The organism is Lentzea aerocolonigenes (genome assembly GCF_000955955.1).
In the GTDB taxonomy this organism is placed as follows: Bacteria; Actinomycetota; Actinomycetes; order Mycobacteriales; family Pseudonocardiaceae; genus Lentzea; species Lentzea aerocolonigenes_A.
Genome location: NZ_JYJG01000095.1, coordinates 1 through 56,286 on the forward strand (window position 1 = coordinate 1; position 56,286 = coordinate 56,286).

Annotated in this window: 62 protein-coding genes (1 of these 62 only partly in view); 47 read left to right on the forward strand and 15 right to left on the reverse strand. The window is 69.2% G+C overall.

The genetic code is table 11. The features are described 5' to 3' along the window. Nucleotides 1-245: 245 nt before the first annotated feature. Nucleotides 246-473 (forward strand): hypothetical protein, encoded by a 228-nt coding sequence (locus tag UK23_RS51550; protein ID WP_156213125.1) that lies wholly within the window; start codon nt 246-248, stop codon nt 471-473. Continuing rightward, nucleotides 457-1,095 (forward strand): hypothetical protein, encoded by a 639-nt coding sequence (locus tag UK23_RS15415; RefSeq protein ID WP_045312204.1) that lies wholly within the window; start codon nt 457-459, stop codon nt 1,093-1,095. The genes UK23_RS51550 and UK23_RS15415 overlap by 17 nt, the downstream gene beginning before the upstream one ends. A gap of 7 nt (nt 1,096-1,102) precedes the next feature. Here the strand turns inward: UK23_RS15415 and UK23_RS15420 are convergent, their stop codons facing one another. Continuing rightward, nucleotides 1,103-2,086: a hypothetical protein gene (locus UK23_RS15420; RefSeq protein ID WP_045312205.1), complete on the reverse strand. Its 984-nt coding sequence runs from the start codon at nt 2,084-2,086 to the stop codon at nt 1,103-1,105. Between the two features lie 57 nt (nt 2,087-2,143). Between UK23_RS15420 and UK23_RS15425 the strand changes: the two genes are divergently transcribed. Genes UK23_RS15425 through UK23_RS15435 form a run of 3 tightly spaced genes read left to right on the forward strand, consistent with a single transcriptional unit; the run spans nt 2,144 to nt 5,606 of the window. After that, entirely contained in the window at nt 2,144-2,584 is a 441-nt protein-coding gene (locus UK23_RS15425; protein ID WP_156213126.1) for a hypothetical protein, read from the forward strand. Further along, nucleotides 2,574-4,253, forward strand: coding sequence for a terminase (locus tag UK23_RS15430; protein WP_045312206.1), 1,680 nt, complete (start codon nt 2,574-2,576; stop codon nt 4,251-4,253). The genes UK23_RS15425 and UK23_RS15430 overlap by 11 nt, the downstream gene beginning before the upstream one ends. 30 nt (nt 4,254-4,283) lie before the next feature. Next, nucleotides 4,284-5,606 carry a phage portal protein gene (locus UK23_RS15435; protein ID WP_045312207.1) on the forward strand — a complete coding sequence of 441 codons (1,323 nt, stop codon included), beginning with the start codon at nt 4,284-4,286 and terminating at the stop codon, nt 5,604-5,606. On the opposite strand, the gene UK23_RS15440 is transcribed toward UK23_RS15435, so the two are convergent. Beyond that, nucleotides 5,603-6,007, reverse strand: a complete 405-nt coding sequence (locus UK23_RS15440; RefSeq protein ID WP_045312208.1) for a hypothetical protein — start codon at nt 6,005-6,007, stop codon at nt 5,603-5,605. The genes UK23_RS15435 and UK23_RS15440 overlap by 4 nt on opposite strands. A gap of 66 nt (nt 6,008-6,073) precedes the next feature. Here UK23_RS15440 and UK23_RS48665 point away from each other — a divergent pair, with 66 nt between their 5' ends. The 5 genes from UK23_RS48665 to UK23_RS15465 all read left to right on the forward strand — a co-directional run bounded on the left by UK23_RS48665 (nt 6,074) and on the right by UK23_RS15465 (nt 9,591). After that, nucleotides 6,074-6,856 (forward strand): hypothetical protein, encoded by a 783-nt coding sequence (locus UK23_RS48665; RefSeq protein ID WP_052684691.1) that lies wholly within the window; start codon nt 6,074-6,076, stop codon nt 6,854-6,856. 29 nt (nt 6,857-6,885) lie between these two features. Further along, complete coding sequence (locus tag UK23_RS48670; protein WP_052684692.1) at nt 6,886-7,848, forward strand: hypothetical protein; 963 nt, start codon at nt 6,886-6,888, stop codon at nt 7,846-7,848. A 96-nt stretch (nt 7,849-7,944) separates the two neighbouring features. Beyond that, nucleotides 7,945-8,772: a P22 phage major capsid protein family protein gene (locus tag UK23_RS15455; protein WP_045312209.1), complete on the forward strand. Its 828-nt coding sequence runs from the start codon at nt 7,945-7,947 to the stop codon at nt 8,770-8,772. Then, a complete protein-coding gene (locus UK23_RS48675; RefSeq protein WP_052684693.1) occupies nt 8,769-9,302 on the forward strand; it encodes a hypothetical protein in 534 nt (177 codons plus the stop codon). Before UK23_RS15455 ends, UK23_RS48675 begins: the two co-directional genes overlap by 4 nt. A 76-nt stretch (nt 9,303-9,378) precedes the next feature. Beyond that, a complete protein-coding gene (locus tag UK23_RS15465) occupies nt 9,379-9,591 on the forward strand; it encodes a hypothetical protein (protein WP_156213127.1) in 213 nt (70 codons plus the stop codon). 240 nt (nt 9,592-9,831) lie between these two features. Here UK23_RS15465 and UK23_RS15470 read toward each other — a convergent pair whose 3' ends face one another. Then, nucleotides 9,832-10,155 (reverse strand): hypothetical protein, encoded by a 324-nt coding sequence (locus UK23_RS15470; protein ID WP_045312211.1) that lies wholly within the window; start codon nt 10,153-10,155, stop codon nt 9,832-9,834. A gap of 84 nt (nt 10,156-10,239) precedes the next feature. Between UK23_RS15470 and UK23_RS15475 the strand changes: the two genes are divergently transcribed. The 12 genes from UK23_RS15475 (at nt 10,240) to UK23_RS51565 (ending at nt 20,214) form a co-directional block, all read left to right on the forward strand. Beyond that, the gene (locus UK23_RS15475) at nt 10,240-10,563 is read left to right on the forward strand and encodes a hypothetical protein (protein WP_045312212.1); all 324 of its coding nucleotides are present in this window, start codon (nt 10,240-10,242) and stop codon (nt 10,561-10,563) included. Further along, nucleotides 10,560-10,985, forward strand: a complete 426-nt coding sequence (locus UK23_RS15480) for a hypothetical protein (RefSeq protein ID WP_045312213.1) — start codon at nt 10,560-10,562, stop codon at nt 10,983-10,985. The genes UK23_RS15475 and UK23_RS15480 overlap by 4 nt, the downstream gene beginning before the upstream one ends. Nucleotides 10,986-11,081: 96 nt before the next feature. Continuing rightward, entirely contained in the window at nt 11,082-11,708 is a 627-nt protein-coding gene (locus UK23_RS15485) for a hypothetical protein (RefSeq protein ID WP_156213128.1), read from the forward strand. A gap of 32 nt (nt 11,709-11,740) precedes the next feature. Beyond that, nucleotides 11,741-12,022, forward strand: a complete 282-nt coding sequence (locus tag UK23_RS15490; protein ID WP_045312256.1) for a hypothetical protein — start codon at nt 11,741-11,743, stop codon at nt 12,020-12,022. A 14-nt stretch (nt 12,023-12,036) separates the two neighbouring features. Beyond that, nucleotides 12,037-12,444: a hypothetical protein gene (locus UK23_RS52655; protein ID WP_063778074.1), complete on the forward strand. Its 408-nt coding sequence runs from the start codon at nt 12,037-12,039 to the stop codon at nt 12,442-12,444. A gap of 7 nt (nt 12,445-12,451) precedes the next feature. Next, nucleotides 12,452-15,355, forward strand: coding sequence for a hypothetical protein (locus UK23_RS48680; protein ID WP_052684694.1), 2,904 nt, complete (start codon nt 12,452-12,454; stop codon nt 15,353-15,355). A 93-nt stretch (nt 15,356-15,448) separates the two neighbouring features. After that, nucleotides 15,449-16,156 (forward strand): hypothetical protein, encoded by a 708-nt coding sequence (locus UK23_RS15505; protein ID WP_045312215.1) that lies wholly within the window; start codon nt 15,449-15,451, stop codon nt 16,154-16,156. Continuing rightward, a complete protein-coding gene (locus UK23_RS15510) occupies nt 16,143-18,335 on the forward strand; it encodes a hypothetical protein (protein ID WP_045312216.1) in 2,193 nt (730 codons plus the stop codon). The genes UK23_RS15505 and UK23_RS15510 overlap by 14 nt, the downstream gene beginning before the upstream one ends. 82 nt (nt 18,336-18,417) lie before the next feature. After that, nucleotides 18,418-19,158 carry a peptidoglycan-binding domain-containing protein gene (locus UK23_RS51555; RefSeq protein ID WP_052684695.1) on the forward strand — a complete coding sequence of 247 codons (741 nt, stop codon included), beginning with the start codon at nt 18,418-18,420 and terminating at the stop codon, nt 19,156-19,158. Continuing rightward, the gene (locus UK23_RS51560) at nt 19,155-19,748 is read left to right on the forward strand and encodes a transglycosylase SLT domain-containing protein (RefSeq protein ID WP_156213129.1); all 594 of its coding nucleotides are present in this window, start codon (nt 19,155-19,157) and stop codon (nt 19,746-19,748) included. Before UK23_RS51555 ends, UK23_RS51560 begins: the two co-directional genes overlap by 4 nt. Nucleotides 19,749-19,774: 26 nt before the next feature. After that, entirely contained in the window at nt 19,775-20,047 is a 273-nt protein-coding gene (locus UK23_RS15525; RefSeq protein WP_045312217.1) for a hypothetical protein, read from the forward strand. Then, complete coding sequence (locus UK23_RS51565; protein WP_156213130.1) at nt 20,044-20,214, forward strand: hypothetical protein; 171 nt, start codon at nt 20,044-20,046, stop codon at nt 20,212-20,214. Before UK23_RS15525 ends, UK23_RS51565 begins: the two co-directional genes overlap by 4 nt. A 63-nt stretch (nt 20,215-20,277) precedes the next feature. On the opposite strand, the gene UK23_RS15530 is transcribed toward UK23_RS51565, so the two are convergent. Next, nucleotides 20,278-22,023 carry a recombinase family protein gene (locus UK23_RS15530; RefSeq protein ID WP_082114677.1) on the reverse strand — a complete coding sequence of 582 codons (1,746 nt, stop codon included), beginning with the start codon at nt 22,021-22,023 and terminating at the stop codon, nt 20,278-20,280. Between the two features lie 214 nt (nt 22,024-22,237). Between UK23_RS15530 and UK23_RS15535 the strand changes: the two genes are divergently transcribed. Beyond that, complete coding sequence (locus UK23_RS15535; protein ID WP_082114678.1) at nt 22,238-24,049, forward strand: phosphocholine-specific phospholipase C; 1,812 nt, start codon at nt 22,238-22,240, stop codon at nt 24,047-24,049. Nucleotides 24,050-24,106: 57 nt separating this feature from the next. Beyond that, a complete protein-coding gene (locus tag UK23_RS15540) occupies nt 24,107-26,530 on the forward strand; it encodes a primosomal protein N' (protein ID WP_156213131.1) in 2,424 nt (807 codons plus the stop codon). A 21-nt stretch (nt 26,531-26,551) separates the two neighbouring features. On the opposite strand, the gene UK23_RS15545 is transcribed toward UK23_RS15540, so the two are convergent. After that, entirely contained in the window at nt 26,552-27,016 is a 465-nt protein-coding gene (locus UK23_RS15545) for a hypothetical protein (protein ID WP_045312219.1), read from the reverse strand. Between the two features lie 65 nt (nt 27,017-27,081). Here UK23_RS15545 and ggt point away from each other — a divergent pair, with 65 nt between their 5' ends. From ggt to UK23_RS15570, 6 genes are all read left to right on the forward strand, one after another. After that, nucleotides 27,082-28,866 carry a gamma-glutamyltransferase gene (gene ggt / locus UK23_RS15550; RefSeq protein WP_045312220.1) on the forward strand — a complete coding sequence of 595 codons (1,785 nt, stop codon included), beginning with the start codon at nt 27,082-27,084 and terminating at the stop codon, nt 28,864-28,866. Nucleotides 28,867-28,944: 78 nt separating this feature from the next. Further along, nucleotides 28,945-30,492: a PucR family transcriptional regulator gene (locus UK23_RS15555; protein ID WP_045312221.1), complete on the forward strand. Its 1,548-nt coding sequence runs from the start codon at nt 28,945-28,947 to the stop codon at nt 30,490-30,492. An 85-nt stretch (nt 30,493-30,577) separates the two neighbouring features. Continuing rightward, a complete protein-coding gene (locus tag UK23_RS15560) occupies nt 30,578-31,837 on the forward strand; it encodes an NAD(P)/FAD-dependent oxidoreductase (RefSeq protein WP_045312222.1) in 1,260 nt (419 codons plus the stop codon). Nucleotides 31,838-31,841: 4 nt separating this feature from the next. Beyond that, nucleotides 31,842-32,003: a hypothetical protein gene (locus UK23_RS51570; protein WP_156213132.1), complete on the forward strand. Its 162-nt coding sequence runs from the start codon at nt 31,842-31,844 to the stop codon at nt 32,001-32,003. Nucleotides 32,004-32,124: 121 nt separating this feature from the next. Next, nucleotides 32,125-32,553 carry a GreA/GreB family elongation factor gene (locus tag UK23_RS15565; RefSeq protein ID WP_045312223.1) on the forward strand — a complete coding sequence of 143 codons (429 nt, stop codon included), beginning with the start codon at nt 32,125-32,127 and terminating at the stop codon, nt 32,551-32,553. A gap of 17 nt (nt 32,554-32,570) precedes the next feature. Next, a complete protein-coding gene (locus UK23_RS15570) occupies nt 32,571-32,843 on the forward strand; it encodes a DUF3040 domain-containing protein (RefSeq protein WP_045312224.1) in 273 nt (90 codons plus the stop codon). Nucleotides 32,844-32,932: 89 nt separating this feature from the next. On the opposite strand, the gene UK23_RS15575 is transcribed toward UK23_RS15570, so the two are convergent. From UK23_RS15575 to UK23_RS15585, 3 genes are read right to left on the reverse strand one after another with little or no spacing between them, the layout of a single operon-like run. After that, a complete protein-coding gene (locus UK23_RS15575; RefSeq protein ID WP_045312225.1) occupies nt 32,933-33,451 on the reverse strand; it encodes a DinB family protein in 519 nt (172 codons plus the stop codon). An 11-nt stretch (nt 33,452-33,462) separates the two neighbouring features. Further along, nucleotides 33,463-34,590 carry a hypothetical protein gene (locus UK23_RS15580; RefSeq protein WP_045312226.1) on the reverse strand — a complete coding sequence of 376 codons (1,128 nt, stop codon included), beginning with the start codon at nt 34,588-34,590 and terminating at the stop codon, nt 33,463-33,465. Continuing rightward, nucleotides 34,590-35,192, reverse strand: coding sequence for an RNA polymerase sigma factor (locus UK23_RS15585; protein ID WP_082114680.1), 603 nt, complete (start codon nt 35,190-35,192; stop codon nt 34,590-34,592). The genes UK23_RS15580 and UK23_RS15585 overlap by 1 nt, the downstream gene beginning before the upstream one ends. Nucleotides 35,193-35,311: 119 nt before the next feature. On the opposite strand from UK23_RS15585, the gene UK23_RS51575 reads away from it, so the two are divergent. From UK23_RS51575 to UK23_RS15645, 13 genes are all read left to right on the forward strand, one after another. After that, entirely contained in the window at nt 35,312-35,461 is a 150-nt protein-coding gene (locus UK23_RS51575; protein ID WP_156213133.1) for a hypothetical protein, read from the forward strand. Between the two features lie 47 nt (nt 35,462-35,508). Beyond that, nucleotides 35,509-36,057, forward strand: a complete 549-nt coding sequence (gene def / locus UK23_RS15590) for a peptide deformylase (RefSeq protein ID WP_045312228.1) — start codon at nt 35,509-35,511, stop codon at nt 36,055-36,057. Between the two features lie 2 nt (nt 36,058-36,059). Next, nucleotides 36,060-36,986 carry a methionyl-tRNA formyltransferase gene (gene fmt, locus UK23_RS15595; protein ID WP_045312229.1) on the forward strand — a complete coding sequence of 309 codons (927 nt, stop codon included), beginning with the start codon at nt 36,060-36,062 and terminating at the stop codon, nt 36,984-36,986. A gap of 163 nt (nt 36,987-37,149) precedes the next feature. Next, complete coding sequence (locus tag UK23_RS15600) at nt 37,150-38,634, forward strand: RsmB/NOP family class I SAM-dependent RNA methyltransferase (protein WP_082114681.1); 1,485 nt, start codon at nt 37,150-37,152, stop codon at nt 38,632-38,634. Between the two features lie 217 nt (nt 38,635-38,851). Continuing rightward, a complete protein-coding gene (locus UK23_RS15605) occupies nt 38,852-39,352 on the forward strand; it encodes a flavoprotein (protein WP_045312231.1) in 501 nt (166 codons plus the stop codon). Nucleotides 39,353-39,397: 45 nt separating this feature from the next. Then, nucleotides 39,398-39,889 carry a hypothetical protein gene (locus tag UK23_RS15610; protein WP_045312232.1) on the forward strand — a complete coding sequence of 164 codons (492 nt, stop codon included), beginning with the start codon at nt 39,398-39,400 and terminating at the stop codon, nt 39,887-39,889. 116 nt (nt 39,890-40,005) lie between these two features. Next, nucleotides 40,006-40,671, forward strand: a complete 666-nt coding sequence (gene rpe / locus UK23_RS15615; RefSeq protein WP_082114684.1) for a ribulose-phosphate 3-epimerase — start codon at nt 40,006-40,008, stop codon at nt 40,669-40,671. A gap of 14 nt (nt 40,672-40,685) precedes the next feature. Beyond that, on the forward strand, nt 40,686-41,669 hold the full coding sequence (gene ribD / locus UK23_RS15620; RefSeq protein ID WP_045312263.1) for a bifunctional diaminohydroxyphosphoribosylaminopyrimidine deaminase/5-amino-6-(5-phosphoribosylamino)uracil reductase RibD: 984 nt from the start codon (nt 40,686-40,688) through the stop codon (nt 41,667-41,669). Nucleotides 41,670-41,677: 8 nt separating this feature from the next. Continuing rightward, entirely contained in the window at nt 41,678-42,298 is a 621-nt protein-coding gene (locus tag UK23_RS15625; protein WP_045312234.1) for a riboflavin synthase, read from the forward strand. Beyond that, on the forward strand, nt 42,295-43,557 hold the full coding sequence (locus UK23_RS15630) for a bifunctional 3,4-dihydroxy-2-butanone-4-phosphate synthase/GTP cyclohydrolase II (RefSeq protein WP_045312235.1): 1,263 nt from the start codon (nt 42,295-42,297) through the stop codon (nt 43,555-43,557). Before UK23_RS15625 ends, UK23_RS15630 begins: the two co-directional genes overlap by 4 nt. Continuing rightward, nucleotides 43,554-44,051, forward strand: a complete 498-nt coding sequence (gene ribH, locus UK23_RS15635; protein WP_045312236.1) for a 6,7-dimethyl-8-ribityllumazine synthase — start codon at nt 43,554-43,556, stop codon at nt 44,049-44,051. Before UK23_RS15630 ends, ribH begins: the two co-directional genes overlap by 4 nt. After that, complete coding sequence (locus UK23_RS15640) at nt 44,048-44,491, forward strand: PH domain-containing protein (RefSeq protein WP_045312237.1); 444 nt, start codon at nt 44,048-44,050, stop codon at nt 44,489-44,491. The genes ribH and UK23_RS15640 overlap by 4 nt, the downstream gene beginning before the upstream one ends. Before the next feature lie 36 nt (nt 44,492-44,527). Further along, entirely contained in the window at nt 44,528-45,175 is a 648-nt protein-coding gene (locus UK23_RS15645; protein WP_045312238.1) for a dihydrofolate reductase family protein, read from the forward strand. Here UK23_RS15645 and UK23_RS15650 read toward each other — a convergent pair. The 6 genes from UK23_RS15650 to UK23_RS15670 all read right to left on the reverse strand — a co-directional run bounded on the left by UK23_RS15650 (nt 45,172) and on the right by UK23_RS15670 (nt 52,874). Continuing rightward, the gene (locus UK23_RS15650) at nt 45,172-45,597 is read right to left on the reverse strand and encodes a DUF1761 domain-containing protein (protein ID WP_045312239.1); all 426 of its coding nucleotides are present in this window, start codon (nt 45,595-45,597) and stop codon (nt 45,172-45,174) included. The genes UK23_RS15645 and UK23_RS15650 overlap by 4 nt on opposite strands. 184 nt (nt 45,598-45,781) lie before the next feature. Further along, the gene (locus tag UK23_RS15655) at nt 45,782-47,236 is read right to left on the reverse strand and encodes a S8 family peptidase (protein ID WP_156213134.1); all 1,455 of its coding nucleotides are present in this window, start codon (nt 47,234-47,236) and stop codon (nt 45,782-45,784) included. Between the two features lie 128 nt (nt 47,237-47,364). Continuing rightward, nucleotides 47,365-47,520, reverse strand: coding sequence for a hypothetical protein (locus tag UK23_RS51580; protein ID WP_156213135.1), 156 nt, complete (start codon nt 47,518-47,520; stop codon nt 47,365-47,367). A gap of 62 nt (nt 47,521-47,582) precedes the next feature. Then, nucleotides 47,583-48,872 carry a hypothetical protein gene (locus UK23_RS15660; protein WP_156213136.1) on the reverse strand — a complete coding sequence of 430 codons (1,290 nt, stop codon included), beginning with the start codon at nt 48,870-48,872 and terminating at the stop codon, nt 47,583-47,585. A 203-nt stretch (nt 48,873-49,075) separates the two neighbouring features. Further along, on the reverse strand, nt 49,076-51,895 hold the full coding sequence (locus tag UK23_RS15665; RefSeq protein ID WP_045312242.1) for an aconitate hydratase: 2,820 nt from the start codon (nt 51,893-51,895) through the stop codon (nt 49,076-49,078). Nucleotides 51,896-52,019: 124 nt separating this feature from the next. Further along, nucleotides 52,020-52,874, reverse strand: a complete 855-nt coding sequence (locus UK23_RS15670) for an AraC family transcriptional regulator (RefSeq protein ID WP_045312243.1) — start codon at nt 52,872-52,874, stop codon at nt 52,020-52,022. Between the two features lie 99 nt (nt 52,875-52,973). On the opposite strand from UK23_RS15670, the gene UK23_RS15675 reads away from it, so the two are divergent. Then, the gene (locus tag UK23_RS15675) at nt 52,974-53,624 is read left to right on the forward strand and encodes an alpha/beta fold hydrolase (protein WP_045312244.1); all 651 of its coding nucleotides are present in this window, start codon (nt 52,974-52,976) and stop codon (nt 53,622-53,624) included. Nucleotides 53,625-53,709: 85 nt separating this feature from the next. Here UK23_RS15675 and UK23_RS15680 read toward each other — a convergent pair whose 3' ends face one another. Next, nucleotides 53,710-54,126 (reverse strand): hypothetical protein, encoded by a 417-nt coding sequence (locus UK23_RS15680; protein WP_045312245.1) that lies wholly within the window; start codon nt 54,124-54,126, stop codon nt 53,710-53,712. On the opposite strand from UK23_RS15680, the gene UK23_RS15685 reads away from it, so the two are divergent. The 3 genes in view from UK23_RS15685 to UK23_RS15695 are tightly spaced (each overlapping or abutting the next) and all read left to right on the forward strand, a layout consistent with a single transcriptional unit that may run on beyond the window. Continuing rightward, nucleotides 54,125-54,856, forward strand: a complete 732-nt coding sequence (locus UK23_RS15685) for an ATP-binding cassette domain-containing protein (protein WP_045312246.1) — start codon at nt 54,125-54,127, stop codon at nt 54,854-54,856. The two genes, UK23_RS15680 and UK23_RS15685, sit on opposite strands and share 2 nt — an antisense overlap. After that, nucleotides 54,853-55,485: a hypothetical protein gene (locus UK23_RS51585; protein WP_045312264.1), complete on the forward strand. Its 633-nt coding sequence runs from the start codon at nt 54,853-54,855 to the stop codon at nt 55,483-55,485. The genes UK23_RS15685 and UK23_RS51585 overlap by 4 nt, the downstream gene beginning before the upstream one ends. After that, a protein-coding gene (locus UK23_RS15695) for an ATP-binding protein (RefSeq protein ID WP_045312247.1) crosses the window boundary here: on the forward strand, nt 55,485-56,286 show its 5' end (the start). The gene runs 2,105 nt beyond the window's last position; 802 of the gene's 2,907 nt are visible here — the first part of the coding sequence; the start codon lies at nt 55,485-55,487; the stop codon falls past the right edge of the window. Before UK23_RS51585 ends, UK23_RS15695 begins: the two co-directional genes overlap by 1 nt.

Genomic DNA, 56,286 nt, shown 5'->3' on the forward strand with positions numbered 1-56,286 from the left:
CAGTCCAAGACTGTGCCGACGTCCCCGCAGAAGGGCTCTCAGCCTGCGCTAACGGCCCCGAAACGCTCCCGGGCCGCGCCGCACGGCTGAGGGGTGGGGGGTGACCCCCGCCGCGTCCGCGGCCCCACCGGTACGTCATAGCTCCTCGCGGTCTGTACGAAACTCGGGCCTTTTCGCCACGTGGCGTCGGCGCTCACGCGGCGCCACCTCGCCGCCACCGCCGGCCACTTCTCACGCCGCGCCACGTGACCGTCCCGCCGGCGACTTCCCTGCGCCGCGCGGCGCAACTCCCCGCCATGCTCACCCGAGGAGGCCCGTCGTTGAAACCTGCCCACGATCCGGCTGACGCCAACGAGATCGAGCTGATCGACTTCACACCCTTCGCCGTCGAGATCCCGCGTCTCGATCAGCTCTCTCCGCCGCGCAAGCGCAAGCGTGAGATCCCGGCCGGAGGAGGTGAGCCGCGCGACTGACCTTCTCGTTGCCCCGTGCACGCGCGCCGCCGCGAAGTACGCGGCCCAGCGCTGGCACTACTCGGGCACCCTGCCCAACGGCAAGATCGCGTGCTTTGGTGTGTGGGAGGACTGTCGGTTCATCGGCGCGATCGTCTACGGCCGAGGCGCGAACAACCACATGTCCAGCCCGTTCGGGCTGACACAAACCGAATGCGTCGAGCTGGTCCGCATCGCGCTCACCGACCACGACTCGCCAGTCACGCAGATGATCGCCGCGAGCCTGCGCCAGCTCCGCGCCGCGTGCCCCGGCCTGCGCCTGGTCGTTTCCTACGCCGATACCGCGCAGGGCCATCACGGCGGCGTCTACCAGGCCGCTAGCTGGCTCTACACCGGAGCGCGCGGAAGCTCGGATGCCTACTACCTGGTGCAGGGCGTGAAGACCCACGGCAGGACCGTGTCCAACTTCGCCCGGTACCGCAAGCGAACGGACGAGACGAGCCTCGACTACGTGCGCCGCACAGTCGACCCGCAGGCCCACCGGATACGGAATCTACCGGTCAAGCACCGGTACATCCTTCCATTGAACAAGACCACGCGGCGCGTGCTGCGGCGGATGCACAAGCCGTACCCAAAGCCTTGATTGAGACTTAGAGGCCAGACGCTCCGATGGAAAGGGCCAAAGGCAGGTCGATTCCTAGCGTAAGCCTCAACATCTCCTTCACGGTCTCGCCGCATTTGCCGGAGTCGATGTACGTCGGGATCTTCCCGCCATGCAGCCACTTGTTGCGCAGAATCCGGTTCTCGTCAAGCGAGGCGTGAAGCGGGGCGGGCAGAACTCCGGCCAGGCCAAGAATTTCAGAAACAATGGACGCCGTGAAGTCTCGGCCGTTCAGCTTTTCTCGACGCTTCTTGCTCACCGTTCCACCTGCTGCCGCGATTTGCTGTTCGTAGTAGCTTTTCCATAGCTGGTTCTGCAATGCCTCGCAAACCGTCCAAAATGCGATGATGGAGCCAGCAAAGTCATGTTTCGTGTGCGCAACCAGGGCTTGGTTAACCAAGACGATGAGGTCTAGCGTGCCGGGCGCCTCGTGTTGTAGGACTTGGTTTAGCAGATCGGCGGCCTTGTCCATCACCGCCGCCGAGACAGCGCCGCCAGCGCGCCACTTGTCCTCCGGCGTATTGGGCAAGCCGAGGATTGCGTTGCCGCCAATTCCATTTCCCGACGGATGCCGGTGGTAAAGATCAGTGTGCGTCAACGAAAAGGGCTCGGCACCGTGGCGCTCTACCGACACGAACGCCGAGTGTAGGGCCAATGCGAACGCATTCATTACGTTGACCCGCACGCGCGTGGCTCGAAGAAGTTCATCGAAATCGAAGGCGGAGGGGGAGTCGCCTTCGTCCCAGTCGGTAAGAGCCGAGGGGTAGCCTGCGAAGTCGAATTCAAAAGTCCCTTGCCGCTGGCCGGAAATCGAGATCCCGGCGTCAATTTCATGAGACCATACCGTCTCGGTAAATACCTCGTGGGACCACGGTCCTTTTCCGGTCATTATCTCTGCCCAGCCCTCAGGCTCCCCGCACAGCCATAGGTCGCGGGTCTGACGTAGGTAGAAACCGGAGATGGTGCCAGCCATCCACAAATGCTAGCGGCTCGCACGATCCGCGCAAACGTGGCCGACCAGGGGGTGAGCGTGGCGATTACCGGTCGTCCGCCCAGCGAGAACCCCCGCAACCGCAATGCGAAGTCCTACGACTGGACCACCGTGGAGAACGTCCCGTGGACCGGCACATCTCCTGATCTTCCGTCGCGCGGTCGTCAGCGCTGGCATGTCGAGACGCGGGCGTGGTGGGAGGCTGTGCGACGGATGCCGCACTGTCGGTTGTGGACTGACACCGACTGGCGGTTCGCGATCGAGACGGCCCGCCTGGTGGACGACTTCTGGCGCGGCGAGTTGAACCGAGCGCCGGAGCTGCGGTTGCGGTCGGCAAAGCTCGGCCTCACGCACGAGGACCGTCTCAAGCTCCGTATCCGGTACGTCGACCCGGTGGACGAATCCGCCACGTCCGCGGCAGATCCTGCCGCCGTGACGCGACTGGACGAGCGCCGCAAGAGGTTGTCTGGTGCCTCGTGAACTCGTCTACGCCCCCGAGCACGACCGCACGCGTTCGCTGGGCTGGTTGGCCTGCGCGTGGATCGAACACTGGGCCGTGCACGGACCTGGTGACGTACAAGGCGATGACGTCGAGCTTGACGACGAGTTCGCCGGGTTCATCACCGACGCGTACAGCCTGAACCGGCAGGGCCGCCGCCTCTACTCGCGTGCCGCGCTCGTGCGGGCGAAGGGCCGCGCCAAGAGCGAGCTTGCCGGGTTCGTCGGCCTGTTCGAGGCGCGTGGCCCCGCCCGATTCGCCGGCTGGGCCGAGGGTGGCGAAACCTTCACGTGGCGGGGCTTCACCTACACCTACTCGCCGGGTGAGCCGATGGGCCGCCCGATCACCTATCCGTACATTCGTTGTCTCGCAACGGAAGAGTCGCAGGCGGGCAACACCTACGACGTCATTCACTTCAACCTGGCACAGGGACCGCTCGGTGAGGACCTGCCTCGCGACGCCGCCGGGCTGACGCGGATCTTGCTGCCCGAGGGTGGCGAGATCATCCCGTCCACCGCCAGTTCGTCCGCAAAGGACGGCGGCAAGGAGAGCTTGGCGATCTACGACGAGCCGCACCTCTACATCACGCCGGAGTTGCGGCGGATGTTCAAGACGGTGGACAGGAACCTGAGGAAGAGGCGCGCGGCCGAGCCGTGGGGACTGCTCACCTCGACGATGTACCAGGGCGGTCAAGACTCCACGCTGGAGACGGTCCACAAGCAGGCCAACGCAATCAGGGAGGGACGCACGCGTGCGTCCCGGCTGCTGTGGGACCACCGGCACGCCCCGGCCGACGTCGATCTCACCGACCTGGACGCGATGGTCGCCGCGCTCACCGAGGTCTACGGACCGGCCGCTGCGTGGATGGACCTGGCCGGGATCGTCGAGAACGAGTTCTGGGACATCGCGAAGGACGTCGAGGAGAGCAAGCGCTACTTCTTCAACGTCGCCGGGGCCGCCGCGACCGCCTGGACCACCGTGTCCGAGTGGGACGGTTGTCTGGACGAGGACGCCCCGCCGTTCGACGACGGCGACACCATCGTGATGATGTTCGACGGCAGCAAGAGCGACGACGCAACCGGCCTGCTCGGCGTGCGCATGTCGGATGGACACGCGGGTGTGCTGCACGTGCAGGAACGCCCCGAGGACCTTCCCGCCGACCAGGCCTGGCAGGTCGACCGGGACGCGGCGGACCTGGCTGTGCGTACTGCGTTCGAGCGGTTCGACGTCGTGGGATTCTTCGCTGACGTCCGTGAGTTTGAATCCTATGTGGACAGTTGGGCGCTGGAGTTCGGCGACGACCTTCTGATCGAAGCCAGCACAGGCCGCAATCGGCACGCCGTCGCGTTCGACATGCGCGGCCGTGCCCAGGAAACCACCCAAGCCACCGGCCGCGCGTTGATCGACATCCGCGACCGCACCCTGACCCATGACGGAGATCTGAGGCTGCGGCGGCACGTTCTCAACGCGCGCCGGTCACCAAACCGGTACGGCGTGACCATCTCGAAAGAGTCGCGGGAGTCCCCGCACAAAATCGACTTGGCCGTCTGCCTGATCATCGCCCGGCACGTCCGCCGCTTGGTGCTCGCCTCGCCCGCGTGGGCCAAGCGTGCACGCAAGCGCGGCGGCAAGCTCCGCGTCTTCACCTGACGCCCCAACACCAAGACAAGGGGGTGACAGGTGGCGCTTACGCGCACGGAAACCGCTGACGTGGCGCAACGCCTGCTCGGCCGCTGGCCGGACCAGACCCGCAACGACAAGATCCACCGGTACGTCAAGGGCGACCACGATCTACCGTTCGCGCCCAAGAACGCGAAAGCCCACTACCTGTGGATGCTGCGCAAGAGCCGGACCAACTGGTGCCGACTGCTGGTGCAGCTCATGGCGCAGAACCTGTTCGTGGACGGCTACCGCGCCACGGACCCGAGCGCCACCGCCGGCGACTCGGCCGGGTGGCGCCACTGGACCGGCAACCGCATGGCGCGCAGGCAAGCCGCCGTGCACCGTGCGGCGCTGAAGTACGGGACGGCGTTCGTGACGGTGCTGCCTGGTGATCCGGGGCCGGTCATCAAGGGCCACTCACCGCAGAACATGAGCGCGTTCTACGCGGACCCGGACGACGAATGGCCCGTGTACGCGCTGCTGAAATCGCGTTCCTACAGCCCGTCCGGCCCGCAGACGCTCTACCGGCTGTACGACGACCAGGCTGTCTACTTCCTCGCCCCGGACCGGGACGGGGCGCTGTCCTACGTGGAACACCGCGAACACGGTGTGGGCGTCTGCCCGGTCATCCGGTTCGTGGACGAGGACGACCTCGACGGCCACACGCCCGGTGTCGTGGAACCGATCCTCGACATTCAGGACCGCGTCAACTTCCAGACGTTCCTGTTGATGGCCGCTTCGCAGTCCGGGGCGCATCGGCAGCGCTGGGCGGCCGGGCTCGAACTCGACGACGGCGAAGAGCCACCGATCGGCCCGGACCGGCTGTTGCACTCGGACAGCCCGGAAACACGCTTCGGCACGTTCGACGCAAGCCCACTGAGCGGCTACGTCGAAGTACTCGAACAGGTGTTGCGGCACCTGGCGGCGATCACGCAGACCCCGCCGCACACGCTGTTGGCGAGCCTGACGAACCTCGCGGCCGACGCACTCGACGCCGCCGAGGACGGACTACAGCGCCGAGTAGGCGAGCGCCGCACCTCCTACGGCGAAAGCTGGGAACAGGTCCTGCGGTTGTGCTGCCTGCTCGCCGGAGATCTCACCGGATGGCAGGACACCACCGCGCAAGTCCGCTGGCGCAACACCCAGTCCCGCTCGCTGGCCGCCGTGGTCGACGCCTGGGGTAAGGCCGTCACGATGCTCGGAGTACCGCCCCAGTCGACATGGGAACGACTTCCCGGAGTCACCGACACCGACGTTCAACGCTGGGCGGCGATGCCCTCGTCAGCCGACGGCCACACGCTGTTGGCCGATGTCCTCGGTCGTGCGACATTTCCCGACTAGTCCGTGCCAGCGTCGTCCGCGCGCGCACGGCGTCTTGTGGATCTCCGCCGGACCTGCTGACCGATTGCGCCTGACGCGGTTCCCTCGTTCAGCGCACGAATGATGTCGGGCCTGTCAGCAGGAGCGGTCTTCCTCATCGCGATGGCGAACCGTAGAAGGCTGCACACTCCCGTGATCGCGGCTGCCAACAGGCCGACCGTCACGGCATTCGACAACATGGCCACCTCCTCGCGCTCGTCGAGCACACGATGGCCTATCGCGTGGCAAGCCAGCAAATAGGCGGCTATTAAAAGAAGTTCAACGTTGTTGTCTATGGAGCGACTGGTTATCGCGCTGACTTGCGCAACAGCTTCGTGCAGCAACCCGCAGCTCTCACTGGCAACCACCAGCCACTCGTACACATTCCAAGAAGTCCGACCAGGTCGTGACTCGGATCACAGTGTTGGTGTGAGGTTGGGCGGTGGTGAATGGCGGTAACGGCTGAGGGCACCAGGCTCACCGATCAGCACCGCCGTGCGCAGGCCAACGACAGCGTCCGCCTGGTCCGCGATGTGCTCGGGTTGTGGTCGTTGCTCGATCCGTTCCGGCTCGACGTCACGGTGTCGGGCTGGAAACGGCGGGTGCTGGAGTTGATCGGCCGCCACCGCTCGAAGTCCGAGCGGGTGGCGCTGGACTACTTCGAGGCGTTCCGCCGCGCCGAGCTCGGCGCCGGCCTCGTGCCGCCGCCCCGGGAAGTACTCGAGGCGGGGTGGCGCGACGCCGCCGAGGTGTCGTTGCTTGTGACCGGCCCGAGCACTATCAAGCGTCTGAGCGCTGCCGGGCTCGACCCGCACGAGGCCGCCGAACGCGCAGGACCGGGCGTTGCCGCTGCGGCGATGCGTCACGCTGCAGGCGGGGGCCGTGGCGCGCTGGACCAGGCGATCCGCCGCGATGACCTGGCGCTGGGCTACCAGCGCATCACGGGCGCGAAAGCGTGCGCGTTCTGCGCGATGCTCGCCTCACGCGGCCCCGTCTACAACACCCGTGATTCCGGGACGCTGACGTTGCGCGACGGCAAACCGGAGCCCTTCCACACCGGATGCACCTGCACCGTGGAGGCCGTCTACGACCCCGCCACCGACCTCCCCGAGACCGCGAAGCAGTTCGCCGCTCTGTGGGACTCCGTGGTCGTCGAGAACGGATTGCAGGGCAAGGAAGCCCGCAACGCGTTCCGGCGTGCGCACGAGGCCCGGATGCGCGCCGCGAAGTAGCTCCGCGGCCTCCCCTGGAAGGGAGGCCCGTGCGGGACGTCGTGATCGTCACCGGCCCGCCGTGCGCGGGCAAGTCCACGTTCGTCGCCGCCCGCGCGGCCCCCGGTGATCTCGTCCTGGACTTCGACCGGCTGGCCGTCGAGCTGGGCAGCCCGCACCCCTACGACCACCCGCCCGCGATCCGCACGGCAGCCCGAACAGAGATCGAACGCCGTCTGTCCGCTGCGGAATCCGGGCGGGTCTGGGTGATCCGCTCCGCACCTCACCTGAACGACCGCGCCGCCCTGGCCACTCGCCTGGGCGCGTCGCGCGTCGTCGTCCTGGCCGTCCCGGCCGAGATCGCCAAGCACCGCGCCCACGCCGACGCACGCCCGGCCTGGACCGCGCACGCCATCGACCGCTGGTGGTCGGCCTACCGCCCCAGCTCGACCGACACCCGACCCGAGGAGGTCCCTCCCGTGACCGCACCCGACCCCATCAGCGCCACCGGTCCCGGCACGGGCGAGCAGGCCGCGCCCGCCGTCGCACCGGAGAGCGCTCCGCCCGCCGCACCGGCCCGGCCGTCCACCGAGGACACCAGCGACAGCGAGTCCCTTCGCGCGCAGCTGGCCGAGGCACAGTCGTTCGCGGCCCGCGTCCCCGAGCTGGAGCAGCGCGCCGCCGACGCCGAGAACCAGCTGACCCGCCTGCGCGTCACCCGCGCGGCCGGGCTGGACGACTCGATCGCCGATCGGTTGCGCGGCAAGGACGAGGCCGAGCTGACCGCCGACGCCACCACGTTCGCCGAGCTGCTCAAGACCCTCGCGGCGGGAGCGTCCGCCGCCCCGCCGGCCTCTGCACCCGCCACGCCCGCCGCGTCCGCGGCGACTGCGCCGGGCCGCCGCCCGGTCGAGGCGCTGCGCCCAGCTTCGGCGGCACCGCCCGCCGAGACCGCCGAGGACGACCCGGCAGCGATCGCGCGGGCCGTGTTCGGCAAGCCGCCCACCCCATAAGGCCCGTTGTCCTAAGGAGACACGCTCATCCCGAACCAGTTCCTCACACCGAAGCAGATCGCCAGCGCGAGCATCGCCGCGCTGGAAAACCAGACCGTGCTGGGCGCGACCGCGTGGCGTGACGCCGAAAGCTCGTTCAGCGGCAAGCAGGGCGACGTGGTCACGGTGCGCACCGACACCGTGGTCGGCGAGGCGCGCACCTTCAACCGCTCCGCCAACCAGCCCATCGTGGTGGACGACGTCAAGGAAGTCGGCGTTGACGTCCGCCTGAACACCTACCTGTACAAGGGAATCAACCTCCCGGACGAACAGCTCACGCTCAACGTCCGCGACTTCACCACGCAGATCGCCACCCCGCAGGCCAAGAGCGTCGCGCGCGGCGTCGAGAGCCTCCTCGCCGCGCAGATGAACGCGCTCACGTCTTCGATCACGCTCAAGGCGGACGGCACCGACGTTCACACGATGCTGATCGAGGCCCGCAAGCGCCTCAACAAGGCGGGTGTCCCCGTCGAAGACAGGTTCTTCGCGGTGAGCGCCGAGGTTGAGGCGATGATCCTCAACGACCCGCGCAACAAGCTGATCCCCGTGGACGTCTCGGGTTCCCCGGCCGCCCTGCGTGACGCGATCATCGGCAAGCTCTACGGGTTCGTGGTCGTGCCGACCAACTACCTCGCGGACGGAAGCGCCGTCGCCTACCACCGCACGGCTTTCCCGCTCGTGACAAGGGCTCTCGACGTCCCGGCCGGTGCGACGTTCGGCGACTCGGTGACCTACAACGGTTTCGCCCTGCGCCTGATCCGCGACTACGACCCCGGTTTCCAGCAGGACCGCAGCGTGGTCAGCACGCTGGCGGGTGCGGAGACCACGAAGGACGACAACGTGGTGAAGCGCGCGTTGCGTCTGACGACTGCCGCGACTCCGTGACCGCCCCGGCCGCGCCGCTCGCGACGCTGCCGGAGCTGGAGACCCGCGCGCAACGCGCCCTCGTCGGCACCCCCGAGGAAGCACGCGGCCTCGCAGCGCTCACCGACGCCTCGGCGCTCGTGCGCGCCGAGGTACCGCCCGCGCTGCTGGCCCCGACCGTCCCGGCCGTGGTCGTGACGATCGTGTGCCAAGCGGCTGGGCGGGCGTTGCGCAACCCGGACGGGTACGCGTCCGAGACCATCGGTCAGTACGGCTACCGGTACGGCGACGCCACCGTGACCGGCGTCTACCTCACCACTGACGAACGGGCCGTCCTGCGCCGGATCGCGCGCCGCTCCGGCCTGCGCTCGACTCGCACCCCGCACAGCGCGGGAGACCACGCCGACCTCCCGGACACCGTCCCTGTCGTCTACGCGGACGGCACACCCGGCGAGCCGATGCCGTGGCGGTTCGTCGAGTACAGCGAACCCCAAGGGGAGGTGCCGCCGCCTGCACCTCCCGCACACGCTGACGATCGTCACTCCGGCTGAACAACCCGACGAGTACGACAACCCCGTGTCCCGATTGGACTACGGACCGGCAGCGTCCCGCCGCACCGTTCGCGGGATGATGCAACCCCGCACGAGCACCACCAGCAGTGAACCCGGCCGCCAGGCCGTCACCGGCTCGTGGTGGCTGTTCACCCTGGACCCGATCGCCGCGCGCGAACGCGTCGAGCACGACGGCCGCGTTTACCAGGTCGAGGGCGACCCCGAGCGTTGGGAGCCCCGGCCTGGTCGAGTTCACTACGAGACGACCCTGACTCACGCTGACGGATAGGGATTCCCTCACGCCGGTTCGCTCGGACGAAGCCCGTCAACGCGCGGATGATGGCGGGTCGCTCTTCGGGCTTTGCTCCCCGAAGGGCAACCACCAAGATCCACACGGGAATGCTCGCAACTACGGCGGCGGTCAGCGGCACCAACAGTTCAAGGTTCACCTTCCAGCTTGTACTGCACGATCCGCTTTCGGCAAAGGGCGGTCACGGCGCTGAGCCACTGTTTCACCTGATCGGTTGTATCAGTACGGGGTCTCTCCGTCCGGGTGCACCATCCGCAGATACCAGCGGGGCACGGTGTGCGCGAACGGCAGCGTCCCGAACGGCGTCTCACGCTCGTACACCACGTAGCCGTGCAGGCGTCCGGTCCTGGTCCGCACCCACGCGTACAACGTCGCGTCGACCTCGTCAGGCAGACCGAAACCCTGCTGTCGCATGAGGTCGGTCGGCTCCACACCCGTGCGCGCAAACCACTTCGGGAACACGTCGTTCCGGTCGAACCGGATACCAACGCCCTTCTCCCGCACCTCGCCGAGATCCAACGGCACCCGCACACCTTCGAACATGAGTTCGATTCTCGGTCGCGTGTCAAGGGCGCCGCAACTCGGCGACTACCACGCTCACAGCCCGGAACGAGGAGGTGACGCCCGGTGGCGGAGTTCCACCGTGACCGCGCTGGCCTCGCCGCGCTGCTCAAGAGCGAACAGGTCCGTGAGTTGCTGCGCGAGGCGGCGCACGAAGTCGCGGCCGAGGTCCGGGCGCAGGGGCACACCGTCGAGGACGGGTCCCCACTCCCGGTCGAGGTACGGGAGGAGACCGACACCGACAGGGCAGCCGTCAGTGTGGCGATCCCGCACCCCGCCGGTGTCGGCATGGAAGCGAAGCACGGCGTGTTGAAGCGTGCCGCTGCGAGTATCGGGTTGCGGGCCAAGGGATTCCGCAAGCCGCGCCGCCGGAAACGGAAGCGGTCGTGACCGCCGCCGGTGTGCCGGTGCCGGTCGACGTGGTGGAACTGGTGGTGCGGCTGGTGCGCCGCCTGCTCGCGGGAAACGCCGGCGAGATCGTGCGCGGCGTGCAGGTCGCCACGGAAACCGGACGCGGTCACAACGGCGGCCCGCCGTCGTTGCCGTGGCTGCTGGTCGCCGCCGATGACCATGACTGGGACTGGCCGGTGATTCAGACCGCCTCGATCCGGATCACGTGCTGGCACCGCACCGAGCACGCGGCGAAAGCGTTGGTAGCGCTCGTGATGGGCCTGCTGTGCGCTCGCCGCGCCTCGGGTGCGTTCCTCGCCGCCGAACCCGACACCGCCCCGATATCCGGGGTCGACCCGCACACCTCCGCGCCACTCGCGTTCATCGTCGTCACGGTGACCGCCCGCGCCTCGACGCGCTGACCACATCCCGCGCAATCCCACACACCCGCTTGCCCGCCTCATTGACTGGGGGTCGGTGAGGCGGGCTTCCCCCTTGTCCTCATTGGAGAAACGCCCTTGGCTATCAACACGAGCCTGGTCCGCGTCGCCGGAACAGGCGAGCTTTCCCTAGCCCCACCAGGAACCCCGGAACCCACCGACGCCACGACGGCGCTGCCCGCTGTCTGGTCCGGTCTCGGCCTGACCACCGAGGACGGCGTGACGCTGGCCCGCAAGGTGGAAAAGGAGGGGACGGCGCACTGGCAGCGCATCACCCCGGCCCGGTACATCATCAAGTCCCACGAACTGACCGTGAAGAGCGTCTTTCAGGAGACCAAGGCACAGGTCCTGTCCGCCTACTTCGGCGGTCTGGTGTTCGCGGAGACAGCGCAGGGCAGCAAGAAGTACCGCGCTGAGATCAGCACGCTCCCTAAGAGCGACGTCCGGGCGCTGTGTATCGACTGGACGGACGCGATCAGCGAAACCGAGATCTACCACCACCGGCTCTACGTCCCGCGCGCCGAGGTCTCCGAGACCGACGACGCCCAGTGGTCCCGGACACAGGAAGCCCGTTGGGGCATGAGCTTTTCCGCGCTTGCCCCGCCCGGATCGTCCACCACCCTGGCCGTGTGGCTGACCGACGATCCGGCCGTCATCGCCGGACTCGGCTCGTCCTCACTGGCCGTCGCCCCTGACAAGTCCTGACCCGTCGCCCGATCCTGTTGGAGGACAACCACGTGAGCACACGGCAGCGTGCCGCCGCCACCAAGGCCAAGACCACCCGCGCGAAGACCGACGTGACCGTCGAGTGGCGCGGCGAGACGTTCGCTCTGCCGACCGCCGAGGACTTCCCCCTTGACGCACTGGAGGCTGAGGAGGCGGGCAAGCATCTCACCGCCCTGCGCATGATCCTCGGAGAGCAGCAGTACAAGGCATGGCGCGCGCTCGCGCGCACCGCCAAGGACGCCGAGGAGTTCTCTGCGGTGGTGATGGGGGAGCTGGGTGCGGGAAACCGCTGACCGTCGCTCAGCTCTTGAGCGACGACCGCACCGCCGAAGCACTCGAAGTCGACCTGTTGCGCCACGGGGTCGACCTGCTCGACCTCTACCGCGGCGAGCTGGAGTTCCGCCGCGTGTGCGCGCTGGTCACCCACCTGCCCCCGGATTCGGCGCTGTGGCGCGCTTTGAGCCCCGATGGGCGGTGGACCCGTGCGGACGTGCTCGCCGCCGCCACCGAACGACGTCTCACCGCTCTGTGGGCGGCCGTCGCCGCGCTGCTCGGGCACGAGGCCACAGACGACCAGCTCGCCTCACCGCTCGACGCGCTCGACACGCACAACCCCGGCCCGGCCCCGACCGCTCCCGCGAAGGGAGGGGAGCGCGACACCACGGCCGCGCGGCCGTTGCGTGAGATCGCGCTGATGATGACGAGGGAGGCGTGACCCTCTCTTGACCGCCATCGGTCACGCCTACCTCAAGATCATGCCCTCGTTCGTCGGCATCGGCCGCGCGGTCACCAAGGCCGTGCGGGAAGCCGAACGCGAAGCGCCCAAGGTCCAGTTGGACGCCGAAGTGCGCCGCGCGGACCTCGTCCGGCAGATCCGCACCGCTGCCCGCGAAGCCGAGCAGCAGCGCGTCACCCTGCCCACCCTGGCCGACACCGGCCCGGCCGGGCGCGAACTCGACCTGTTCCGCCGCGCCGAGTCCGGCAAGGACATAGACCTGCGGGTCACGCTGGACAAGTCGCTGGGCACGGCGGTTCGCGCGCTCGGGTCGCTGGACCAGAGCGTCAACCGGTCCACGGCGAGCATCACCCGGCACACCGCCACTGTGGGCACGTCCACCCTGCGCTACGCCGCCCTGGCCGCCGCAGCAGGCCAGTTGGTGACCGTCCTGGGCGGACTCGGCGGCGCGGCCGTCGCCGCCTCCGGGTCGCTGCTGCTCGTCCCCGCTGCAGGCCTCACTGCAGCGGCGGCGCTCGCCGTGCTGCGCATGGGCACCAGCGGACTCGCTGACGCGTTCGCGGAGACCGACCCCGCCGCGTTCGCCGAGGCCATCGCGAAGATGCCCCCGCACATGCAGGCGACCGCCCGCGCCGTGCGGGAGATTCAGGGCGAGTTCGGGACCTTGCGCCTCGACGTCCAACAGCGACTGTTCGCCGGTCTCGCGCGTGAGGTGTCCGACCTCGGTGCGTTGCACCTGCCCGCCGTGCGCACCGGCCTCGGGGAGATGGCCGACGCGCTCAACCTCTCCGCACGCGGCTTCGCATCGTGGGGCCGGGAATCGCGCACGGTCAACGACGTCCGCCTGATCCTGGACAACTCGTCGCGCTCCATGAGCGCGCTCGCCGGTGGCGTGTCGCCGGTCCTGTCGGGACTGCGCGACATCGCCGCCGTGGGCTCGGGCTTCCTGCCCGCGCTGGCCGAAGGCCTCGCCCAGGGGGCAACGAACTTCGGTGAGTTCATCGGCCACGCACGGCAAACCGGCCAACTGGCCGGGTGGATCTCCTCTGGTCTGTCCACGCTCGGCGAGCTGTTCACGTTGCTGGGAAACATTCTCCAGATCATCGGCGCTGTCTTCATGGCCGCGAACTCCGGCGGCGTGAGCCTGCTCGGAAACCTCAACACGCTGACCGGCGCACTCGCCGCGTTCCTCTCCACGGGCGAGGGAAGCGTTGCGCTGCAACAGATCTTCTCCGGTCTGCGGGCGGTGACAGCGGCGTTCCTGCCGTTGTTGCTGGCTGTCGGCAACGCGATCGTCACCTACGTCGCCCCGGCGATCGAACAGCTCGGACCCGTGATCGGGGTGGCGTTCGGCACCCTGGCCGCCGCCGCAGAACCGGCCGGTCGGATTCTCGCCGCGCTCGCGCCACTCGCCGGCGTCGCGGCGCAGGCCCTCGCCTCGGTACTCGTGCCCGCACTGACCGCCGTGTCCGGTGTCGCCGCCGAGCTGGCCCCGGCTATCGCCGAGCTGGTCGCCGAGGTCGTCGGCGGCGGACTCGCGGGCGCAATCCGTGAGCTGACACCAAGTCTGATCGAGCTGGCCCGCGCAGCGGCCCCGCTGATCGTCCAATTCGGACGGCTCTTGGTCCAGGCACTCCAGATCGCCGCGCCCGCCCTGGCCTCGCTGCTCCGGGTGCTGACGCCCGTTGCGGCCGCGATCGGCGGCACGCTGCTCGACGCGCTCGCCGCCGCCCTGCCCCTGGTCGGCCAGCTCGCCGACCTCTGGGCTCAGGTCCTACTGGCCGGGCTGCAAGCCGCCCTGCCCGTCCTCCCGGTCGTCGTCGAGGTCGTGCGCCAGCTCGCCGACGTCCTCGGCAACGGTCTGGCCACCGCCACACCTCAGCTCGTCGAGCTGGGCCGCCTGCTCGGCGAGACGCTTCTCATTGCCCTGCAAGGACTTCTTCCGATTCTGCCGCCCTTGGCGGAAGCGTGGATGCGGGTCTGGTCCGAAGGCCTGCTGCCGAACTACCCGCTGTTGCTGCGCCTGGTCGTCGAGGTCCTGCCCGCCCTCGTCCAGATGATCACCGCCGTGGTGCCGCTGGTGACCCAGGCGGCCGACGTGCTCGCCACCTGGGGCGGCATGGCCGCGATGGTGTCGGCCCGATTCCAGGACGACCTGTTTCCCGTACTTCGGTTCCTGCTCAACGAGATCGTGATTCCGATCTTCGGCAACATCGTGTCCACTGTGTCCGGTGCGCTGCGCATCCTCCAGGGCATCATGTCCGTCGCGATGGGCCTTGTCACCGGCGACTGGTCGCGTGCCTGGTCCGGCGTGCGGGACATCGTCTCGGGCGCTCTCCAGTTCGTCCGGGGCGCGGCCGACATCATGGTCGGCGGGCTGATCACGCTGCTCGGTTCGTTGCCGGGCCGGATGATCGGCGCGCTCGGCGATCTCAACGGGCTGCTGGTCGAGGCGGGCAAGAACCTGATCCGGGGCCTGATACGCGGTATCGACGCCATGATCGGGTACCTGCGCGACAAGCTCAGGCAGGTCACGAACCTGTTGCCCTCGTGGAAGGGCCCGCCCGCCAGGGACCGGGTTCTGTTGCGGGACAACGGTGTTCTCATCATGCGCGGACTCGTTGACGGGTTCGCCCGTGAAGAGCCCGCAGTCCGCCGCTACCTGTCCGGCCTGACCGAGCGCATCCCCGAGTTGCCCGCGCCACGATCGGCGCTGCCCGCCGGCCTCGACTCGCGCGGCGCAGCCGCACAGCAGGTCAGCACGGCGGACTTGTCGAAGTTCCTCGACGCGGTCACCGCCCTGTCCGATCGGCCGATCGTCGTGCAGGTCGGCACAACCGAAATCGCCCGCGCCACCGCAGACGGGGCACGGGTGCTGTCGAGGAGGTGAACCCCGCTGGAATCACTGTGGATCGGACCACCCGGCCGCCTGCGGGAGATCACCGACGCCGCCACCGACCACGACCGCTCGATCGGACTCGGCGTGACCGAGTTCCGATCGTTGGCCGGGAGCGTCACCGTGACCAGCCTGGCCACGCCACCGCGCCGGATCTCGCTCAGCTTCGACAGCCTGACCGAGGACGACGCGCGATGGCTCGAAGCGCTCGCACGCCGCGTTACCGGTCCAGCTCCGTTCGCCGTGATCGAACCGGTCGCGCTGAACCTGCTCGACGGGCCGCAGTCCCAGGGCTACGGCCCTCTCGGCGCCTACGAAACCAACGGTGGCGGCGCGCTCTCCCAACGGGCTGACCGTCAGGTCACCATCGGCAACACCTCGTCCACGTCGGCGCTGAGGTGGCGGCATCCGTACTGGAGTGGCTGGCCTGTCGTAGCCGGTGCGCGGCTGGGCTTCGCCGCCGCGCTCGCCCCGCTGTCCGGGGTGTGCGCGCTCGACTACCTCGACGCGGGCGGCGCCCTGCTCGGCAGCTCGCCGCAGGGCGTCACCGTCTACGACCTGCCCCCGGCCGGAACCGTGTTCGTCCGCCCGACCGTGCGCCTGGTCGCCTTGCCCGCGCCCGTCCTCGTCGGCCCCGCCTGGCTGAGCATGGACGTCCCCGCGCAACCAGGCGTCCCGGTACCGCTCGGCGACGGATGCCCAGCCATGACCGTCACGTCCTACAGCGACAAACCACGCCCGTGGGGACGAGACCTCTCCCTCGACCTGGTGGAGGTGCGCCGTGCTCGAAGCTGACCCCGCTCTCGTCGCCGCCCTGGCCGCGACCGAACGGCAGAACACGACCCTGACCCGCTTCGGCGGCAAGGACCTGACCGAGCAAGTCACGTCCTGGTCGCTGGACCGCGCCTACGCCACCGACCTCCCGGCGCCGATGCGCGCCGTGCAGGGATCGGCGGCGGCCGAGCTCCGGCTCACGCTGTCCGGCGACGGCGAGCAGACCGCCACCCAGCTCTACAGCCCGTATGCCCCGCACGCCACGTCCGACATCGTCCGGCCACGGCAATCGGCGGTGCACGGCTGGGGCCTGGACACCAGCGTCCTTCCGGCGTTCCGCGGCTCCGTCCGTGACCGCGCCGCCGACAGCGCGACCGGCACTGTCACCGTGTCCGCACTGGACGCGGCCGAGCGCCTGCGCGACGCCGCCCGGCTCCCCGTCACCGTGACCGCCACGGCAGGAAGCCCGATCAGCTCGGGCGTCTGGGTAGTGGACCACCTCCTGCGCAACGCGGGCATCCACTCCGCACCGCCGCCGCGTGAGGACTGCATCCTGTACGCGAGCCTGCACGGCGGCGTCACACCGGACATCGGGTTCTACCGCCAGCACTCCGGCGTCACGGGCTACACCCGCACGAACGTTCCGTGGGAGATGGCCCCCACCACCAGCAACGAGTACACGATCCGCTGGGACCCGCGCACCCGAACCACCGTGCCCGGACGCGGCCTGTTCATGGAGACCTGGGCCGACACCACCAGCGCAGCCGCCTCGGGCAAATTCACGCTGATGGCGTTCTACCAGGCCGACGGCGCCACCAACCAAGTCCGCATGATCGTCGACTTCGCCCGTGACGAGGTGTGGCTGGGCACCAACGCCAGCGTGGTCATCTTCACCCGGCCCAACATCTCCGGCCGGGGGCGCTGGCACATCGGCGTGTACTGGCAGTTCGACGGATTACAACCCCGCGCGTGGCTGTACCTGTCCGGCCCCGGAAACCCCTACACGGTCGACGACACGTCGCTGTTCGACCCGATGCCCCGCAGCAACCTGAACTACGTCCAGCTCACCTCCGGTGTGCCGTGCGAAGCGGTTCAGGTGTCCATTCGCAACAGTCCACCCACACAGGCCGAGTTCGAGCAACAGGGCTGGACACGCGGCGCGGTGCTCGACGAGATCGGATCCGAACTCGCCGCCATCCCACCGGTGAACGGCTCGGCATGGGACGTCATCACCGACGTCGCACAGGCCGAGCAGGCAACCGCCGAGTTCGACGCGCTGGGCATCTTCCGCTGGCGCACCAACCGCAGGTTCCTCAACCCTTCCTTTGACAAGGTGCACGTGGCGACCAGCGAACGCGAGATCGCCAGCATCAAAGTGTTCGAGGCGATCGACAACGTCCGCAACGTCGTAGACGTCCCGTATCAGACCTACCAGCCCGGCACCGCCGCCCTTCGGTTCACCGAACCCCGCGTACAACAGATCCCAAACGCGTCCCTCTCACTGACCTACGAGTACGACGTCACCGAGTACGACTCCGCACCACCCGTCGTCTACGTGACCACCCCACCCGAGAACACCTCACGCGTGCGGTTCGCCACCGACCTCGACGGTCGGGCCGGTGTTCACGGTGCCGTGGAAACCACGGTGGAGCGCGACGGAACCAAGCTCACCGTGACGTTCCGCAACGTGCTCAATCAGCACTTGGTGCTCGTCACCTCCGGCGGGGCGTCATCGCTGGCCATCTACTCCACCGGTCTGGCGCAAAGAAGCCCGTCGCGGATGTCGTGGCGCAGTACCGACAACCCCAGCCGCGCCCGCTACGGCCCGCAGGTCTACCAGGTCCCCGCGACGCCGTGGATTCAGACCTTCCAAGCGGCCCGACGCGTGGCTAACTACCTGCTCTCGGTCGCCTCGGCTCCGCTGCCCACGCTCGGAGACGTCGAGATCCTGCCCGATCCCCGCATCGAACTCGGCGACCTGGTCGCCGTCATCGACAACGTCGGCGCACGCCTGTCCCTGCTCGCATGGGTAGTCGGAATCCGGCTCAGCGGTGACAACACCGGCAGCATCAAACAGATCCTCAGCCTGCGCGCCATCGACAGCCCCGGCCCGCCTACCGACACCGGCCTGTCACCAGACCCACTACTCGACCCCGGCGCCCGAGCGCGGCTGCTCCGTGAAGGCATTCGCGTCCCCTAACTCCCAAACCCACCAAGACCAGCGCCCGTCATCACTCCCGGTGGCGGGCGCTTTGTCATGCCCACCAACAGAAAGAGAACGAATGGCCTGGCGTGTAGCGCGATCCCTGCTCACCCTCCGAGACCAGATCAACGCCGCGTTCCCCAACCGCAACAAGGCATCCGACGGAACGATCGGCGACGAGAACCACGACTCCACAAGCGACCACACCCCGTGGTACGGCGGCATCGTCACCGCACTGGACATCACCCACGACCCCGCCCACGGGATGGACATCGACAAGTTCACCGACCAGCTCGCCGCGAGCCGCGATCCCAGGATCAAGTATCTGATTGCGAACGCGTTGATCCTCGACTCCCGACCGCCGTACAACCCGTGGAAGTGGGTGAGGTACAACGGTTCCAACCCGCACCGTTCCCATGTCCACATCAGCGTCATGGACTCGCCGCTGTGCGACGACCCGCGCCCGTGGAACATCCCGATGCTCGGCGGCGCGACTGCTCCGCCGCCGCCCCGGCCGCCGACATACCCGACGTTCCCCTTGCGCCGTGATGAGTACTTCGGCGACATCGCGGGGCCGCGTGAGTCTCACGGCGGCGCACCTGTGAGCCAGGGCGGCATCCCGAACGAGGCGTACTACGTCAAGCTCATCCAACAGCGGATGCAGCAGTGGGGATACGCGCCGACCTACCCCGGCTGGGCGGACGGGATCTACCAGCGCGAGACCACGAACGCCGTTGCCGCGTGGCAGCGCGCGAAGGTCCCCGGCACCACCAGGTTTGGTGAGGTCTGGTGGGACGACTGGGCGATCCTGTTCCGGTGACCCGGCGCGCTGCGGCGCTGCTGCTGGTCGTCGTTCTCCTCGGCGGCACAACGGTTTCCCTGTTCGTCGAGCCGAGACCGCCGCCCGAGGCGGAGCCCCCGCGGCTTACCTCCGCCTCGTCGCCGGCCTCTCCCGTCGCCACGACGACGACCGCCGCACCCCCTGACCCACCCGCCCCACCGGTTCCAGCGCCACCGCCGCGCGATCCGATGCCGGCGTGCGGCGTCGCCACCGCCGCCCAGCTCGACCGGTGGATCGACCAGGCATCCGCCGCACTGGTCTGGCACGGCGAAGCGCCGATCACCGACCGGGCCGCCGTGCACCTGATGATCGCCTACGAGTCCAGCGCAAACCCCTGCGCCATCAACGAATGGGACTCGAACTACTGGGCGGGGACCCCGTCCAAGGGCCTGATTCAAGCGATCGGCCCGACTTTCTCGGCGTGGCAGTTGCCCGGTTACCCGGACATCTACCACCCGGTGGATTCGATCATCGCCGGAATCCGTTACGCCCGAAACCGATACGGCAGCGAAAGCCGCGTTCCCGGCGTTGTCAACGTCCGCGCTGGACGCGGCTACGTCGGCTACTGAACCCTTACCCGAGGAGAACAACTCTCTTGTCCGCCACTGAATCTCGCCCGCGCCCGTTGCGCACTATCGCGTCCATCGTCGGTGGACTCACCGCCCTGGTCTCCGGCCTGGTCGGCTCTGGCCTTCTCAGCACCGACCAGGGCAGTGCGATCACGGGTGTGATCAACGCCGTTGTCGTGCTGCTCGGCACGCTCGGATTCGTCCTGAGCGCCGAGCGCAAGGTGACCCCCTTGTCTGACCCCCGAGATAGCGCCGGACGGGCTCTCGTGCCCTCTGAGCGCGAGGGAGACACCTGGTGACCAGCATCCCCGACCCTCGAACGGTGCTCACGGCCGAAGACCTGGCGACGGCCCGTGCCAGGGTCGCAGGAACACCGAGGCTGTCCCCGGCGCAACTCGACCTCGTCGCCGCCGTGTTCCGGCCTCACGTTCGTGACGCCCTTGCCGGGCACGGGCCGAACGCCTAGCCGGATATGAAGAGACCCCCAGTCCCGACTACGGGACTGGGGGTCATTCGTGCGTTGGAGCTGTTATGCCGCAGGCACCGACTCGTCGGACGCGTCACTGGTGAACAGGAAACCTGAGTCGATCGTCTCGGTTTCCAACCCGTTGCGAGGACGGGTCTTCGCCCGGTTCATCCTCGGGCGCATGATCGCCCGCAGGATCTCGCGCTGTTGCGCGATGTCCAAACCGAGGAAGACCCCACGGGCATCGGGACCGATGACTTTCGACAGCACCGGCGGCAACGCCGCGCGCTTGGCCCGTTCGTCCGCTTTCTTGATCTCCGGAAGTAGGGCCGCCTCGAACATCGCGAAACTCTCACGTGTGATCCGGTCCGCCAGGACGTCGTCCCGGAAACCGTCGAGCTTCGCGCGCAGACGCTCGGCCTCGTCGAGTGCTTCAGCCGCCGTGTCAACAGGCTGGTCGAGGCGGAACAACTGAGCCGCGTCCTCACGCTCAAGAAGCTGAATCGCCTGCTCGGTCAGCCACGCTTCCACCAAGTCCTGGCGGCGCGAGACACAACCTCGGTCCATGCACCCGAGGCGGCGTCCTTTGGCCGAGTTGCGCGACTCCAACCGCCCGTCACACACGCCGCACCGCGCGATGCCCGTCCACAAATGCTTCGCTCGGGTCCCTTCCCGATGCGTCGCGCGTGCAGGGTCCTCCAGGATCGCGAGAACCTTCACGTGATCATCCGGCGAGATGATCTCTTTCCACGTGACCGGAACCGGCTCCATCCGGAACCCCTCCGGCGCAGTCGGGTCCATCACCTTGTGCTTGACGACCTTGCCCAGATGCACCCGCATCCCAGCACGCGGCTTGGACTTGACCACATTGCGCACCTTGGTCCCGTCCCAGCGGGACGCCACCACGTAAGAGATGCCACGCCGGTTGAGGTCCCGGCCGATCTCCTTTGGAGCCTCACCCGCGTGAACTCGCATCACCACGGCAAGCGCGCACTTGTGTTGCTTCTCCGTGAGTGACTTCGTGAACCGATGCCACTCAAGATCGTTTTCGTAGGTGGCGGCGAGCTTGAGGACCTTGCGCCGGTCCCACCTTCCCTCGTGAGGACAGGGCACACCCTCATCGTTGAGAGTGTTCGCGATCCAACGGAGGTTCTTGCGCTCCTTGACCCACTCCACCATCCGCAGGATGGTGGCGGACTCCTCCTCGACGATCACCCACCCCAACGGTTCGCCGGTCTCAGGGCAGTACGTGGGGCGATACCCGTAGGCGGGATGCCCGAAGTAGTCCCCGCGCTTCGCCCGCTGGCGGACACCGCGACGCGAATGGATCGAGATGTTGTCCGCCGCGCCTTCCGCTTCGGCGGCGTCGCGTGCTGTGATCTTGCGGTCCACGGGGTCGGTCATGTCGTAGATGCGACCGCCGTATGCCCAGTACGCACCCGTCTGAATGCAGATCTTCCGAAGCTGGACGTACATCTCAAGATCTCGTTGCGCTCGGCTGCTGTCGAAAGTCCACAGCAGGTGTGCGCGTCCTGACTTGAGGTCGTCCAGTGCCCGTTCGTAGTCGTCGCGGCGATCCTTGCCGAAATGCGATCCGCTCAGGTTGTTATCGGTGTAGGTGCGAAGGTGGGTGATGCCGTTTTCGTCGAAAAACTCCTCTCCTTCATCGTCCTGCGAAGCAACCGAGATCTCACGCCCGCTTGAGTCCTTCGAAGCGCGAAGGTAGCGAATGCCGACGAGCTTCGAGATATCGCGCAACTGTGGGCGAGCGCGGTTCCTCAACAACGGGTTCAACGTTGCTGTGCTCACGGATTGACCCCCATCTGATCAATCTGAGCGTATCGCGGCTCGCTCGAACAAGTGGCGCCAATTGTCCGAGCAAGGGCGAGAAACTGAGTTGCGCAAACCTGCGCTTGCCTACTCAATGACAGGCCGTCGCCGTCGGTCACGACAGATCGACGATATGCGATGATCCGGGGTGGATAGATGCGCTCTTCGCGCTCTCGGGAATTGCTCACGGATAATGACAGTAAGAACGAACTTAGCGTTCGACCACTACTACGGGACTCTTCGCGGCGTGCGCGGCTTCTCGGACCGGAATGCGTTGCGCGGCGTTTTCTCGCAGTCGGGCGTGCTGCCGTTCCCGGTGCGTGAGGCGGCTTCCGGCCGGGACATCCAGTACATCGGCGACCTGGACCACAGCTGGAACGGCGGGCACACGGCGTTGCGCGGCGGGTGGAACGACAACTGGGTGCCGGCGAAGACCGCGGCGACGATGGCGTTCTACACGCGGCAGGACCTCCCGTTCCACTACGAGCTGGCCGACACGTTCACGTTGTGCGACGCCTACCACTGCTCGGTGCCCTCTTCGACCTCGCCGAACCGCAACTACTGGGTGTCCGGGTACACCGGTTTCGAGCCCGCCGGCGGTCGTGCGACCGGGAACGCGGCCTACAACGAGGACAAGCACGCCGGGTACTCGTGGAAGACCTATCCCGAACGCCTTGAGGCGGCCGGGAAGTCGTGGCGGGTGTACCAGGAGTGGGACAACTTCCAGGACAACAACCTGGAGTTCTTCGTGCGGTTCAAGGAGATCGCGCGCAAGGTGCTGCCCGCGGGGTTCAAGTCTCTCGGCAAGCTGTACGGCACCGGTGACCCGGCGTTGATCGGTTCGATCGACCTGTCCGGCCTGACCGCGGCTGAGAAGTCCTTGTACTCGCGCGGATTGCAGCGCGTTCGCCCTGGCGGCCTGGGTGAGGCTTTCCGCGCTGACGTTGCCGCCGGTCGTCTTCCCGCGGTCTCCTATCTTGTTCCGTCCTCTGTGGACTCCGAGCATCCCGGCGCGTCTTCTCCCGCCGCCTCGGCCTCGATCACCTACCAGGTGCTGGACGCGTTGGCCTCGAACCAGGACGTGTGGGAGTCCACGGTCCTGTTCATCACCTACGACGAGAACGACGGCTTCTACGACCACGTGCCGCCACCGCGCCCGCCGCTGTCGGTTGCCGACGAGTACGTGGGCGACCGGCCGTTGGGACTCGGTGCGCGCGTGCCGATGACGGTCGTCTCGCCGTGGTCCGTCGGCGGGTACGTGTGTTCGCAGGTGTTCGACCACACGTCGATGACGCAGTTCCTGGAGAAGTGGACCGGTGTCCGTTCCGAGGAGATCTCCGCGTGGCGCCGTACCGTCACCGGCGACCTGACCTCGGCCTTCGACTTCGACCGCCGCCGCACGTGGCCAGAGGTGGGCGAGCCGGCCGCCGTTCCGCCCGCCACGCCGCGCTGGCGTCCCGCGCCGCCGTCGTCGCAGAAGATGCCCGAACAGGAGGCAGGCCGCAGACGTGCGCGCGCCCTGCCGTACCAGCCCGACGCGTCGTTGCGCGGCTCTTCCCTGGAGATGACCAACTCGGGTTCTGCCTCGGTTCATCTCGCGCTGTACCCGTACTCGGGCCAGTTCGCCGTGCCGCAGCACTTCGACGTCGCTGCTTCGGCTTCTCTCGAGGTGACCGGCGATCACGACCTGGTGCTGCTCGGCCCGAACGGTTTCCGCCGTGAGTTCGCTGGTTCTGCTTCTGACCGTGCGCGCGTGTCGTCGTCGGTGCGCGGCTACAGCCGTGTTTTGACGTTGACCTTCGAGAACACCGGCACCTCCCGCCTGACCTTCGTGCTGGGCCGCCGCCGCTACGTCGTGCGCCCCGGCCACCGGCACGTGATCCCGTGGCTGACCGTGATGAACTCGGGCTGGTACGACCTGACCGTGACGGTCGAGGAGGAGCCCGCGTTCCGCCGCCGCCTCTGCGGTCACATCGAGAACGGCCACGAGTCGATCTCGGGCTGACGCCTCTTCGGCGAGGCACGGCGCGTGACTGTCGGGGCTGTCTGATAGACCAAGAGCATGAGCGCGAAGACCGGGGCAAGACGGGGCGAACGGGTCCCCGCGGCCGAGTTGCCGGTCGCCCGCATCGTGGTGGACGTGCCGCTGGCCCACCTGGACCGCCCCTTCGACTACGCGGTTCCGTCCGAACTGGACACAACGGCCGTCCCAGGCTGCCGTGTCCGCGTCCGCTTCGCGGGCCAACTCGTCGACGGCTACCTGTTGGAGCGAGCCGAGACCTCCGACTACGAGAAGAAGCTCGCCTTCATCGAAAAGGTCGTGTCACCCGAACCGGTGCTCTCGCCGGACATCGCCGCCCTGGCCCGCGCGATCGCCGACAGGTACGCCGGCGGCATGATCGACGTCCTGAGGCTCGCGATCCCGCCCCGGCACGCCCGCGCGGAAGCCGCGGCGTCGGGCACCCCGGCCCCGCTGCCCCAGGTCCCGGCCTGGGTCAGCGCGCTTCCCGAAGCCGCCGCCCCGGCTGTGGACGTTCCCGCCACGGGAGACGACCTCCCGCAACCGGATGCCAGGGCTTCGGAGCCGGTCGCCCCGCCGCCCACGGGCGCGACGGCCTCAGCGCCCGCAGACCCGCCGCCCGCCTCTCCCTCCGCCCCCGAGGCTTCCGCGTCGCCTGCCTCTCCGGTGACGCCTGCTTTTGTCGCGTCGCCCGAGTCGCCCGCTTCTGTCGCGTCGGCTGAGTCTTCCGGGGCGTCCGTCTGTTCCGCCGTGCCTGAGTCGTCCGCGTTGCCTGCCTCTTCCGCGTCGTCCGGTTCTGTCGCGTCGGCTGAGTCTTCCGGGGCGTCCGTCTCTCCCGCCGCGCCTGAGTCGCCCGCGTCGCCCGCCTCTCCCTCCGCGCCCGGCCGGTCCGCGCTGCCCCCGGTCCCCGCGGACGCCTGGGCCCGCTACCCACGCGGCCCCAAATACCTGGAAGCCCTCCGCACCGGCCGTCCCGCCCACGCCGTCTGGCAGGCGCTCCCGTCCGAGGACTGGCCCGCGCGCCTCGCGGAGGCGGCGGCCGCGGTCGCGTCCACCGGCAAGGGTGTCGTCATCGTCGTGCCGGACCACCGCGATCTCGCCCGCGTCGCCGAGGCGTGCGGCCGGCTCATCGAAGGGGTGGTGACCCTCTCGGCCGACCTGGGGCCGTCGGAGCGGTACAAGCGCTGGCTCGCGGTCCGGCGAGGCGTGGCGCGGGTCGTGGTGGGCACGCGCGCCACCGCGTTCGCCCCGGTGGAGAACCCCGGGTTGCTCGTGGTGTGGGACGACGGCGACGACCTCCACGTCGAGCAGCGTTCGCCGTACCCGAACGTGCGCGATGTGCTGGTGCAGCGCGCGCACATGTCCGGGGCGGCGCTGCTGATCGGCGGGTTCGCGCGCACCGCCGAGGCGCAGCTGCTGGTCGAGACGGGCTGGGCGCACGAGATCGTCGCGTCCCGCGAGACGTTGCGGGCCGTGGCGCCGCGCGTGGTGTCGGTGGGCGACAACGAGTGGCAGGACGTCAAAGACCCGGCCGCCCGCACCGCGCGGTTGCCGTCCATCGCGTTCGACGCGGCACGGTTCGCGCTGACTGATTCGCCTGTGCTCATTCAGGTTCCGCGCCGCGGCTACGTGCCCGCGCTGGCGTGCGGGCAGTGCCGCGGACCGGCGCGGTGCCGGAGGTGTGCGGGACCGCTGGCGTTGCCCGGCGGCACCGAGGACAGGCTGCCGAAGCCCGCGTACTGCCGGTGGTGCGCGGCCACGGAGGCCGCCTTCCGGTGTCCGACGTGCGGCTCGCGCCGGTTGCGCGGGCAGATCATCGGTGCCCGGCGCACGGCGGAGGAGCTGGGACGGGCGTTCCCAGGGCACCCGGTCCGGACCAGCGGCGCGGACGAGGTCCTCACGAAGGTGCCAGGGAAGCCGGCGCTGGTGGTGGCCACGCCGGGGGCCGAACCCGTCGCCGAGGGCGGGTACGGCGCGGTGCTGCTGCTCGACGGGTGGGCGTTGCTCGGGCGGGCCGACCTCCGGGCGTCGGAGGAGACGCTTCGCCGGTGGATGACGGCCGCCGGACTGGTGCGGCCGGGCAACGGGCGCGTGGTCGTCATCGCGGACTCCGCGCTCACCCCGGTGCAGGCCCTCGTGCGCTGGGATCCGGTGTGGCACGCCGCCACCGAGCTCGCCGCGCGCACCGAGCTCGGGTTTCCGCCCGCGGTGCGGATGGCGACCGTCGACGGCACCCCGGACGCGGTGAACGCCCTGCTCGACGAGCTGCACCTGCCGTCCACCGGCGAAGTCCTCGGGCCCGTGCCGCTCGGCGACGACGAGACCAGGGAACGCGCTCTGGTGCGGGTCGCGCGCACCGAGGGCAGGCAGCTGGCCGCTGTACTGGCCGAGGCACAGGCCGTGCGGACCGCGCGCAAGGAGCAGGAGCTGGTGCGGATCAAACTCGATCCGCTCGAGGTGCTGTAGCGCGTCGAGCGGCCTGGACGCTCAGCCCTCGTAGTACGAGCGCAGCTGGGCGATGTGCGCGCGGATCTCCTCGTCGGTCAGCTTCTCGTACTCCAGGTACTCGCTCATGTACGTCATCAGGTCGCCGCGCTCGGGGTGGTCCTCGCTCGCGATCACGTGCGCCGTCGTGCCCGCGATGCCCGCTGGGAACAGCAGGAAGCCGTCGATGCCCGCCATCGTGTCGAAGGAGGCGTTCTTGGCCTCCCACAACGTCCAGACGTCCTCCTCGCGCCCGCACTCGGCGAGCAGCAGCGCGGCGAGACCCATCGTCTCGCTCAGGCCCCAGCCCTCGCGGTGGGACGCCGTCTCGGCGGCCAGGAGGTGGCGCAGCAGGTCCGCGTCGCCTTCGCGGTGGTCGCGCAGCAGCAGGCGAAGCGCGTCGTCGCGGTCAGCCTCGTCGAGCGGGGTGTTCGCGAAATCCGTTCGCAACCGGTCAAGATCGATCACCCCCGCACCTTATGCCTTCCTCAAGGAGGGTTGCATGCGGTGTTAAGGGAGGATGAAGTGTGCGCATGTTGCGAACGGTCGCCGCCTTGACGCTCTCCGTCGTACTGGTCGCCCCTGCTGCTGCTCAGGCAGGCGCGGCGGAAACACCTCCACGCGTGCCCGAGCAGGTCGGCAGGGGCGGTGCCGTCTCCAGCGTCGACCCCGACGCGTCCCAGATCGGTATCGACGTCCTCCGCAGAGGAGGCAACGCCGTCGACGCCGCCGTCGCCACCGCCGCCGCGCTCGGCGTGACCGACCCGTTCTCCGCGGGCATCGGCGGAGGCGGCTTCTTCGTCTACTACGACGCCCGCACCGGTCGGGTGTCCACTCTGGACGGACGCGAGACCGCCCCGCGCGCCGCGACCGACCAGCTCTTCGTCGAGAACGGCACGCCGCTGCCGTTCGCCGAGGCGGTGACCAGCGGTCTGTCGGTGGGCGTTCCCGGTACGCCCAAGACCTGGCAGCAGGCGCTGCGCAAGTGGGGTTCGCTGAACCTGCGCGAGGCCATGGCGCCCGCGGAAGCGTTGGCACGGCGTGGTTTCGTCGTGGACCAGACGTTCAACACGCAGATCGCCAACAACGCCGCGCGGTTCGCCGACTTCACCTCGACCCGCGACCTCTACCTGCCCGGCGGTCAGCCGCCCGCGGTCGGCAGCACGTTCCGCAACCCGCAGCTCGCCGACACCTACCGCGAGCTCGCCCGCACCGAGCTCGCCTCCCTCTACGGCGGGCAGGTCGGCCGCGAACTGGTCAAGGCCGTCCAGCAGCCGCCGGTGGTGCCCGGCTCGACCCGCAACGTCCGCAAGGGCGCCATGGAGATCTCCGATCTGGCCCGCTACCAGGTCGAACGCCGCGAGCCGACGCACACGCGCTACCGCGGCCTCGACGTGTACGGCATGCCGGCCCCGTCGTCCGGCGGCACGACCGTCGGCGAGGCCCTGAACATCCTGGAGTCGACCGACCTGGCGAACGTCTCCGACGTCCAGTACCTGCACCGCTTCCTCGAGGCGAGCCGGCTCTCGTTCGCCGACCGCCTGCGCTGGGTGGGCGACCCGGCCTTCAGTCGCGTTCCTACCGACGGCCTGCTCTCGCAGAAGTTCGCCGACACCCGCGCGTGCCTGATCAAGTCCGACACCGTGCTGTCCGCGCCGCAGCCGGCCGCCGACCCGGACAACCCCAAGGCGTGCGAGGCCACCGCGGGCCCCTCGCTGCTGCGGGAGGACGCTGAACGCACCACGCACCTCACGGTCGCCGACCGATGGGGCAACGTCGTCGCCTACACGCTGACCATCGAGTCGGAGGGCGGCAGCGGCATCGTCGTCCCCGGCCGCGGCTTCCTGCTGAACAACGAGCTCACCGACTTCGAGTTCGTCGCGCCGACCCCCGGCGTCCCGCACCCGAACCTGCCCGGCCCCGGCAAGCGCCCGCGTTCGTCGATGGCCCCGACCATCGTGCTGGACCACGGCAAGGTCAAGCTCGCCGTCGGTTCACCGGGCGGCGCGACGATCATCACCACGGTCCTGCAGATCCTGACCGCACGCCTGGACCGCGACATGTCCCTGCTCGACGCCGTGGCGGCCCCGCGCGCCTCCCAGCGCAACTCGGCCACGAACACCACCCCGGCCGAGGCGGAGTTCATCGCCGACCAGGAGGTCGTCCCCGGCCTGCAGGCGATCGGCCACAAGTTCAGCCTGAACGCCGAGATCGGCGCCGCGACCGGTGTCGAACGCGCGAAGGACGGCCGCTGGCGCGCGGTGGCCGAACCGAAGCGGCGCGGTGGAGGTGCGGCCCGCGTGGTGTGGGTGGGCTGAGCCTGTCGTTGTGGCTCCCTGTCCTCGTTGTGCCCGCCGTCTACGGTGGCGTCAGCAGCGGGGACAGGGAGTTCGTTCATGGTGAGGCTGGACCGTCTGGTCAACGTGCTGGGTGGCTACGGGGTCCGGTTGTGCTGCTGCCCCGTGCCGCGCTCGGCGGAGTTGCGCGGTGTGGTGCTTCGTGACGTCACCGACGACCGCGCCGAGGTCGGCGACGTGTTCCTCGCCGTCGGTGCCGAGTCGGTGGCCGACGCTGTGCGATGGGCGGTGACGGCGCGTGCTCTCGTCGTGCTCGTCCGGGGTGACGAGGAATTCCTGGCGGATGCCGTGGCCGTGGGGGAGGCCGAGGGCGTCGCGGTGATGCTGGCCGATCCGGCACTGTCGTGGAGTCAGCTGGCCGGCGTGGTCTACGGGCTGGTGCTGGAGGGGCGGGAAACCGAGTCCGGGCGCGGTCCCACCGACCTGTTCGCCCTGGCGGACAGCCTCGCCGACGCCACTGGCGGCGCGGTGACCATCGAGGACCCGCTGTCCCGCGTGCTGGCCTATTCGAGCCCGCAGCAGGAGGTCGACGCGGCCCGGCTGGAGACCATCATGGGCCGGCAGGTGCCCGCGTGGGTCCGGGAGTTCTTCGACGCGGCGGGAGTGCGGGCGCACCTGCTGGCGTCGGACGAGCCGCTGTTCGTCGCCGGGGAACCCGCGCGGGGCCTCACCGGGCGGACGGTCGTCGCGGTCCGGGTGGGCCGGGAACTGCTGGGCGCGGTCTGGGTGGCGTGCCCCGGCCCGTTGGAACGGGCCAGGCTCACGGCGCTGACCGACGGTGCCCGGACCGTGGCGTTGCACCTGCTGCGGTTGCGGGCGAGTGCCGATCTGGAGCGGCAGGTCGAGTCCGAGCTGGTGTTCCGCCTGCTGGAGGGCACGGCGGACGCGGCGACCGTGGTCAGTCGGCTCGGATTGCCGCCGGGCCTGGCGAGGGTGGTCGCGGTTCGCGCGCATGTGGGCGACGAACGGCACGCGGCGGTGCTGCTGGCGTTCGAACAGGCGACGACCGGGTTCGGCTGGTCGCGGCCGGGACGCAGCGCGTTGTCGGGTACGGGCGTCTACACGATCCTGCCGGGGGAGCGGGTGGCCGCGGCGCGGGACTGGCTGGCGGCGCTGACGGCGGCCCTGCCCCCGAACGTGGTCGTGTCGGCCGGCATCAGCTCGGTCGCCGAGGCCGCGGACCTGCCCGCCGCCCGGCAGGAGGCGGACGAGTGCCTGGCACTGCACGAGACGCGGACCGGTGGCACCGCGCCGCCCGCCTACGACGAGTCGTGGGACGAGATCCTGCTGCAGCGCCTGCGCACCGCGGCACGGGTCGGCCGGACGCCCGGGCGTGGGCCGGTCGCGGAACTGCGCAGGCACGACGCCGAGCACGGCACCGGCTTCGTGGCGACGTTGCGGGCGTGGCTGGAGGCGCAGGGTGATCTGGCCGCGGCGGGCGAGCGGCTCGGCGTGCACGGCAACACGGTGCGCAACCGGCTGCGGAAGATGAGCGACGTGACGAGTCTCGACCTGGACGACGCGGGCAAGCGGGTCGCGATGTTGATCGACCTCGCGGCCACGGTGTCGGAAACCGACAACCACTGACCCCTCAATTGTGCGGAACGGACAGCGGGTTCGTGTTGCGGCCGCCGCATCCTGGCATCAGGACAAGCGATGACAGGAGGCCGGAATGGTCGGCGTCGAACGCCTCGATGGCGGTCCACGCTCCGCAGTGGTGGTCGGGGCGGGTGTGGTGGGGCTGTCCACCGCGTGGTTCCTGCAGGAACGCGGCGTCGAGGTCACGGTGGTCGACCGGGCCGGTGTCGCGGCCGGTGCCTCGTGGGGCAACGCGGGGTGGATCGCGCCCGGACTGGCGATCCCGCTGAACGAACCGGCGGTGCTGCGCTACGGCCTGCGGTCCCTGCTCAGCCCGGCCGCGCCGCTGCACATCCCGCTGACCGCCGACCTGGGCCTGTGGTCGTTCCTGACGCGGTTCGCCGCCCACTGCAGGTGGTCGTCGTGGACCAGGGCGGTCAGGGCGAACCTGCCCCTCAACGAGGAGAGCATCGAGGCCTACGACGTGCTCACGGCCAATGGCGTGGAGGCACCCACCGTCGACGCCCCGATCACGGCCGCCTTCACCTCGTCCGCACAGGCCCAGAGCCTGGTGCGAGAGCTGCACAAGCTCGCCGCGGCGGGACAACCGGTCGAGCACACCGAACTGTCCACATCGGACTTGCGAAAGCAGATCCCGTTGGCGTCGAACGCACTCACGGCCGGAGTGCGCATCGAGGGGCAGCGCTTCGTCGATCCCGGCGAGTTCGTGCGGACACTGGGCCGCTCGGTCGTCGCCCGAGGAGCCACCATCCGTTCGTTCGAGGTGGCCGACATCGCCGTGGACAACGCCGGCGTCGTCGTGAAGGCCACTGACGGCAACGCGATCTCCGCCGACGCCGCCGTCGTGGCCACCGGTGCCTGGCTGCCTCGGCTGGCGTCACGGTCCGGTGTCCGCACGCCGGTGCGGGCCGGGCGCGGGTACTCGTTCACCGTGCCCGTGCGGGAGCCGGTCGACGGCCCGGTGTACCTGCCGGAGGTCCGCGTGGCGTGCACGCCGTACCAGGGCGGGCTCCGCGTCGCGGGCACCATGGAGTTCCGCGACCCCGACGCACCACTGGACGAGGCACGCGTCGACGCGATCATCGCGTCGGTCCGGCCGCTGCTCGACGGTGTGCGCTGGGACGACCGCACCGACGTCTGGGTGGGCCCGCGCCCGGTCACGCCGGACGGGCGCGCGCTCATCGGCGCGACCCGCACCCCCGGCGTCTACGTCGCCGGCGGGCACGGCATGTGGGGTCTGGCGCACGGGCCGATCACCGGACGGCTGCTGGCCGAGCAGATCACGACCGGCAAACAGCCCGCCGCCCTGCGCGAGTTCGACCCGCTGAGGTGACGCCGTGGAAGCCGGACACACGCCGCTGACCGAAGACGAGCGCACCGAACTCGAGTGGCTGCGCACGGAGAACGACTTCCTCCGCGTCCAGCGCGACATCCTCCTGCGCGTCGCCACCGGCTACGCCCACGACGTCGAGACGATGCTGCGCCGCCGCCACCACTGACCCTCTCCCTGTCCGTGCGGGTCGCGGGCCGACGAACCCGATCAGCACGGACGCCCCCGCCGTCAGGGCGGTACCTCCCCCAGACCGCCCTGACGGCACTTACACCCGGAGGCACCTCGCCATGACCGCACAACGCCTTTGGCTGACACCGCAGGCACACCACCGGCTCCGCAACGAACTGACCGCCCTCCTCGCGCCGGCACCCGGCCAGCGCGTGCCGGACCGGACACGGGACCTGCGCATCCGCGAGATCAGCGACCTGCTCACCAACGCGGTGGTGGGCGAGGACCCTCCCGACGACGGCATCGCCGAACCCGGCATGGTGCTCACCGTCCGCTTCGACGACACGGGCGAGACCGAGACGTTCCTGCTGGGCGTGCGCGGAGCCGAGCACGGCACGATCGAGGTCTACTCCGCGGACTCACCACTGGGAACGGCCGTGCACGGCGCACGCCCCGGCGAGCAGCGCGCCTATCGCGTGCCCAGCGGTGCCACGGTTCGCGTCACCCTGCTCAACGCCGTGCCCTACAGCCTCGTTCGCGGCCGGTGAAGTCCAGGAGGTGTGCCGTGCTCAGTGACCACGAACGCGAGACGCTGTGCGAGATCGAACGCCGGCTCCGCGACGAGGATCCCCGCCTCGCCCAGGCCCTCGAGAACGCCGAACAACCCCATGTTCGTGATCGCCGCGGTCTCGGCTGGTCAGCCGTGATCATCGCCGCCGGCCTACTGGGCGCGCTCATGCTGACACTCGGGCAACCCGCGGCCGCGCTCGTGTTCGCGCTGACGGCCGGGTGGGCTTGGGGACGGCAACGCCAGATCTGGCCCGGCAACCGCCCCTGACGCCACTCACGACGCGCCGCGGACTGTCAGACCCCCTCACTAGTATTGAAATTGGGGGAACCCGGCCGGTGTCGTGTGTGTGGTGGGCGCTATTTGTTCGTGCGGCCGTCGATGGCTTCGCGGATCAGGTCGGCGTGACCGTTGTGCTGCGCGTACTCCTCGATCATGTGGATGTAGAGCCACCGCAGGGAGATCTCACCCCACCGCTCGTGCACGAAGGTGTCGTCGAGGTCCCGCGTCGCTCCGGCCGCGCGGGCCTCGTCCATCTCGGCGACCAGGTCGGCGTACTCGGCCGCGGCGCGAGCCGGGTCCATGTGCTCGAAGGCGGCGTCCCAGTTCGGGGGCTGTGCGTAGCGGGGCTTGATGTCCTCGCCTGCCAGCCGGATGCGGAACCAGACGCGTTCCACGTCGGCGAGGTGGCGGATCAGGCCCAGCAGCGTGAGGTTGGACGGCGGCGTGGACGGCGTGGCGAGCTGCTCGCCGGTCAGTCCCGCGCAGTTCTGCAGGAACGTGGCCCGATGGCGGTCGAGCCACGTCTCCAGCATGGGGCGGTCCGGCCCGACGAACGGCTCGTCGGGCAGCGCTGCTTCCGGTGCGGTCCAGGTCATGTGTTCCGACCTTAGGTAACGCCGCCCGTGTAGACGATCTGTTTGTCGGCGTTGCGGGCCGTGACGTGCACCGTGTCGAACGATATGCGCGCACCGTCGCCTGGGAGTGTGACCATGAAGAAGCCGTCGACGACGTCCGCGGTCACCGGTGGTCCACCATCGGCGGACACCTCGACCGTCGTGGCAGTGCGGTTGGTCCGGACGGCCAGGACGAAGGCACCATCGCCGGCGTAGCCACCGACCATCTTCGCGCCCTGCAGGTCGGGCGGAGCCGTGGAGATCTGGTGCAGCGCGCCGGAGTTGCCAGGGCCCGGCGAGAAGAAGCAGGTGGCCCATTCGCGGTTGGCGCGGTGGGCGAGCAGAAGGCCTGTCTTGTCGGCAGAGCCGTTGGCCAGCAACGGTTGCCAGCCCTGCAGCTCGTCGGACCTGGTGCCTTCGGTGGCGGCGTTGTCGGCGCACCTGGCCAGCAGGTTCACTGGAGCCGACGGGCTGTCGTCACCGCTTTCGAAGCTGTCTGCGCTCTCGGCGCCAGGGAGCTCGGCGCTGGGCGGCACCGGCACCGTGCGGTCTTCGAACACGACTTCGGTGATGCTGAGCGGGGTCGCCGAATAGGTGACGAAGAAGTCCGGGGTCACGACGGCGTCGGTGGAGGCACGGCTGTAACCGTTCTTCGCCTCGCGGACGCGGGCCGTGCGCGCGCCGAGGGGCGGAACACCCGCGGTGATGTTCTTGGAGCTGAACGTGACCGAGCCCGCCTCCAGCTGGACAGGCGCGGCGTTCGGCGGGACGACGCGGGCACGCGACCTGGTCAGCTCGCAGAAGCGGTTGTCCTTGCCCCGCAGCACCTTGCGGCCGTCGAACACGACCATCTGGGTGGACGGCCAGTTCTCGTCCTTCAGCGCGGCGCGGCAGCGGTTCAGGTCCTGGAGGGACGGCGCGACCACGCGGGCGTTGCCGGGATCCGCCCGGTCGACGAACGACTGCGTGAACGTGACGCCGCCCGCGACGAGGAGTGCGACGCCCGCGGCCACGGCGAGCGGGGTGTGGTTGCGGCTCGGGCGGGCCTCGGCGAAGTCCGGACGCATGCGTTCCTTGATCTCAGCGGGCAGCTTTCGGCGAGGTGGCAGGTCGATCGTCATCACTCCACCCCCAGGGTGTCGTCGGCGAGTTCCTTGCGCAGGCGGGTGCGGGCGCGGGAGATGCGCGAGCGCACGCTCACCTCGGCCACGCCCAGTGCTTCCGCAGCCTCCGCGACGGGCAGCTCGCCCAGCAGCACCAGTTCGACGGCCTCGCGTTCGGCGCGGGGGAGGCGTTCGACGGCTGCCAGCACTCGGCTGAGGCGTGACTCGTGGTCGAGCGACGACGCGACCTCGTCCGCGTGGTCACGCTGCACGTCGTTGCGGGGCACGCGGAGCAGGAGCCGGCTGAACCGGGCCTTGCGGCGGAACTCGGAGCGCGCCAGGTTGCCCGTCACGGTGAACAGCCACGGCAACGCGCTGTCACGGACCAGTGTCATCTCGTTGCGGCGGCGCCAGGCCGTCAGGAACGTCGCCGACGTCAGGTCCTCGGCCGTCGACCACGACGCCGTGAGCCGGTAGGCGTGGTTCCACACCGCCTCGGCGTAACGGTCGTAGAGCTCGCCGAACGCGTGCTCGTCACCTCGTGCCCACAGATCGGCGTCCGACGGGGCGTCGTCGCGCACGGCGGCCGCCCCCTCCCAGCTCGGTCGCATCAGCCTCATGACCTGGAGGTGTCCACCTTCCGGCCGAGTGTTGCACGTGATCTTCCTACCTCGGGCTGATGACGGCTCGATACTGCAAGCCGATGTGGGCTGACCTGCGCGAACGGCACAGTTGTGACATGACGACGACAACTGTTGGCACCACGGCAGGGACTCACTTCGACTTCCACGCGATCTTCCGCCCCGTCTGGACGGCGCTGCGGTTCACCGGCCACTTCGTCGCGGCGCTGGTCGGCGTGATCTTCCTCGGCAGCGCGTCCGAGCACTGACCGCGCTCCTCGTAGACTGGCCTCCAGTCCACCACGAGGAGCACTGCGTGACCGTCCAACCCATCCGCCTGTTCGGCGACCCGGTGCTGCGCACCGCTGCTGTCGAGGTCACCGACTTCGACAAGGAACTGCGCACCCTCGTCAAGGACCTGTGGGACTCGATGCAGGACGCCGGCGGAGCGGGACTCGCCGCGCCTCAGCTCGGCGTTGGGCTGCGCGTGTTCACCTACCACTGCGACGGCTTCGCGGGACACCTGGTCAACCCGACGTGGGACGTGGTCGGCGAGGAGATGCAGGAAGGCCCCGAGGGCTGCCTGTCCATCCCTGGCATGTCGTGGGACTGCAAGCGCCACCTGCACGTCGTGGCCAAGGGCTGGAACATGCACGGTGATCCGGTCGAGGTCGAGGGCACCGAGACCCTGGCCCGCTGCATCCAGCACGAGACGGACCACCTCGACGGCGTGTTGTTCCTGGACCGCCTCGACGCCGACACCCGCAAGCTGGCCATGAAGGAAATCCGGCAGGCCGAGTGGTTCGACGGTACGGTCCCCACCTTGAAGCAGAGCCCGCACCCACTCTTCGGCAGGTCCAGCTGACCATGCGACTCGTGTTCGCCGGTACGCCCGAGGTCGCACTTCCCTCGCTGCGCGCCTTCATCGACTCCTCCCGCCACGACGTCGTCGCCGTGGTCACCCGTCCCGACGCCCCCTCCGGCCGTGGCCGAAAGCTCGAGCGCTCACCCGTCGCCGCGCTCGCTGACGAGCACGGCATCGAGGTGCTGACGCCTGTGAAAGCCGGCGAACCCGAGTTCCTGGACCGCCTGCGCGCACTCGAACCCGACCTGTGCCCGGTCGTGGCCTACGGGAACCTGCTGCCGCAGCGGACGCTCGACATTCCCGAGTTCGGCTGGGTCAACCTCCACTTCTCCGTGCTGCCCGCGTGGCGCGGCGCCGCGCCGGTGCAGGCCGCCGTGCGCAACGGCGACGACATCACGGGCGCCTCGACCTTCCGCATCGTGAAGGAGCTCGACGCGGGCCCGGTGTTCGGCGTGGTGACCGAGAAGGTCCGCGACCGCGACACCTCCGGCGACCTGCTCACCCGGCTGTCCGAGTCCGGCGCCCAGCTGCTCCTGTCCACTGTGGACGGCATCGAGGACGGCACTCTGCGCGCCGTCGAGCAGCCCTCCGACGGTGTCACCTACGCGGCCAAGATCACCGTCGAGGACGCGCGCCTCGACTTCACCACGCCCGCCGTGGCCGTGGACCGCCTGGCGCGCGCGGTCACGCCGGAGCCCGGCGCGTGGGCCGAGTTCCGGGGCGAGCGCTTGAAACTCGGTCCGGTGACGCCCGTGGACGACGTGACGCTGCCCGCCGGCGAGGTGCTGGTCGAGCGCAAGCGCGTGCTCGTGGGCACGGCGACCACCGCGGTCGCTCTCGGTGACGTGCAGGCGCAGGGCAAGAAGCGCATGGCCGCCACCGACTGGGCGCGCGGTGTGCGCATCGAGGCGGGGGAGCGCATCTCATGAAGCGCTCGACCATGACCCGTGGTGTGACCTCCTCATCTGGTGTGTGGCGCGCGGGTTTTGCGCGCGTGGGCTCGGTATTCGGTTGTGGCGCGGCGCTCGGGCGCGTGCCGGCAGAGACTTATTCGGCGGGCGTTGGCCTTGCTGTCGCAGGAGAGTGCATCGCATGACCGGCCACTCACGTGGAGCTTCCAAACCTTCTCGTCCGAGCAGGCCGCACCCGCCGCGCCGGCGGACCGGGCCCTCACGGCCACCCGTGGAGGACCCGGCACGCCTCGCGGCGCTGGAGACGTTGCGGGCGGTGCGGCAGCGCGACGCGTACGCGAACCTCGTGCTGCCGGCACTGCTGCGCGAGCGCCGCATCACCGGCCGTGATGCCGCGCTGGCCACCGAGCTCACCTACGGCGCGTCGCGAGCCCAGGGGCTGCTCGACGCCGTCATCGAGGCGTGCTGCGACCGGCCGTTGTCCGAAGTGGACGGTTCGGCGCTCGACGCGCTGCGGCTGGGTGCGTATCAGCTGCTGCGCACCCGGATTCCGTCGCACGCCGCGGTCGCCTCGACCGTCGACCTCGTGCGGGCCGAGCTCGGGTCTGGCATCGCCGGCTTCGTCAACGCCGTCCTGCGCCGGGTCTCCGAGCAGGACGAGGCCGCCTGGGTCGACGAGCTCGCGCCCGACCCGGACACCGACCCGATCGGCAACCTCGCCTTCACCCACGCCCACCCGCGCTGGATCGCGCAGGCGTTCGCGGAGGCTCTCGGCAGCCGCGAGGAGCCGCTGAAGCGCGCCCTCGAGGCGGACGACGCCAGGCCCGCCGTGCACCTGGTGGCACGGCCCGGCGAGGTGAGCGCCGACGAGCTCGCCGCCATCACGGGCGGCGACGTGGCGCCGTACTCGCCCTACGGCGTGCACCTGGAGGCCGGAGCGGGCGACCCGGGCGATCTCGAGCCCGTCCGGGAACGCCTCGCCAACGTCCAGGACGAAGGCAGCCAGCTGTGCGCACTCGCCCTCACACGCGCGACCCTAGAGGGCAGTGACGACACTGGTACGGACGACCGCTGGCTGGACCTCTGCGCCGGACCCGGCGGCAAGGCCGCGCTGCTCGCCGCACTGGTCGGCCTCGAAGGCGGCGAGCTGATCGCCGTCGAGAAGGCACCCCACCGCGCCGAGCTCGTGCGCAAGCTCACCTCAGGCCTGCCGGTGACCGTGCACGTGGCCGACGGCCTCGAGACCGACTTCGTCGAAGGGGCGTTCGACCGCGTACTGGTCGACGCGCCCTGCACCGGTCTCGGTGCCCTGCGCAGGCGCCCGGAGGCGCGGTGGAGGCGCCAGCCCGCCGACGTCGGCACGCTCACGAAGCTGCAGCGCGAGCTGCTCACCGAGGCGTTGCGACTGGTGCGACCAGGCGGCGTCGTGGCTTATGTCGTGTGCTCACCTCATCTCTCTGAAACCGTCGGGGTGGTGGCGGACGTCGCCCGGCGAACCGGGGCGGAAGTGCTGGACACGCGGGAGCTCTTCCCGGGAGTTCCGGACCTCGGGGAAGGCCCGCACGTCCAGCTCTGGCCCCATCTGCACGGCACCGACGCGATGTTCTGCGCGGTGCTGCGACGCCCAGTTCGAGCGCTCGGGAATGACGCTAGCGACGGGGTCTGACAGGTTCGGGCCCGGTGGGCCCCAGATCGGGGTGCGACGGTGTCGGATTCACCGGTTCGGGTGATGGCCGGTGGGTGCGGACGCTCGAGCTCCTGGTGAGCGGCAGGTCGGGCACGGGGCAGTCGACCGTGCTCAACCTGTTGGCGCAGAAGGGTTTTCGCGCGGGGGTGGAACGGCAGGCGGTGCTCGCCCGACCATCCCACCTAAGATCGCCCGCATGACACGTGGGCTGCTCGGACTGGTGGCAAGCGGCTGCGGCGGCGTCGAGACCTGGTTCCGCACCGAGCTCGCCGAACCCGCGGCACAACGGGGCTGGCGCCTCGCGATCACCCTCACGCCGACGGTCGTCCCGTGGTTCGAGGAAGCGGACGAGCTGGACAAGCTGCAGGCGCTCACGGACCTCGAGGTCCGCTGGCACCCGCGGATGCCGAGCCAGCCCAAGCCCTACCCGACGCCCGACGCGTTCATCTTCGCCCCCGCCAGCGCGAACTCGGTGGCCAAGCTCGCCCTGGGCATCGGCGACAACCAGGCGCTGACCGCGTTGAACGAGGGCATCGGAGTCGAGGGCTGCAAGGTCGTCGTCATGCCCCAGGCCAGCGCGGACAAGCGCCGGCACCCGATGTGGGACACGCACGTCGAGACGCTCACGAAGGCGGGTGTCGTGGTGGTCACCGACGTGGCTCCCGGCGCGCTCCTCGACCTGCTCGAGTCGAGTTGAGCCGTCAGCCGTAACGCTCGGAGGAACCGAGCGGACAAGGCGAGCGTGAATGCCATCGCACCCGCGATCATCGCGGCGGTCGCCGCGCTCCTCGGTGCCACGCTGGGAGCCCTGGTCGAACCGATCAAACTGTCCGCAGCGCGCCGGGCACGCATTCGTCAGGAGCGACTGGAGCGATGCGCCGAGACTGCCCACGAGGCTCGAGGCCTCGCAATTGCGGTGAACCGGCGCCATCGAGGCGAGCACATCGGTGGTGGCCAGGACGATTGGACCGAGATCGCAGAGCAGCACCACGTCGCGCGGGCGAAGCTGCGAACGATCACCGCGGTGCTCAAGATGCTGGGTCCTGATGAGCTCGCCGAGGCGGCCGTGAAAGTCCACGCGGCAGACGAGACGCTGTCCGTCGGGCGCTTCGAGGAATCGCCTGCCGCCCCGGACGGCCGACCGATCAGCATTCCTCCTCAGCTGCTGGCGTTCAGAGACGCGCTCGACGCCGCGGTGTCCGACTTCGCGGACATCGCTCGAAGGCACGTGTGAGGACAGGACGTCGAGACGCTCACGAAGGCGGGTGTCGTGGTGGTCACTGACGAGGCTCCCGGCAGGCTCCTCGACCTGCCGGACACCTAGACTTCACCCTTGTGGTCCACACGCCGATGATCGCCCCCAGCATCCTGTCCGCCGACTTCGCGCGCCTCGCCGACGAGCTCGCCGCGGTGCCCACGTCGGACTGGATCCACGTCGACGTCATGGACAACCACTTCGTGCCGAACCTGACGCTCGGCCTGCCCGTGGTGAAGTCGCTGCTCAAGGTCACCGACATCCCGATCGACTGCCATCTGATGATCGAGGACCCGGACCGCTGGGCCATCGGGTACGCGGAGGCCGGCGCCTACAACGTGACCGTGCACGCCGAGGCCGCGAACGACCCGGTCAAGCTCGCCAAGGACCTCAAAGCCGCTGGTAGCAAGGCTGGTCTCAGCATCAAGCCCGGTACGCCGCTGGAGCCGTACGTCGACGTGCTCAAGCACTACGACACGCTGCTGGTGATGTCCGTGGAGCCCGGCTTCGGCGGACAGAGCTTCATGGCCGACGTGCTCGAGAAGGTGCGGCAGGCCAGGCATCTCGTCGACACCGGGCACCTCAGGCTGCTCGTGGAGATCGACGGCGGCATCAACGCCGACACCATCGAACAGGCCGCGCAGGCCGGGGTGGACTGCTTCGTCGCCGGGTCCGCCGTGTACGACGCCGCCGATCCGGGCAAGGCCGTCGAGGCACTGCGCGCGCAGGCAGCCGGCGCCCAGGGGATCAGGACCACGTGACGCCCGAGGACGCGATGGTGCTCGCCATCGCGGAGAGCGAACGGGTGCGGGGCACCACGAGCCCCAACCCGCCGGTCGGGTGCGTCATCCTGGACGAACACGGCAAAGCGGTCGGGTTCGGCGGCACCCAGCCACCCGGTGGTCCGCACGCCGAGGTCATGGCGCTCAAGGAGGCCGGGACGAAGGCCCAGGGCGGCACGGCGGTCGTCACGCTCGAGCCGTGCTCGCACTTCGGCCGCACGCCGCCGTGCGCGGAAGCGTTGCAGGAAGCGGGCATCAAGCACGTCATCCACGCGGTGACCGACCCGAACCCCAGAGCGGCGGGCGGCGCGCGACGTCTCGAAGAAGCCGGCATCACGGTCGAGAGTGGTCTACTCGCTGATGAGGTCAGCAACGGACCACTGCGCGCGTGGCTGCACTACGCGCGCACGGGACGCCCGCACGTCACGTGGAAGTACGCGGCGTCGCTGGACGGCAGGGTCGCGGCACAGGACGGCACCAGCCGGTGGATCAGTTCGGAGACCTCCCGCAAGGAGGTGCACGACATGCGCACGAAGCTCGACGCCATCGTCGTCGGCACCACCACGGTCAAGAAGGACGACCCGGCGCTCACGGCCCGCGACGACGACGGAATGCCGTTGCCCCGCCAGCCGTTGCCCGTGGTCGTGGGCATGAGCGACCTGCCGGACGGGGCGAAGCTCCAGCACACCGCGCTGCACCTGCGCACGCACGACCCGGACGAGGTCCTGCGCGCGCTCGCCGAGCGCGGGGTCGTCGACGTGCTGCTGGAAGGCGGTCCAACTGTGGCCGGCGCGTTCCTCAAAGCGGGCATGATCGACCGTGTGCTCGCCTACATCGCGCCCGCGCTGCTCGGGGACGGCCCCGCTGCCGTGCTGGGCGCCGGCGTGTCAACCATCACGGACGCTGTCCGGCTGACCGTGGAAGACGTCACCATGAGCGGACCGGACTTGCGGATCAGCGCGGTTCCGCAAATTTAGGAGGAACGGTGTTCACCGGGATCGTCGAGGAACTCGGCCACGTGGTCGCGGTTCAGGACCTGCCCGACGCGGCGCGGATCCGCGTCTCCGGGCCGATCGTCACGAGCGACGCGAAGCACGGCGACTCCATCGCGGTGAACGGCGTCTGCCTCACCGTCGTGGAGGTCGAGGACAACACCTTCACCGCTGACGTGATGCGCGAGACCCTCACGCGCAGCAGCCTCGCGAAGATCGCGGAGGGCGACAAGGTCAACCTGGAGCGCGCGGCCGCGGTCGGCCAGCGCCTCGGCGGCCACATCGTGCAGGGTCACGTCGACGGCACGGGCACGATCCTCGCGCGGGAGAAGGCCGAGCACTGGGAGATGGTCCACATCGGACTGCCACCCCAGCTCGCCCGCTACGTCGTGGAGAAGGGCTCGATCACCGTCGACGGCGTCTCCCTCACGGTTGTCACTGTGAGTGAAGACCAGTTCACGGTGAGTCTCATCCCCACCACGCTCGACCTCACCACGCTCGGTCACCGGCTGCCAGGCGACGCGGTGAACCTCGAGGTCGACGTGCTGGCGAAGTACGTCGAACGACTGGCCGTCCCGCACCTGCGGGCCATTGCGGGCGAGGAGGCCCAGTGAGCACCGACTTCGCTGAGATCGAGCGGGCGATCAAGGACATCGCCGCCGGACGGCCCGTGGTCGTGGTCGACGACGAGGACCGCGAGAACGAGGGCGACCTGATCTTCGCCGCCGAGAAGGCGACGCCGGAGTTGCTCGCGTTCATGGTGCGCTACACGTCCGGCTACATCTGCGTGCCGCTCACCGAGTCCGACTGCGACCGGCTCGACCTGCCGCCGATGTTCCACACGAACCAGGACGTGCGTGGCACCGCGTACACGGTCACGGTCGACGCGCGTGAGGGTGTCAGCACCGGCATCTCGGCCGCGGACCGCGCCCGCACGATCCGGCTGCTCGCCGACCCGACCTCGAAGGCCAGCGACTTCAACCGTCCCGGTCACGTCGTTCCGCTGCGCGCGAAGGCCGGTGGCGTGCTGCGCCGTCCTGGCCACACCGAGGCCGCCATCGACCTGGCGCGCCTGGCCGGGTTGTCGCCCGCCGGTGTGCTCTGCGAGATCGTGTCGCAGAAGGACGAGGGCGACATGGCCCGCCGCGACGAGCTGGAGGTCTTCGCCGCGGACCACGACCTCGCGATCATCACCATCGCGGACCTGATCGCGTACCGCCGCCGCGTCGAGACCCAGGTCGAACGCGTCGCGGAAGCCCGGATCCCGACCGCGCACGGCGTGTTCACGGCCGTCGGCTACGACAGCCTGCTCGACGGCATCGAGCACGTCGCGCTGGTGTACGGCGAGATCGGTGACGGCGAGGACGTGCTGGTGCGAGTGCACTCCGAGTGCCTCACCGGCGACGTCCTCGGCTCGTTGCGCTGCGACTGCGGCCCGCAGCTCGACGCGGCGATGGAAGCCGTTGCGGCGCAAGGACGTGGCGTCGTGCTGTACATGCGCGGGCACGAGGGCCGCGGCATCGGCCTGATGCACAAGCTGCAGGCCTACCAGCTGCAGGACCAGGGCGCGGACACCGTGGACGCGAACCTCGCGCAGGGCCTGCCCGCCGACGCGCGCGACTACGGCACGGGCGCGCAGATCCTCGTGGACCTCGGCATCAAGTCCATGCGGCTGCTGACGAACAACCCCGCGAAACGCGTCGGCCTCGAGGCTGGCTACGGTCTACGGGTGCTGGACCGGGTGCCGCTGCCGATCTCCCCGAACCCGGAGAACCTGCGGTACCTGCGCACCAAGCGCGACCGGATGGGCCACGAGCTGAACCAGCTGGAGCAGTACGAGGCCGTCGTTTCCGCTACGGAGGACCAGGAATGAGTGGCGAGGGCCGTCCAGAGCAGACCCCGCTCGACGGCAGTGGCCTGAGCGTCGGGATCGTCGCGACGCGCTGGAACAGCAAGATCACCGACCAGCTCCTCGAACGTGCCCTGAAGGCCGCAGAGGAAGCCGGTTGCGCCGACACGACCGTCGTGCGCGTCGCGGGCGCGATCGAGCTTCCCGTTGTGGTGCAAGAGCTCGCGCGTCACCACGACGCCGTCGTCGCGCTGGGCGTGGTGATCCGCGGCGGCACCCCGCACTTCGAGTACGTGTGCGACTCGGTGACCGACGGGCTCACCCGCGTCGCGCTGGACGAGTCGACGCCGGTCGGCAACGGCGTGCTGACGTGCAACACCGAGGAGCAGGCCGTGGCCCGTGCCGGGTGGCCGGACTCGGTGGAGGACAAGGGTTACGAGGCGACCGCGGCCGCGATCGACACGGCGCTGGTGCTGCGCGGGCTGCGTCAGCCGTGGACCGAGCGGGGCTTCGAGTGACCCCCGAGTTGAACGCCGTGGTGTTCCGCCCCAAGAAGATCCGCCGCGTCGCGTGGGCGTGCGCGGTCGGCCTGATCGCCGTGTTCACGGTCGTCGGGCTGCTGCTCGGCAACACCCCGACCGGCGTGATCTTCCGGGCTTCCGACCAGGTCGCGATGATCGTCCTGGGCTTCCTGCTCGCGGGCGGCGTGCTGCTGCTGACCCGTCCGCGCGTCACCGCCGACGCCTCGGGTGTCGACGTGCGCAACGTCGTGACGTCCCACCACTTCGAGTGGAAGGACGTGCTCTCGGTGAGCTTCCCGGACGGTGCCGCGTGGGCGCGTCTGGAGCTGCCGGAGGACGAGTACATCTCGGTGATGGCCGTGCAGGCCGTGGACCGCGAGTACGCCGTCTCGTCCGTGCGCGCGCTGCGTGAACTCCACAAGGCCGCGAGGAGCTGACCGATGAGTTCTGCCGGCTCTGCGAGTCTTCACCACATGACTCAACTGCTGAGGGTGCAGAACTTCGTTGTTTCGAGCGACGGGGTCGCTGCGGGGGAGAACCAGAGCTTGGAGCAGCCGTTCGGTGACGGCGTCTCGCCCCAGCGGCTGTTCGCCTGGGCCGGTGCCACGGCCAGCTGGCCCAACCGCACCGACCCCGGTGGCAGCCGCGGTCTCGACGACTACTTCACCCGCGACTTCACGCAGAACATCGGCGCGGAGATCATGGGCCGCAACAAGTTCGGGCCCCAGCGCGGTCCGTGGACCGACCACGAGTGGCAGGGCTGGTGGGGTGACGAGCCGCCGTTCCACACGCCGGTGTTCGTGCTGACCCACCACGAACGCCCGTCCATCACGCTCGGTGAGACCACGTTCCACTTCGTCGGCGGCGAGCCGGCCGCCGTGCTCGACCAGGCCCGGGAAGCGGCGCAGGGCAAGGACGTCCGGCTCGGCGGTGGCGTCACCACCATCCGGGAGTTCCTCGACGCGGACCTCGTCGACACGCTGCACGTGGCGGTGTCTCCGATCGAGGTGGGCTCCGGCCTGAAGCTCTGGGAGTCGCCCGACGAGCTGCTCGACCGGTTCCACTGCGATGTCGTGCCCAGTTCGAGCGGCGTGACGCACCACCTGTTCTGGCGCCGCTAGATCCAGAGACCGAGGATCGCGCCCGCCAGCGCGAGCCCGACGATGTGATAGCCCGCTCCGATGGCCGCGAACGTCATCGGGGCGGGCTTCGTCATGTCGAAGGTTCCCGTCACGAAGATGGCGGGCAGGGCGACGCCGACACCGACGACGAGGCCGAGCAGGATGCCTTCCATGATGTTGTCGGTGCTCGACGCGGCAGCGATCATCGCCGTCGCGAGCGTGGCGACGAAGCAGGTGGCCAGCGGCACGACGTAGATCCCGGCGCCCGCGTTGTCCGGTGGGTTCAGGTCCCAGCCGGCGGCTCGTTGCCAGGCCCTGCCGAACGCGAACTCCGCGTACCACAAGGCACCGAGCGCGAAGTACGCGATGGTGGCCACGATGACGGCTAACCAGTTCAGGTCGCCGAGCAGGGTCAAGCTCATGACGTCTCCCGCGGTGATCAGGTGACTTGGCATCGCGGGGTGAACGTGCGCTGTTACCGGTGGTTCGGGCCCGGACATAACGGTGCCCGATGGATCTACCGGGAGATCTGGTGATGCACGCTGCCGTGAACGTGGGGGGAGAACGACGGAGGGCCGCCCACCGCAGCGGTGAGCGGCCCACCCGTCAGCTCACGGCCTTGAGGGCGTCGATCTCACCCGATCCGTAGAAGCTGTTGTGCCCCGCTCCTCCCTGGCACGTCTGCGGTTCCCCGCTGTTCTGCGGGAAGGCCGCGTAGATCGACGTGTCCGGGCAGGACAGCGGGTTGGTCGCCTGCTGGAGCTTGGCGGCCGCACCCGCGCTGCCCCGCTTGCTCAGCAGCAGCGCGGCCACACCGGCCACGTGCGGACCGGCCATCGAGGTGCCCTGCAGGTAGCAGTACTTCGCGCCGTTCTCGACCACCTGGCGCGCGCACGGCCGGTAGCTCGGGTAGGTCGACAGCACGCGGCCGTTCGGGGCGGCCGGGGTCAGCTGCAGGATCGCGTCGCCGCCCGGAGCGGCCACGTCGGCGGTCGAGACGCCGTAGCTGGAGTAGTACGACTTGAAGCGCTTGTTGCCCGTCGCCGTCACGCCGATGACGCCGGGCACCTCGACCGGGACGACCGCGCAGGCGTTGGTGATCTCCCGTTCCTGCTCGCTGCCGGGCGGGAAGTCGGGGCTGATCACGTCGACCTCGGGGTGCGAGAGGTCGGTGGCGTCGTTGCCCTCGGACGCCACGACGATCACGCCCTGGGACTGCGCGTACTTGATCGCCCTGCGCTCGGCCTTCCAGATCGCGCGCTGGTCGGCGTTGTTGCGGCAGTTGAAGAGCCACGGATCGGCGAAGTAGCTGTTGTTGGTGACGTTGATGCCGTGCGTGGCGGACCACATGTACGAGCAGATGACCATTTCCGGGAAGAAGTAGCCGTCGTCGTTGCTCGTCTTCACGCCGGCGATGCGCACGTTCGGCGCGACACCGATGATTCCGGTGCCGTTCGCGGCCGCCGCGATGGTGCCGGCGGTGTGGGTGCCGTGGCCGTTCTGGTCGTTGCCGGCCAGCAGCGGTGCCGGCGTGCCGCTCGAGCAGTCCGCGCTGCGCGACGCGTCGTAGTTCGGCGCGAGGTCCGGGTGCGTGAAGTCGAGGCCCGTGTCCAGGTCGCCCACGACGACCTGCCTGCTGCCGGGCGTGACCTGGTGCGCCTGCGGCACGTTGATCTGCTGCATGTCCCACTGCAGGCCGGACAACGAGTCGCCCCACGTGGCGGCGGCGGTCACGTCGTCCGCGGCATCGGCCTGGTCCGGCGCGAGCCGCATACCGAGACCCGTCGTCGCGGCGACGCCCTCGACGTTGTTCTGCTGCTTCATCGCGGCGGCGAAACCGGCGCTCGACGACCGGGCGATCGCGACGCCGATCTGGCTGTAGTTCGCGACAACGGTGCCGCCGGCGCTCGCGATGGTGTTCGCGGCGTTCGGCGACGAGGTGCCCTCGTGGTAGAGGACGACATAGGTGGACTCCGTCGCGGCACCGGCCTGGAACGCCGGGGCGACACACAGAGCCGCCCCGAGACCGGCGGCGGCCAGCAGTGCTCGTGGACGATTCAACAAATGTCTCACCGCTTCCCGTAGTAAGGGTGTTCACGGGAAAATCGAATCGGCGAGACGATTGTTACATCACATGCAATGCGCATTCACGTGATTACTGCGGGAATAGTTCTGTGAATGTGAAAGGGTCAGGGTGACGCGGGCGGGGCTGTGACGACCGTGCCGACCGTGTCCGTCACGGGTGGCACGATGTGCATCTCGTCGTCACGCTCGGCCTTCTTGCACGACGAGAGCACGAGCACCGCCAGCGCGGTGAGCAGAAGTGCGACATGACGCCGGCTCATCAACGCCTCCACTGGAGAAGTGGGTGCGGGCGGTCCCCGCACCCACCACGATACTGATCAACTCAGTTGCAGTTGTACGGGTTCAACTGAGCGCAGGCGGCTTCCATTCTCGTGGAGAACGCGACAGTGCCTCCGTTGTCGAGGTTGCCGGCTGAGATGATGCCGCCGACCTTCGCGCCGGTGGCCAGGATCTCGTCGATGACCGGGCCGCCGCTGTCACCGTGCTGCACGAGCTGGCCCCCGCTCTGGGCTTCAATGCGATCCAGTCCGCACACGTCGAGGTCGTCAACCCGATAGCAACCGTTCGTGCTCGTGACTCGGGCGTTGCAGGACATGAGGGTGAACGAACCGTTGGTGCACACGCGGTCGCCGGTCGCGAAGCTGAGGCGCGCGGTCTGATAGGTCAGCGTGTTCCCGCCGGTGAACTGGTAGTTGCCCATGGTCGACGTGCCCTGCGTCCTGATCGTGAGCGCGTCGATGCGACCGTTGCCCCACTGGACGTCGATGACCGGGCCAAGGCGTCCCCGCAGCACCAGCTGGTTCGCGGCGCGGTCGACGTGCCCCTGCCACACCATGTCGCCGTTGTGGAAGCAATGCCCGGCGGTGTGCAGGATCGTGCTGGAGAAGTTCTTCACCGCATCCGTGCACTGGGTGACGTTGACCGTGCCGTCACCGTTGTCGCGCCAGGTGAGGATCCTCTTGCCGGTGCTGTACGGCGCGTCGTCGAGCAACCGCGTCGAGTTCGGGCCAGAGGCGATGTTCGCACCCGGCCACACGATGTCGCTCTTCTTGACGACCGTGGTCTTCACAGCGGGGATCATGGGCGTGCCGGGGAAGATTTCGACCGCGTCGCCGTACCGCTCCGCGAACTCGCGCCGGACGGTGTCCAAGTCGGACTCCGCGGACACACCGACCTTCACCTTGTTGGCGACCTCGTCGACGTACCATTCGTAGATCTGCGTTCCGGGACGGATCTTCGCGGTCTGCGGGGCACCGACCCCGGCGAGTGTCCTGTTCAGTTCGGCGAGCGACCGCCGTTGCCTCTGCACGGTCACTTTCACCGTGTTCTGCGAGGAACGGGCCGCATTCCTGGTCGCTGCGCGCAGTGACGCGGAAGCGTCTCGGTTCGCCGCGACGCCGAGGACGTAGCCGCCGCGGGCAGAGTCGAACCGCATTCCGGTGTAGTCGTCGGGGTGCGCCCTGACCTGCTCGATCACCTTGGAGATCTGATCTTTGTCGACCGTCGTCTCCGCAGCGGGCGCCGCGGACGGCTGGCCGGCCGTCGCGATCAGGGCGAGTGCGGCCGATAACACCGAAATGGATGCGCGCAGCGCTGTTCTGCGATGTTTCATCTTGTCCCCCCAGGACAAATGTGTAAACACGAAAAATGTTCATCGCTCAGCGGGGAAGCTATCAGTGCATTCGATCTTCCGCCAGGTTGTACGGGTTCACTTGCACGCGAACCGCGGGACGCGCCCCCGATGGTCAGTCGGAGCCGAGACAGCGAAGGCCCGCCCGGAGAAAGTGTCCGGGCGGGCCTTGGTACTGCTGCTGACTAGCTGCGGACCATCTTGCGCAGGACGTACTGCATGATGCCGCCGTTGCGGTAGTAGTCGGCCTCACCGGGCGTGTCGATGCGGACGACCGCGTCGAACTCGACCTTGGTGCCGTCGGTCTTCGTGGCGACCACGTGGACCGTCGACGGGGTGGTGCCGTTGTTCAGTTCCGTGACGCCGGTGAAGTCGAACGTCTCGGTGCCGTCGAGGCCCAGGGACGCCGCGTTCTCGCCGGCGGGGAACTGCAGGGGCATGACGCCCATGCCGATCAGGTTGGAGCGGTGGATGCGCTCGTAGGACTCGGCGATGACGGCGCGGACGCCGAGCAGCGAGGTGCCCTTGGCGGCCCAGTCGCGCGACGAGCCGGAGCCGTATTCCTTGCCCGCGAGGACGACCAGCGGGACGCCGGCTTCCGCGTAGGCGACCGAGGCGTCGTAGATGGTGGTCTGCGGCGCGTCGGCTTCCAGGAAGTTGCGGGTGAAGCCGCCCTGGACGTCGTCGAGCAGGAGGTTGCGCAGGCGGATGTTCGCGAACGTGCCGCGGATCATCACCTCGTGGTTGCCGCGGCGGGAGCCGTAGGAGTTGAAGTCCTTGCGCTCCACGCCGTGCTCGGTCAGGTACTTGCCTGCGGGCGAGTCGGCCTTGATCGAACCGGCGGGGGAGATGTGGTCCGTGGTGACCGAGTCGCCGAGCAGGGCCAGCACTCGTGCGCCGGAGATGTCGGTGACCGGTGCCGGTTCCATCTCCATGCCCTCGAAGTACGGGGGCTTGCGGACGTAGGTGGACTCGGCATCCCACTCGAACGTGTTGCCGGTCGGCGTGGGCAGCGACTGCCAGCGCTCGTCACCGGAGAACACGTTGGTGTAGCCCTTGGTGAAGCCCTCCGCGGAGATCGAGGTCGAGATGACCTCGGCGATCTCGGCCGGCGACGGCCAGATCTCGGAGAGGTACACCGGCTTGCCGTCGGTGTCGAAGCCGAGCGGCTCGGTGGTGATGTCCTTGTCCATCGAACCGGCCAGCGCGTACGCCACCACGAGCGGCGGGGACGCGAGGTAGTTCATCTTGATGTCCGGGTTGATCCGGCCCTCGAAGTTGCGGTTGCCGGACAGCACCGAGACGACCGCGAGGTCGCCCTGCTGCACGCCCGCCGAGATCTCCTCCTGCAGCGGGCCCGAGTTGCCGATGCAGGTGGTGCAGCCGTAGCCGACCAGGTGGAAGCCGAGCTTCTCCAGGTACGGCATGAGGCCCGCGCGCTCGTAGTAGTCCATGACGACCTTCGAGCCCGGCGCCAGGGTCGTCTTGACCCACGGCTTGCGCTCGAGGCCGCGCTCGACGGCCTTCTTGGCCAGCAGGGCGGCACCCAGCATCACGGACGGGTTCGAGGTGTTGGTGCACGAGGTGATCGCGGCGATCGCGACGGCGCCGTGGTCCAGCTCGAACTCGTTGCCGTCGACGGTGACCTTGACCGGGTTCGACACGCGGCCGGTGGCACCCTCGGCGGCGGACTGGAACACCTTCGGCGCACCGGAGCCGTTGCCGCCCTCGTGGATGGCGACCGGGTCGCTGGCCGGGAACGTCTCGTCGACGGCCTCGTCCACGCCGGACAGCGCCGGGGAGTCGGTGTGCGCGACGTAGGCGCCCAGGGCCTGGCGGAACGCCTCCTTGGCGGAGGTCAGCTCGATGCGGTCCTGCGGGCGCTTCGGGCCGGCGATGGACGGGACGACCGTCGCCAGGTCCAGCTCCAGCGTCTCGGAGTAGACGGCCTCGCGGGACGGGTCGTGCCAGAGGCCCTGCTCCTTGGCGTAGGCCTCGACGAGCGCGATCTGCTCCTCGGAACGGCCGGTCAGGCGCAGGTAGTCGATGGTCTCGCCGTCGATCGGGAAGATGCCGACCGTGGAGCCGAACTCCGGCGACATGTTGCCGATGGTGGCGCGGTTCGCGAGCGGCACGGCGCCGACGCCCTCGCCGTAGAACTCGACGAACTTGCCGACGACGCCCTGCTTGCGCAGCATCTCGGTGATCGTCAGCACCAGGTCGGTGGCGGTGGCGCCTGCGGGCAGCTCACCGGAGAGCTTGAAGCCCACGACGCGCGGGATCAGCATGGAGACCGGCTGGCCGAGCATCGCGGCCTCGGCCTCGATGCCACCGACGCCCCAGCCCAGCACGCCGATGCCGTTGACCATCGTGGTGTGCGAGTCGGTGCCGACCAGCGTGTCCGGGTACGCCTGGCCGTTGCGGACCATGACGACGCGCGCGAGGTGCTCGATGTTGACCTGGTGCACGATGCCGGTGCCGGGCGGGACGACCTTGAACTCGTCGAACGCGGTCTGGCCCCAGCGCAGGAACTGGTAGCGCTCCTTGTTGCGCTGGTACTCCAGGTCGACGTTCAGCTCGAACGCGTCCGGGCGGCCGAAGATGTCGGCGATGACCGAGTGGTCGATCACGAGCTCGGCGGGCGCGAGCGGGTTCACCTTCTCGGCGTCGCCGCCCAGCTGGGTGACGGCCTCACGCATGGTGGCGAGGTCGACCACACACGGCACACCGGTGAAGTCCTGCATCACGACGCGGGCGGGCGTGAACTGGATCTCGGTGTTCGGCTCGGCGGCGGGGTCCCAGTTGGCGAGCGCGCGCACGTGGTCGGCGGTGATGTTCGCGCCGTCCTCGGTCCGCAGCAGGTTCTCCAGCAGGATCTTCAGGCTGAACGGCAGACGCTCTGCGCCCTCCACGGCGCTCAGCCGGAACACCTCGTAGGAGGAGTCGCCGACGTTGAGCGTGCCGCGGGCGCCGAAGCTGTCCTTACTAGTCACGTGCAACTCCATCTGGTGACAGCGCGGTGGTCAGTTCGGGGTACGGGGCAAGTCTTCCTCAACGGGTCGACCGGTGCCCCTCGACCCCAAACAGTACGCGTGTCCTGTTAGCCGCTTCAACCCAGGTTGCCCTAAGTCACTGGGTGGCGCGGTACTCGCCCGGTGATCGGCCCGCGAACCGCTTGAACGCCGCGCTGAACGCGCTTTCGGTGCGGTAGCCGACGGTTGCGGCGATCACCGCGACCGTGTCCGGGGTGTCCCGGAGCGCCTTGGCAGCGGTCTGCATGCGCAGGCGCAGGAGGTAGTCGAGCGGGGTCAGGCCGACGGTTTCCTTGAAGTGCAAGAAGAACGTGGACCGCGACATGGCGGCTCTCGTCGCCAGCTCGCTGACCGTCCAGGGACGTCCGAGGTCGTCGTGGAGCGCTTGGACGGCCGGTCCCAGCTGCGGGTGCAGTTCGGCGCGATGGGCGTGATCGCGCAGGACCTGGAGCAGCAGCACCTGGGAGAGCCGGTCGAGGATCATCCTGCCGCCGTCGATCTCGGCCCGGATCAGCGTGATGGTGGCCTGGGCGGTGCTGGTGCGTGCCTGGACGTGGATGACAGGAGGCAGAACGCCGAGCAGTCCGGCGGCCTCGGGCTCGCAGGTGAAACCCGCGCCGAGCAACGTCGTGTCGTGGCCCTCGCCGATGCGTCCGGCGTCGCGGTGCGTGCCGTCGTCGTGGTCGTAGATCGGCGCCGCGAACACCGACGGCGTGTCCGGGTCGCTCGCGATGCGGTACGGGCGCTGACCGGCGATGACGTAGCAGTCGCCCTGCTCGGCCCAGAAGCTCTCGTCGCCCACCGTGATGTGCGCGCGGCCCTCCACGACGACCTCGACGCGCAGGTCCAGCCTTCCGGCGAAGTGCATCGCCCATCGGCCGCCGGCGTGCAGCGGTGTCGCGACGGCCCAGTTCACGCTCAGCGTCGACAGGACGTGCTCGAGCGGGTTCACGAAGCTCGGACTCTCCCGACAGGACGGCGGACTCTCGGCGATGTTCCTCCTGATCTTGCCTGGCTAGCGTACGGCCAAACGGATGACGAGGAGATCTTGATGGACCGGGGGAACCTGTTGCTCGTGCACGGCGCCTGGCACGGATCGTGGTGCTGGGAACTGCTGATTCCCGAACTGGAGGCGCGCGGCTGGACACCGTCGGCTCTCGACCTGCCGAGCGCGTCCGGCTCTCCGGCGGCGGGTGTGCACGAGGACGCCGAGGCGGTGCGGGAGGCGCTGGCCGCCCTGGACGGGCCGGTGACGGTGCTGGCCCATTCCTACGCCGGAATTCCCGTGGGGCAGGCCGCGGGCTCCGCTGACCGGCTCATCTACCTCGCCGCGCACATGCTGGAACCGGGCGAGCACGTCGCGGGCGTGCTGGGAGGGCCCTGGTACGAGCAGGGGGCGAAGCTGCTGGACGTGCCGGAGCCCGCCCGCGAGCTGCTGTTCCCCGACGTGCCGGACGAGCTGGCGGCGTGGGCCGCGTCGCGGTTGCGGCCGCAGAGCGCGCGGGTGTTCGAGGACGTGGTGACGGCGTCGGCCTGGCGGACGGTGCCCACGTTGCCGATCGTGTGCGAGGAGGACGCGATCTTCCCGCCGGTGTTCGCGGACCGGCTTCGAGCGGGCGGAGCCGTCACGTTGCCCGGCTCGCACTCGCCGTTCCTGTCGCGGCCGGCGGCGTTGGCCGACCTGATCAGCGCCCAGGGGTAGCCCGGCGGCTCGGCCTCACGTGCTGTCAACGCGCCGGCGAGCAGATCGAACGATGATTTTGGATGCGTTTGTGTGACGGAGAGTTTTACGCGCCGAACATGAGAATGATTCCAAAAGAGGTCAGCATCAGGACTTTCAGGCCTTCGAGTGCGATGTAGACGAGGTGCGTGCGTGACTCGGGCGGGGCCGCCCCGTCGATGATGAGCTGAGCCCTGACTTCGAGTCGTGGTCGCAGGATCAGCACCTGGGCGGCGAGGGTGACCGCGAGCGTGATGAACAGAAGGGTGGCGGCGAGCGGGCGCGGGGCGAGCGCGAACGTGACCGCGGTGGCCGTGGCGAGCACGATCTCCGCCGCGTTGAGGGCGCGGAACACCAGCCGCCCGATGCCGAGGCCCAGCGGCAGGGTGATGCCGGGGGCGCGGAACTTCAGCGGTGCCTCGATCGAGATCGCGACGACCATGCCGAGCCAGATGCACGCCAAAGCGAGCGGAAGTGAGGTCATGGGTGGTTATCTTGACGGGGTGCTCCTCGATCAGGTTTCCAAGCGGTACGGGCGCGGGCCCTGGGTGCTGCGCGACCTCACTTTGGAAGTCACCGGCACGGTGGTGCTGACCGGCGCGAACGGCACCGGCAAGTCGACGCTGCTCAAGATCGCCGCCGGGGTGTTGAAGCCGTCGTCCGGACGCGTGGTGCGGCCGGCCTCCGTCGGTTACGTGCCGGAGCGGTTTCCCTCTGACGTCAAGATGTCCGCTTCGTCGTACCTGGCGCACATGGGCCGCGTGCGTGGCGCTGGTGCCAACGACGTGTTGGAGCGGCTCGGGTTCGTCGGCTCGCTGTCCGCGCCGATGTCGGAACTGTCCAAGGGGAACGCGCAGAAGGTCGCGCTGGCGCAGGCGTTTCTGGCCACAGACCTGTTGGTGTTCGACGAACCGTGGACCGGGCTCGACCCCGAGGCCGCCGCCGAGTTGTGCGTGATGCTGGAGGGGCGTACGGCGTTGGTGTCCGATCACGAAGGGCACCTCGAGTCGGCCACGCGGGTGGACCTCGCCGGTGGGCACGTGACGATCGAGCTCAGCCGCGTGGTGGGGCTTGATGCGTTGGAGGCGTTGGAAGGCGTGCAGTCGGTGTTGTCGCGGGGGTCGTCGGCGCGGGTGGTGGTGGCGCCGGACCGGAGCGACCAGGTGCTCGCTGAGGCGTTGCGGCTCGGATGTTCGGTGCGGAGCGTGCGGTGATCTCCCTGGTGCGGTACCTCGCGGCGGATGTCTTCCGCGGGCAGCGGTTTCTGGCTCCGCTGCTGGTGTTCCTCGGTGTGATGGGGATGTTGTTCTCGTACGACCCCGGCCCGCAGCTGTCGGCCTACTCCGGGTCGTCGGCGTTGATCTACCCGATCTGCGCGTGGCTCGCCGTGGTCGTGGCGACGTCCGAGGACGTGGTGCGGCGGGAGATCACCGTCGTGTCGGCGGGTGGATGGCCTCGCGTTCTGTCCGCCGTTGCCATGACGACTGTGCTGTTCGGGCTCGGGGTCGCGGTGGTGGCGACGGTGTGGGCGGTGGTCGCGAGCCCGCGTCCGTACACGTTCGGTGAGTTCCTGGCTGGGCTTGGTGCGCACGGGGTGTGCGCGCTGCTTGGTGCTGGGGTTGGGTTGTTGTTCGCGCGGCCTGTGTTCACGGCGATCGGGCGGACCGTGATGGCGGTGTTCGCCGTCGTCGTGTTCACCTATCCGCTCGGACGGTGGACGCCGCTCGGGTGGGTGCTGGACGTGTTGGGGCACAACCAGTTCTCGCTCGCGGTGCTGTGGGCCGGGGTCTTCGGGGCCGTCCTGGTGTCGGGTGCTGTGGTGTTGGGTGTGCGGCGGGCTTGATGCGGGTCAACGTTCTCGGGCCGTTGCAGGTCCTCGTCTCCGGCGCTCCTGTCGAGGTGCGGGGGAAGCGGCTGCGGTGGTTGTTGCTGCGACTGGCCATGGAACCCGGCCGGGTGGTTGCTTCGGAGCGGCTGATCGCGGACTTGTGGTCGGACTCGGTGCCTGTCGACGGTGCTGCGGCGTTGCAGTCGTTGGTGGCGCGGTTGCGGCGGGCCGTCGGTGCTTCGGCGGTGTCGTCGCACGCGTCGGGGTATCGGTTGGAGGCTTCGACCGACGTCGAGGAGTTCGTGCGGACGCGTTCGGCCTCGTTGTGGCGGGGATCTGCTTTCGAGGATGCGCCGTTCGCCGTTGACGAGGGCGTGCGGCTGGCGTTGCTGCGGGACGACTTGGCCGGGCTGGAGGCTCTGGCCGCCGCGCATCCGTTGCGGGAGGACGTCGCCGCTCGGCTGATGCTGGCTTTGCACGCGGCTGGGCGGCGGTCGGATGCGTTGGAGGTGTTCGCCCGGGTTCGGGTCGCGTTGGCTGATGAGCTCGGCGTGGATCCTTCGGAGGTGTTGGCTTCCGCGCACGCGACTGTGTTGCGGGAGCGGTCGGTCCGGGGGAATCTACCGGCTGCCGTCGGGTCGTTCGTGGGGCGTGAGGTGGATCTTGAGCGGTTGTCCTCGTTGTTGCGGGACAACCGGCTGGTGACTTTGACCGGGTTCGGCGGGGTGGGGAAGACTCGGCTGGCTTTGACCTGCGCGGCTTCCGCTTCGTCGGCCTGGTTCGTCGAGCTGGATTCCGCTGCTGATCCACTGGCGG

What these genes read in the sequence shown, in the direction of transcription:
- UK23_RS15565 (WP_045312223.1), top strand. Translation starts at nt 32,125, where the DNA reads ATGACCGCACAACGCCTTTGGCTGACACCGCAGGCACACCACCGGCTC.
- UK23_RS15645 (WP_045312238.1), top strand. Translation starts at nt 44,528, where the DNA reads ATGACTCAACTGCTGAGGGTGCAGAACTTCGTTGTTTCGAGCGACGGG.
- UK23_RS15585 (WP_082114680.1), bottom strand. Translation starts at nt 35,192, where the DNA reads ATGAGGCTGATGCGACCGAGCTGGGAGGGGGCGGCCGCCGTGCGCGAC.
- UK23_RS15665 (WP_045312242.1), bottom strand. Translation starts at nt 51,895, where the DNA reads ATGGAGTTGCACGTGACTAGTAAGGACAGCTTCGGCGCCCGCGGCACG.
- UK23_RS15575 (WP_045312225.1), bottom strand. Translation starts at nt 33,451, where the DNA reads ATGACCTGGACCGCACCGGAAGCAGCGCTGCCCGACGAGCCGTTCGTC.
- UK23_RS51555 (WP_052684695.1), top strand. Translation starts at nt 18,418, where the DNA reads ATGGCCTGGCGTGTAGCGCGATCCCTGCTCACCCTCCGAGACCAGATC.
- UK23_RS15580 (WP_045312226.1), bottom strand. Translation starts at nt 34,590, where the DNA reads ATGACGATCGACCTGCCACCTCGCCGAAAGCTGCCCGCTGAGATCAAG.
- UK23_RS51575 (WP_156213133.1), top strand. Translation starts at nt 35,312, where the DNA reads ATGACGACGACAACTGTTGGCACCACGGCAGGGACTCACTTCGACTTC.
- UK23_RS15680 (WP_045312245.1), bottom strand. Translation starts at nt 54,126, where the DNA reads ATGACCTCACTTCCGCTCGCTTTGGCGTGCATCTGGCTCGGCATGGTC.
- UK23_RS15470 (WP_045312211.1), bottom strand. Translation starts at nt 10,155, where the DNA reads ATGTTCGAAGGTGTGCGGGTGCCGTTGGATCTCGGCGAGGTGCGGGAG.
- ribD (WP_045312263.1), top strand. Translation starts at nt 40,686, where the DNA reads ATGGTGCTCGCCATCGCGGAGAGCGAACGGGTGCGGGGCACCACGAGC.
- UK23_RS15560 (WP_045312222.1), top strand. Translation starts at nt 30,578, where the DNA reads ATGGTCGGCGTCGAACGCCTCGATGGCGGTCCACGCTCCGCAGTGGTG.
- UK23_RS48665 (WP_052684691.1), top strand. Translation starts at nt 6,074, where the DNA reads ATGGCGGTAACGGCTGAGGGCACCAGGCTCACCGATCAGCACCGCCGT.
- UK23_RS15600 (WP_082114681.1), top strand. Translation starts at nt 37,150, where the DNA reads ATGACCGGCCACTCACGTGGAGCTTCCAAACCTTCTCGTCCGAGCAGG.
- UK23_RS15535 (WP_082114678.1), top strand. Translation starts at nt 22,238, where the DNA reads ATGACAGTAAGAACGAACTTAGCGTTCGACCACTACTACGGGACTCTT.
- UK23_RS15605 (WP_045312231.1), top strand. Translation starts at nt 38,852, where the DNA reads ATGACACGTGGGCTGCTCGGACTGGTGGCAAGCGGCTGCGGCGGCGTC.
- fmt (WP_045312229.1), top strand. Translation starts at nt 36,060, where the DNA reads ATGCGACTCGTGTTCGCCGGTACGCCCGAGGTCGCACTTCCCTCGCTG.
- UK23_RS51580 (WP_156213135.1), bottom strand. Translation starts at nt 47,520, where the DNA reads ATGAGCCGGCGTCATGTCGCACTTCTGCTCACCGCGCTGGCGGTGCTC.
- ribH (WP_045312236.1), top strand. Translation starts at nt 43,554, where the DNA reads ATGAGTGGCGAGGGCCGTCCAGAGCAGACCCCGCTCGACGGCAGTGGC.
- UK23_RS15555 (WP_045312221.1), top strand. Translation starts at nt 28,945, where the DNA reads ATGGTGAGGCTGGACCGTCTGGTCAACGTGCTGGGTGGCTACGGGGTC.
- rpe (WP_082114684.1), top strand. Translation starts at nt 40,006, where the DNA reads ATGATCGCCCCCAGCATCCTGTCCGCCGACTTCGCGCGCCTCGCCGAC.
- UK23_RS15660 (WP_156213136.1), bottom strand. Translation starts at nt 48,872, where the DNA reads ATGAAACATCGCAGAACAGCGCTGCGCGCATCCATTTCGGTGTTATCG.
- UK23_RS15685 (WP_045312246.1), top strand. Translation starts at nt 54,125, where the DNA reads ATGGGTGGTTATCTTGACGGGGTGCTCCTCGATCAGGTTTCCAAGCGG.
- UK23_RS15650 (WP_045312239.1), bottom strand. Translation starts at nt 45,597, where the DNA reads ATGAGCTTGACCCTGCTCGGCGACCTGAACTGGTTAGCCGTCATCGTG.
- UK23_RS15420 (WP_045312205.1), bottom strand. Translation starts at nt 2,086, where the DNA reads ATGGCTGGCACCATCTCCGGTTTCTACCTACGTCAGACCCGCGACCTA.
- ggt (WP_045312220.1), top strand. Translation starts at nt 27,082, where the DNA reads ATGTTGCGAACGGTCGCCGCCTTGACGCTCTCCGTCGTACTGGTCGCC.
- UK23_RS15465 (WP_156213127.1), top strand. Translation starts at nt 9,379, where the DNA reads ATGATGCAACCCCGCACGAGCACCACCAGCAGTGAACCCGGCCGCCAG.
- UK23_RS15675 (WP_045312244.1), top strand. Translation starts at nt 52,974, where the DNA reads ATGGACCGGGGGAACCTGTTGCTCGTGCACGGCGCCTGGCACGGATCG.
- UK23_RS15540 (WP_156213131.1), top strand. Translation starts at nt 24,107, where the DNA reads ATGAGCGCGAAGACCGGGGCAAGACGGGGCGAACGGGTCCCCGCGGCC.